Source organism: Treponema saccharophilum DSM 2985 (assembly GCF_000255555.1).
In the GTDB taxonomy this organism is placed as follows: Bacteria; Spirochaetota; Spirochaetia; order Treponematales; family Treponemataceae; genus Treponema_D; species Treponema_D saccharophilum.
In genome coordinates, this window is the sequence record NZ_AGRW01000051.1 from 173,015 (window position 1) to 213,819 (window position 40,805).

Consider the following 40,805-nt stretch of genomic DNA (forward strand, 5'->3'; position numbering starts at 1 on the left):
GTCAGGCACAAAACGGCGGTGTCGGAGGACGGGCGCATCATCGCCGACGACATACGGATTACCGCCGACGCAGGCGCGTACTGCCCATTCGCGGAGGAAATCGCGGAACGGCTCCTCCTCGGCGCGTCGGGAATCTACAAGGCTGAAAAAAGGCGCGTCTCCGTGAAAATCCTCTCTTCGAAGAACCCTCCCCGCTCCGTGAAGATGAAGGCGATTGCGATGCACGACTTCTTCGCGGCGGAATGCCAGATGCAGCGCATCGCCGAGGTCACGGGAATCTCCCCGAAAACGCTCAGGAAGGCGAACCTCGACGCGGAAAACGCGCTGTTCGGCGGAATCAGGATAGCGGACGCGATAGACGCGGTGACGCAGAGTCTCGACCCGTTCATCAGGCGGCAGGACCTTTCCGCGACGAAGAACGACGACTGCCGCACGCGGAAGGAATTCCCAGGCGGATTCGACTCGAGCGCGTTCGACCGGAAATTCTTCGCGTACCGTATGAGGGAAAGCGGGACGAACTTCCTCGACACGGTATCCCCGTCGGTGCCGAACAAAGTCGGGACGGCGCTCGCGTGCGCGGTCGAGGGAATCGGGTACGCGAAAAGGCCGACGGTGCTGAGGACGGAGCTCCACGACGACGGAAAATTCGTAATCGAGTCGTTCCCCGTGTCGGACGCGGACTGGGGCGCGTGGACGAGAACAGTGTCGGACATCCTCAAAATCGACAGGACGCTCGTCTTCCTCGACCCGAAAATCGACGAGGGAAAGGAGAACAACTGGCCCGACACGCTGAGCGAGAACACCGGAATCAAGGCGCGGCTTCTGAAGGAATGCTGCGCGGAGACGAGGGAGAACCTCGCGACGGGAATTCGGTGCGCGTCTGCCGGAGCCGATGCGGGCGGGAAACCGTTCGTCGACGCGGCGTTCGCCGCGTGCATTGTCGAGGTCGAAATCGACGCGTGCACGCTTTCGGTAGGCATCCAGCGGATTTCGGTCGCGTTCGACTGCGGGCGCATACAGAACAAGCCGCTCATGGAAATGCAGGCAAGGCTCGAAATACAGAAGCAGCTTCCGCAGCTGATGGAGGGAAAGCTCCTTTCATGCAACGACATACGCATACAATTCATGGAATCGGACGGGGAGCCGAAGCAAATCGGGAACATAATAGACTCGGTCGTTCCGGCGGCGTTCGCGTCGGCAGTCTCGGTAGCGCGCGGGCGTACCATAAGCAGGCTTCCGATAACAGAGCGCGACATACTCGGCTGAAAAAAAATGCAGGGAGACCAGAATGAGGATACATCTGAAAATAAACGGGCGCGACACCGAGATTGACGCGAACCCGAACGAGAAGCTCCTGGACATCCTGCGCGCGGAAAAAATATTCTCCGCGAAAGCCGGATGCGGAAAGGGGCGGTGCGGCGTCTGCACGGTCCTGCTCGACGGGAAGCCCGTCCCAAGCTGCCGCATCCCGATAGGAACGATTGACGGCGCCGACGTCACGACGCTGGAGCATTTCAAAACGACGCAGTCATACGAGAACATCGCCAACGGGCTGAAAAAGGCTGGCGTCCATCTCTGCGGATTCTGCAGCGCCGCGAAAATACTTTCCGTGCACGAGCTGCTCGAAAGCAAGTACCGGCCGACGAGGGAGGAATGCCTCGAATTCGCCGAGAGGCTGTCGTGCACGTGCACCGAGAAGAACGCATTCATGAACGCGATTCTCTACGCCACGGCGTTCAAGCACGACAGGGACGGGATGAAAAGCTGAGGTTTTATATGGCAGGAACAAGCGAACCGGAAGTGTTCGGCGCGCGGACGATACAGGAACTTGTCGCGCTGATGGAAAAAAAGGACGGGCTCAGGATAATCGGCGGGGGAACGGCGACAGACGAGCTTCCGAAACGGTGCGTACCGTCGAGGAACGTAAAGGAGCTCAAATCGTTCGAGAAATGGGACAGGCATTTCACCTTCGGTCCCGCGATGACGCTCGCGGAGATTGAGGACATCGGGCGGAAGAACCTCCCCGCACTTTTGAGCGACGCCGTCAAAACGATAGGGAACCGCGCGCTCAGGAATGCCGCGACACTCGGCGGGAACATCTTCTCGATGATGGACGACGGCCACGCGCGCACGCTCTTCGCGCCGCTCCTCGCGCTCGACGCCAGGTTCGAGTTCATACGGGGAAGCGACATCCGGAACGAGACGAGGACGGTTCCCATCCTCAAGCTCAAGGAATTCGCCGCGGAAGAGATGAAGTGGAAATGGATTCTCTCGAAGATAAAAATCCCGAATGAGGACTGGGAGCTCGCGATTTTCAGGAAGCTCGGGCCACAACGGGAATTCGGCGAAAGCTCCGCGTCGTTCGCGTTCCTCGCCGACATCCAGGACAGGACGCTGTCCACGGTCAGGATTGCGTTCGCGGGAAAAATCATCCTGCGGAGCGCGGAATTCGAGAACAGCCTGACGGGGCTTCCGCTCCCGCTCGACGGGAACGCCGTGAGAAGCGCGGTCGAGCGGGGCGGAAAGATGTTCGACGAGGAGTCGCGCGCGAGCGGAATCGAAAACGACGAAATTGCGCGGACGCAATTCACGAACCTGCTCCGCTATTCCCTCGAGCAGCTTGCCCAGCCGTAAATCAGAACCAGCCCTTGACGAGGTTCAGGACGAGAATCCAGAAGAACGACACCGCGACGGCAGCCTTCGCGCCCGTACCGAGCAGGAAGCCGATGAACGCCCCCCACGCGGAATTGAAGGCGCGCGCCGTGTCGTCGGGGGAATTCAGGAATTCGAAGATGAACGCCCCGAAAAACGGGCAGAGTATGACGCCGAGGACAGGAAGGGGAAGAAAAAGCCCCGCCACGAGCCCGACAGTCGCCCCGATTCCGCCCGCCCTGCTGCCGCCGAATTTCCGCGTCATCGCGGGGGGAAGAAGGTAGTCCATCGCCGTGACTGCCGCCATGACGACGAACGAGACAGCCACCGTCGCGAACGACAGCGACGCCGACGCGGAGAAGAATGCCGCGAGGAGCCCGAGCCATGAGACGGGAGGTCCGGGAAGCGCGGGAAGGAACGCGCCGACAAGCCCGAGTATTATAAGGAAAAAAGCAAGCACCAGAAGAAACACATCTCCCCCTATTTTATGAGCATCGCGTCGCCGTAGCTGAAAAAGCGGTACCTGTTCTCAACGGCAGTCCTGTACGCGCCGAGGATGTTCTCCCTGCCGGCGAACGCGCTGACGAGCATGATGAGCGTGCTTTCGGGCGTGTGGAAATTCGTGAACATCTGGCTGACGCACTTGAAGCGGTAGCCCGGATACATGAATATCCGCGTCGCCGACGAGCCGCTTCTCACGAGCCCGTCGTCTCCGGCGGCAGATTCGAGCGTGCGGACGGAAGTCGTCCCGACAGCGAGTATCGGGCGCCCCTCCCTCTTCGCCCTGTTGATTTTCTCCGCGGCGTCGAACGGAATCGTGTACACCTCCTCGTGCATCTTGTGCTCCTCGATGTTCTCCGAGCGCACGGGAAGGAACGTCCCCAGCCCGACATGGAGTGTGACGAACGTCCGGTCGATTCCCTTCTCGTCAAGGCGCCTGAACATCTCCTCGGTAAAATGGAGCCCCGCCGTGGGACATGCAGAACTTCCGGTCTCCTTCGCGTAGACGGTCTGGTAGCGCTCCGAGTCGGTGTCGTCATCCTCGCGCTTTATGTAGGGCGGAAGCGGGATGTGGCCGTTCCGGGAGAACCAGCCGTCATCGAGGGCAAACGGAAAGCGCACGGTGCGGAATTCGCTTCCCGCGTCGCCCTCGCTGTCGACTATTTCCCCGACGGAGCCGTCCGGGAAGCGGTAGCGTGAGCCAGCCTTCACTTTCTTCGCGCCCTTGACCATCGTATGCCAGACATCCCCAGAAGCGGACATCTGGTTGAGGAACATGAACTCCTGCTCCCTTCCGCCCTGCCCCTTCTCGTTCGCCTCCTTTATTCCGTAGCAGCGGGAGCGCCTGACCTTCGAGTTGTTGAAAACCATGAGCGTCCCCGGCTCAATCAAATCGGGAAGGTCGCGCATCGCAAAATGCCTCACCGCGCCCGTCGCCCTGTCGAGGAACATAAGCTTGTCCTCTCCCCGTATTCCGGACGGTTTCTGCGCGATAAGCTCCTCCGGCAAATCAAAATAAAAATCGCTCAATTTCATAATCTTCTCCATAAATAAACAACAGTTCCGCCTGCGATTCCGGGGCACGCGGAACGAAGCGCTCAGCCGAACAGCCCCGGAAGGAACGAAGACGCGCCCGGCCCCGCCTTGATTCCGAGATGGTCGTACGCCTTCTGCGTGGCGATTCTCCCGCGCGGAGTCCGCTGCAGTAGCCCGCACTGGATGAGGTACGGCTCGTAATAATCCTCAAGCGTGTCCGCGGATTCCCCGAGAGAAATCGCGAGCGTCTCGCACCCGACAGGACCGCCACCGAATTTCTCTATCACGGCGCGGATTATGTCCCGGTCGAAATCCTCAAGCCCCAGCGAGTCTATCCGAAGTTTCCCGAGACCTGCCTCGACGATTGATTTCGTTATCCGCCCGTCACCGTAGACCTGCGCGAAATCGCGCATACGGCGGACAATCCTGTTCGTGACGCGCGGCGTTCCGCGGGAGCACGACGCCATGAGCAGCGCGGCATCGTCGTCGACGGAACAGCCGAGAAGCCCCGCCGACCGTTTTATAATCAGGGAAAGCTCCGCGGGCGTGTAAAAGTTGAAGCGCTGTATAATCCCGAACCGGGTCTGCAGCGGCTTCGAGACCATGCCCGCCTTTGTCGTCGCCCCGACGAGCGTGAAATGCGGAATCGGGATGCGGACGGTGCGTGCGGCAGCCCCCTGCCCGATAACCCAGTCAAGCTCGAAATCCTCCATGACGACGTAGAGCATCTCCTCTATGACGGGCTTGAGCCGATGGATTTCGTCGATGAAGAAGACGGTTCCCGGCGTTATCGTGGAAAGGATTCCCGCAAGGTCCTTCGGCTTGTCGAGCGCAGGCGCGCTGGTCACCTTGAAGTCCGCCCCCAGCTCGTTCGCCGCGACCTCCGCAAGCGTCGTTTTCCCGAGCCCGGGCGGCCCGATGAGGAAAAGATGGTCGAGCGGCTCCCCGCGCGTCCGTGCCGCATCGATGAAGACGGACAGGTTTGCCTTGACGGCCTCCTGACCGAGAAATTCCTTGAGCAGGCGCGGCCTGAGGTTCACTTCCTGAGAATCGTCCTCGCCCGGCTCGTCCGCGCGGACAATGTGGCGCGCGCCCCTGCTCTGCTCAGAAAGCGCGGCAGCCTCCCTCAAATCATCGTCCGTCGTGTCAGTGTATCTTATTGCCATAAAAAATCCCCGTGTCGGTCGGGCCGCGCGGATGCGGCCCCCGATAGAATGGTAGGACGCCGGCCCCGTTCTGGAAAACGGAAAAATCCGGAATGCCCTCCTTTATTTCGACAGCTCAACAATCGCGCTTCTGAAGAGCGCCTCCTCCATCTCCTTCTTCGGCATGGACGGATTCTCCGCGAGCAGTTTCGACGATATTGCAGAAACGGCATCCTCGACGAGCCTGCGCTCGAACCCCATCGAGGAAAGCGCCTCCACGATGTCGGCGAATTCGCCGGGGACGCGGGACTCGCGGCGCGAAGACGACGAATCGTCGAGGGAAAGCTTCCCTTTAAGGGCGAGGAGCATTTTCTGCGCCGTTTTCTTCCCGAGCCCGGGAATCTTCTCCAGCGCGGATATGTTTCCCGAGTCGAGAGCGGAGGCGAGCTGCCCCCGCTCAATCGAGCTCATTATCTTCACGGCGCTTTTCGGCCCGACGCCGTCAACTTTGTTCAGGTCGAAGAACATCCGCCTGTCGTCCTCGCTCGCGAAACCGAAAAGGACCATCGCGCTGTCCGTATGCTGCATCCAGACGAACACGCGCGCGCTCTCGCCGACGGATGGAATCTTGTCGAGCGACGTGTCGGGAACGATGATGTCCCACTCGATTCCGTGCGTGTCGAGGAGCAATCTCTGCGGGAATTTTCCCGTAACAGTACCTGCCAATGAATTGAACATAGTGCGGCATTATAGCACATTTGCCGCATTGAAAAAAAGGAACGGGAAGCGGACGATTCCGTCGTTCAACAAAACTCACATTTTCCCTATAATGGGCGCATGATAAAAAATGCAAGACTGCCGCTCATCCTGTCGGCGCTCGTCGCGCTCTCATCATGCGCGACGAAGCCGGAACTTCCCGCGCCGGAGAATGCGCCGGCAGAGCGGGATGAGCAGAGAGATTCGCAGGACAGGAAAGAGGGAAACGCGTCATCGACGATAAGGCTGCTGTTCGCCGGAGACATAATGGCGCACGAGGAGAATTTCGTTCCGGGGCGGTTCGACAGGATATGGAGGCACGTGTCCGACAAAATCAGCGCCGCCGACCTCGCGTTCGCGAACATCGAGTCGCCGGTCATGGACGCGAAGGGCTGGCGCGCCTACCCCACGTTCAACATGCACACGGACTATGTCGAGGCCGCCATAAAAGCGGGGTTCGACGTCTTCTCGCTCGCGAACAACCACACGAACGACCAATACCTGAAGGGAATACAGTCGACGCGCGATTTTTTCTCGTCCCGCGAAGGAATCTGGGCGGCAGGGTTGCGGAAGGCCGCAGGAGAAGGCCCGACATACCAGATTGTCGAGAAGGACGTTGCCGACGGGGGAAAATGGCGGATTCTTTTCGTGGCGTTCACGGAGCTTCTCAACCGCCCGGACTACGCCGAGTACGTCGACTACTACCAGTCGACCGCGGAAAAAAGGCGCGAGCTGAAGGGAAAGCTCGCGAAAATCAAAGCCGAGAGCGGCTGCGACATTTTCGTCATATCGGTCCACACCGACGAGCCTGAATACATCCTCCGCGTCACGGAAAACCACCGGAAGTTCTTCCGCGAGCTTGTGAACGAATGCGGCGCGGACATCGTATGGGCGAACCATCCGCACGTAGCGAAGGAATGGGAGCAGATTTCCGCCGATGACGGGCGGGACGCATTCATCATGTACGCGAACGGGAACACCATATCGGGGCAACGGCGCGACCCGCAGTTCAAGGCGCCCGCGACGAACAGGGACTACACCGGGGAGGGAATCTTCATGGAGGTGACGCTCGAAAAGAAGGACGACGGAAAAAAAAGCTCCGTCGCGATAAAGGATTCGTCCGCAAGCCTCGTCACCGTGATGATTGCGGACGACGGAAGGTACGTCCTCCGCTTCCTCGACGACGAGCTTCTGGACACGCTCGACAAGGCGGAATACCTCAAATGGCGCGACTACCTTTTTGAGCGGAAGCGCATAATGGAAAGCTACATCCCCGCATTAAAAAAGGAGCGCCCATGAATATCCTCGTTCTGAACGGAAGCCCGCACGAAAACGGAAACGTCGGGAATGCGATAAAAAACCTGCTTTTAAAATATGATTCGGATGAGAACGAAATCGTCTATCACAACGTGCACGAACTCAATTTTGATTTTTGCCGTGGCTGCATGGCGTGCCGAAAAAGCGGAACGTGCGTTTTGAAGGACGACGGCGCGCACAAAATCGCCGGCGAGATAAACTGGTGCGACATGCTGATTGTGGGAACGCCGGTTTACTGGGGAAACATGAGCGGAAAACTCAAGTCGCTTTTCGACAGGCTTGTCGGCGTTCTTATGACAGAATCGAGCCGAGGAATCCCGAAGCCGCTGCAGAAAGGCAAAAAAGCGATAATCATCACTTCCTGCCGGACGCCGTTCCCGTTCAACTGTATTTTCGGGCAGTCGGCCGGGGCCGAGCGCGCGCTAAAAGAAATCCTCAACTATTCGGGATTCAGAATCGCACAGAAAATCCGCCTCGCAGGAAAAAAATAATTTCGGAATTATCCCTTCTCGTACTTTAGCTAACTAATTGAAAATATTAGGAGAAAAATTTATGGAAATTACGAATATCTATGACAAACGACTTCAAGCAATCAAAGAAGCAGAAATGAAAGTTCGTATTGCAAAAAGGAGATTGTTTGAAGCAGAAAGGGAATTGGATGAAACTTTGGAATTAGTGGAAGAGGAGCTGGATGAGAATAATGAAGGTCAAAAATTAAATGAAATAAAATATATACATAAAAATATGTATACTGTTATTAAAAAGGCTCTCAAACCCGGTACGGATACAACTACTCTTCATAATAAAAATTCTCAACAATATGTTGTTTTAGATACGGAGGGTAATATAACAGATGGGAATTGTGTTGAATTTAAAACAAAAGAGGAGGCTGAAAAATGGGCGAAAAAAATGGTTAAAAATAAAAAGCTATATGATGGTAAATATGAAATTGTAGATGACAAAGAAGTGCAGCAAAAAATGAAAAATTATTAAATTTTGGTTTCAAAATCTTCATCTACATATTTTGCAGCACCTGTATAATAATTAGCAAAATCCTCCTCAAGAGGGTTTAACCATCTCCATTTGAAATTTTTTCTGCAAGAAAGTTTTATGAGGGTGGTAAAAGTACAATAACCTAATTCTCTTTTACTACCCCCTAAAAAATATACGACTTTTACTATGGGGTCTACCTTAAAAGTTTTTTTCAAAAAATCAGCGTCTTCTTTTGAAGGAAGTTCGGCTGAATCTTGATAATCAATTAGATTGCTGTGCCAGTTTGTATCCATTTTTCCAATACGAAGATACGCCTTTCTTAAAATATTAACTTTTTCTTTTTCTGTTATTCCGTAGATGTTGAAGTTCCTGTAGATAAGTGCATTAAAAAATGCTTCATCAACCTCTTTTATTTTTTGGTCGTGCCACAACTTGTAAATAGCTTTTTTCAGAGGATTTAATTTTAACCATTTGTGGTTAGAAACCTTTGAGTGGTAGTATTTATGAGAAACTTCATTGTACCACATAAAATGAATTTCACTACCTCCGAAATTTTTAGGAAGTTTGAAAATATGTACATTTTTTGGGTCTTTGATTTATGCTTTGATTGCTTCAAATAAACAATTGCTATACATCGTTTTTATTCTCCTACACTTATAATATAGGCCTTTTCATCAAAAAGTTTTTTCGGAATTATCCCATCCCGCACTTAAAATAAATTTTGACGTTTCAGAAAAAAGCCCTATGTTATAGGTATGACTTATTTCGAATTCAACGAAAAATTTCCAACAGACAAGAGCATTTTACAACATTTCAGAACAATTCGCTACAAAAACGGTTTAACTTGTCCCCATTGTGGTTCTACCCAGCAAGTTGGATTAAGAACTGACCAGCCAAAACTTTGTAACTGTAATCATTGTCATAATACTTTTTCTATCTTTACTGGAACAATCTTTGAGAAAAGTTCTACAGACCTTAAAAAGTGGTTTTTCGCAGTTCATTTAGTTCTAAATGCCAAGAAAGGAATTTCGGCTTTGCAGTTGCAACGTGAAATCGGAACAACCTACAAAACAGCTTGGAGAATCTTAAAACAGATTCGTACTGCTATGGGTAATGAAAATTTGGAAAAGTCGTTTGAGCTGATTGTTGAAGTTGATGAAACCTATGTAGGTGGTAAACCACGTAAGCAAAACAATAATCTGCAATTCACTACGCCAAAACCAAAAGACACATCTACAACCGGGCGAGGAACAAAAAAGACTCCAGTAATCGGAGTCAAAGAACGTGGAACTGGAAGAGTTTATGCTCGTGTTGCGTTACCAGACCATAACGGACAAAAATTAACTGGCAAGCAACTTTTGTCTGTAATTTCTGCCGTAACAAAACCAGATACAGTTGTAATGACAGATGACTTCAAAGGCTATAACATTATAAACCATAAATCCACAAATCCAGAAAATTTCACACACATTTCTGTATGCCACAGCTTAGGTGAATTTTCTTCTGGAAAGGGCTTGCATACAAATGGAATCGAAGGATTTTGGGCAATTCTTAAACGTTCAATAATCGGCAGTTATCATCACATTTCAACTAAATACTTACAAAGCTACGTGAACGAATGTTGTTTCAAACAGAATAACAGATTTGTCGATTCTTTTGATAAATTGTTATGGCAAAGTGTGTTGGCAGCTTAAAAGGATTCGGAATTATCCTCTGACGTACTTAACAAAAATGACATAAACTAATTGACACTTCGTTCAAATTTTGGAACTATATTAAGTATGAGTGTAAACATCAGAAAGGTCTGCTGAGAAGCGAAGGAGACTTATCTGTCTACTGCTTTTATGAGGAATTGGCCGCCCTCTGCACTCACTTTTCGTATCATTCTGTCAAATTCTTTCGAATCAACTTTTCTCCAATCAACAATTTCTATATACTTCTTGGTTTCATCAAAATCTATAGTTGAAACGGCATAATAATCACCTTCGTTAACGAATGCTAAGTAATTAGGTTTTGAAATGGGTTTATTTTTCATAAAAACAGTAGGATTGTAGACAGCTAAAGTCAATATTTTTTTATGCATACTTAGTTCTATTTCCGAATGATCTCTTAATGTTTTTAGAATAACTTTTTTCTTCAATAAAACCTTTCTATTTTTAAAGCCTATTAAATTTTCTACAAACTTTGGAATTTCTGGAAGCAGTACTGAATAACTTGGATTTTTAAATAATTCGTTTGGAATTTCAGAAACGGTAGCATATTCATAAATAGAATCTCCATTGATATCTTTTCCGATAGGATTATTTTCGTTCAACCGTCTTTTATAAAATTCGTAATAATTAACTCGCATATTTTAAACCTCTATTTTTTTTCCACTAATTAAATCATAAAACGAAGGTAATCAGGACGGCAATCCCGATTATCCTCTAGCACAACCAATAAGGAAAGTATTGATTATGATGAATAAATTAGTTGCAAATGCAGAAAAACAGCATAGAGCGTTAAAATTACGAATATATCCAAATCCCGAACAAACAATCCTAATCAACAAAACATTCGGCTGCTGCCGTCAAATATATAATAATCGGTTGTTTGAACGAAACGAGTTCTATCAGAATGTAATCAAAAACGAATCCGACAAAAATAAGCAAAAAGAACTTTGGAAGAAAGCCCATTTCAGTACAGAAAAAGAAATGAAAGCAAAATTCCCATATATGACAGAAGTTTCAGCCCAAGCATTATGTTCAGCAACAATGTTTGCGGAAATTGCTTACAAAAATTTCTTTTCTTCAATCAAAGGCAATCGAGCCGGTGCAAAAGTTGGCAAACCGAAGTTTAAGTCGAAAAAATCAAACGATTTCAGCTACAGAGAGTGTAATCCGTCTGAAAAAGCATTAAATTGGAACGAACGAAAAGTCAAAGTTCCGAAATTAGGCGAAGTTAAGTTTCGTCACAGCGGTAACAAAAAAGGCAAGTTAGACTTCTTCCTTCGAGGGGAAGTCGAACTCAAATCAATAACAATACGAAAAAACCCTGCGAACGAGTATTATGCAGTATTGCTTTCTGAAAGAGAATACTGTCATAAAAAGAAAATCTATGAAGGTGACGAAAGCCAAGCCATCGGATTAGATTTTAGTCCAGCAGATTTTTACATAGATTCGGATGGTTCATCCGGAAAAGATTTTGGCTATGTTGCTCAAAAACAAGCAAATCTTAAAAAACTTACTAAACTTCAAAGACGCTTAATGCGTAAGCAAATCAGTTCAAACAATCGTGAAAAAGCTCGTGTAAAAGTTGCTCGTATGGAACATTACATTGCAGAATGTCGTAATGATTGGATTGAAAAAGAAACTAAACGTCTTGTATCAAGTTATCAAGTTATAGGAATTGAAGACTTGAATTTGAAAGGAATGATGAAGTTTAGTCGAAACGCAAAGAATTACGGAGACGCTTCGTGGGGAAATTTCACAAATAAACTGTTGTGGAAAGCATCCCTAAACGAAAACAACTGTCAGATTGTAAAGGCAGATAGATTCTTTGCTTCAAGTCAGATTTGCCATTGTTGCGGATTCAAGAATCCGATTACAAAGAATTTAAATATTCGTTCTTGGACTTGCCCTGAATGTGGAGCAGAGCACATTCGTGATGTAAACGCAGCCATCAATCTTAAAATGAACGCAATAAAAAACGTAGGGCAAGGAGTGTCCGAATTTAGGTCTGTGGAGGGTGTGGAAGATTTAGCAACGCTTGCGTTGCAAATTGGAGCATCCGAAGAAGCAGAAAATTTGACCGGTGACGGTCAGAATGTCCTCACGCTTTAACATTTTTTTGTTAATATAAAGTGCGTGAGGGGATAATTCCGAATAATTTTTCGGCGTTTTGTAGGCTCGACCGTTTTTTGTCTGTATACTGTCCGGGAATTCTGAAATTTGAGGAGTAAAAAATGGCTTGCACAACAATTTTGGTCGGAAAAGATGCTTCTTACAACGGCGCGACTTTTATTGCGCGGAACGAGGACAGTCCTTCGGGACAGTTCTGCGAGAAGAAATTCGTCGTTGTTCTGCCGGAAGACCAACCTTCAAAATACAAAACGATACTTTCCCATCAGGAAATCGACTTGCCTGAAAATCCGCTTCGCTACACATCCACGCCGAACGCGAATAAAAAAGATGGAATTTGGGCGGCTCATGGAGTTAACTCGGCGAATGTTGGAATGACCGCGACCGAGACAATCACTTCCAACGAGCGCGTTTTGGGTGCCGACCCGCTTTTGAAAAAGGGCGGAATCGGGGAAGAAGATTTGAACGTAATCGTTCTTCCGTACATAAAAACTGCCCGCGAGGGAGTTCTGCGGTTGGGCAGCCTGCTCGAAAAATACGGAACTTACGAGATGAACGGAATCGCTTTTTCGGACGAGAACGAAATCTGGTGGCTCGAATCAATTGGCGGGCATCACTGGATGGCCAAGCGCGTGCCTGATGATTCTTACGTTGTCATGCCGAATCAGCTCGGAATCGACAGTTTTGATTTTGATGATGCCTTCGGCGCGAAAAAAAATCATCTCTGCTCGGCAGATTTGAAGGAATTTATCGCGGAAAATCATCTGGATTTGACTTTGCCGGGCAAAAAATTCAACCCACGGGAGGCGTTCGGAAGCCACGATGATGCCGACCACGTTTACAACACGCCTCGTGCGTGGTATATCGAGCGCTTTTTGAATCCGAAAACTGCAAAATGGGACGGAGATGACGCAGATTACACGCCGTCTTCCGACGATATTCCGTGGAGCATGGTTCCTGAGAGAAAAATTACCGTGGAGGACATAAAATATCTGCTTTCGTCTCACTACAACGGAACAAAATACGACCCTTACGGTTCTTACGGCGAAAAAAATATGCGCGGTGCTTTCCGCTCAATCGGAATCAACCGCAACGATTCTCTTGCGATTATCGAAATCCGCAAAGGAATGCCAGAAAAATGCAAGGCGATTCAGTGGATGGCATTTGCCTCAAACGCGTTCAACGTTGTTTCTCCGTTCTACACGAACATCGAAAAAACTCCGCGATATTTGTCCTATGTTCCGAGAAGCGTTTCAACCGAAAGTTTTTACTGGTGCGCCCGCTTGATTGCTGCCCTGAGCGATGCCGGCTACGCAAAATGCCTGAACCACATTGAGCATTATCAGCTTGCCGTCGGTTCAAAAAGTCACGAGATTCTAAAAAAATACGACAAAATCATTGCTGCCGCGGCGGAAAGCGAAGCCATATCTCTTTGCGAAAAAGCGAATGCCGAAGTTGCCCAAATGCTAAAAGAGGAAACCCAAAAGACGCTGGACAAAGTTCTTTATGAAATAAGCTGCCTGATGAAAAACTCATACGCAAGAAGCGACGCGTAAAAAACTGTTGCCATGCGGAGCAATCTGCATGGCGACTTTTTATTTGTGATAAGGTGTTCCGCACTGCAAGATTTCTACATAAGACTTATCTCCGTCTTCTATAATTCTGTAGACAATGCGGTTAAAGTCATCAATTCGTCGGCTCCAATAGCCTGTTAAATCATCTTTTAGAGGTTCTGGTTTCCCGATTCCAGTGTAGCCGTTACGGTCAATATCTTTTAAAAGGGCTTCAAGTTTCTTTACAAGTCGTTTGTCAGAATGAAGGTTCAGAAAATCTTCCCATGCTTCATCAGTCCAAAGTTTATCCATCAATTAACCTCGTCGATTTCGTGCTTGGTTAGTTTTCCTTGCTTTGCATGTTCAAGAGAGGTTCTGAGTCTTTTTTGATTTTCTTCGCCCCAAAATGGGTCTGCTTTAATTTCGAACGGAATGCGGTTTTCTCGCAGGCAGGCGTTCATAAACATGTTTACGGCAGCGGTTACACTGATTCCAATTGAGTCGCAAAATCCTTCAAAAGAATATTTGCGCTCATCATTCGTTCTAATGCTCATTGTTGCCATAAAAATATCTCCTAAAGTGTTATTTTATAACACAATGTAACACAATAGGCTGCATTCTGTCAAATTTTCAAAATTTTTCGAAAAAAATTTGTGTAGGGTACCCTACACAAAGGGATTGACTAAAGCCCTTTGTGCGAAATCTCGCTTCGCTCGATTTCGCACAAAATATAAATTCTTTGGAGGATTTTATGAAAAAAATTCTTTCTCTTATCACTTTTGGATTGCTCCTTGCATCAGGAACAATGAGTTTCATGTCTTGCTCTGACGACGAGGACAGCGGTGAATATACCTATACGAACAACACTTCTGTTGAGGCGGGTATCGCAACACCAACATTGAAAGTTGAAGCTAACTCTTCAACTTTCTCAGTGCTTGCAAATAAATCATTCAGTGGGTTCTCTTATGTGGAAGACGGTACTTATCATTATGCCGTGCCAGGTTTTAATGTTAATTGGACTTATGACAGCGTAAAATCTGGATTCACTTATGAGATTTATGGTTCTTGCACACAAACTGGCAAGAGCGATGTTCTTTTGAAATCTGGCTCTGCTAACGCAATGAAGTCTGATTTTAATACCTTGGAGGACACTGATATTTTTAAACTCGGTTATGCGAATGGCGGTTTTAATGGTGAAGGCGATGGCTTTTACAAGGTTTCTAACAACACGACCGAAACTTTAAACTTCTCTTTTTATATTGTAACAAAGTACGGCTCAGAGGCAAAGACGAGCAATACAGTCAACGTAACTTTGACAAAAGCAACAAACTAAATCAAATCTGATTTGATTGCACGAAAGCACATCGTTTTTGCGGTGTGCTTTTTTTGTCCGTGTTGAGTTTGACAAAAACAATCATATAGCGCACAACTGAACTTTATATGATTCGGCATCTACGATGGACAGGGTGCAGCCCCTATTTCTGTCTGTGATATAGTCTATTAACTTGATAAATGTCATTATACGAGATGCTGAAAACAAACAACTGTTTTTCCAGACAAAGCGAAAAAAAGCGGTGCCCGAACAATCGGACACCGCTTTTCTATTCAAGGCCGGTTTACTGAATCATTCCGAAGACCATCGCGAACAAAGCGACCGTCTCGCAAAGACCGACGACCATGATGTACTGTGAGAAGCCTTTCCCTGTCTCGCCGAGAGCATCAGAACCAGCAGCACCGGCTTTTCCCTGAGCAATGGCCGAGAAGCACATCGCAAGACCAGCGGCAATTCCAAGACCAAGCGCAAACGCAGGGTCAAGAGCACCAGCGGCGACCTTTCCCTTCATGGAGTTCATAAGAAGGAAGCCGTATATTGTCTGCGTCAAAGGCGCACCAGCGAAGACGGTGAGGATGAACGGAGCCGGCTTGTTTGCCATGTAGCAGCGTTTCCAAGCGCCAATCGCACCCTGACCAGCTGCACCGATTCCGATTGCAGAACCGATTGCGGCGATGCCCATTACGACTGCAGCTCCAACATAACCCCAGAACAATGTTTTTGGATCCATAATTTTTCTCCTTAAATTGAAACCTTAATTTATACGACCGACAGTTGAGTTTTATTTCTCACTGAACGGACTGTATTTGAAACCAGACCATGACATTCCCAAGTGATTTGAGAATTCCAACGTGTTCAAGCGGACTCCGTGAACGATGACGGAAAGCAGGTTCAAAATCATGTTCAAACCATGCCCGAACACAAGGAGCACAATCAGCGCTCCGAACATGACGGCGCGTCCGGCAAGAGGACCTGCCATCGTGTTTACAGTGTTGCTGATAGCCGCGCCCGCAAGACCGACTGCCCAGAGGCGGATGTAGGAAACGATATCCGAGAACACGTTCACCACGCCGAGCAGCACGGAAATTATGTTCTTGACGCTCTCCAATACCGACTTCGCCACGCTTCCCTCGTAATTGCTGAACACGAAGCTCAGCAGGAATCCTGCGAGGACGAGGGCAATCGATACGGTACCGGCAGGCACCCCGTACACGTCGCCGCCGACAAGCGGAAACACCGTGCTGGAGACGACCATCGAAAGGACTACCCAATACATACCGATAAGCTCGATGAACGAACCGAACTCGCCTATAACCTTAAGCCTGTGCACCTTGTCCTTCGCATAGCGCGCCATGCCCTTCAGATGGGCGACGCACAGCTGCACAAGGGCAAGCGTGAAGCAGAAAATCTGAAGGTTGTTCGCCGTCGTGAGCGTCCCGGCAGACGCATCTGTCGTCCAGAACGGCAGCCACTCATCGGTACATGCGTTCGAGAGCGGCGCGACCGAAAGAGCCTTTATCCATGACGGAAGCTGTTCCGGAGTAAGCCCGAACCATGTGCACGTCACGGCACCCCACACCATCGTCGCCACGCCAAGAAGCAGGACAAGACCGATGACGGGAGGAACCTTCTTTCCGCCGGCAACGCTTTTCAGCAGAAGGGCAAGCCCGACAACCGTTACGAGCGCGCCATACCCTCCGTCGCCAAAAATCATGCCGAAGAAAACCGTGAAAAACAACAGGAACCATCCGGAAATATCGTACTCGCGGTACCCCGGAACCGTCCCGAGGAAGTCCGTAAGCGGATAGATGAGCTCCACGAATTTGTTGTTCTTCAATTTCGTAGGAACATTGTCATCCTCGGACGGCTCGGACGCGGCATATGCCCATTTCTGAAGCCTCGCCTCGTCCTCGAATTTCTTCATCGAATCGACAGGGACGAATCCGGTAAGCCATGCAAGCGGAACAGAAGAAGGCTCGGCCTTAGAAAGGCGCACGGAATGGGAATCCGCGCCATCCGCATCAGACTTATCCTCATATCCCATGCCGCTGTAGAGGTTCTCAAGCTCGATATCTTTTGCGATTACGGAAAGCGAATCCTTCATCGCGTCCTGATATTTCTTGTCCGACATGAGTTCGCGCTCAATCTCGGAAATTCTCTTGCGGCTGGCGTCGATTTCCGCGGAGAGCTCCTTTGTTGAGCAGCGCGGAAGCACAACCTGATATGCCTCCGGCGGCAACCCCTCCGGGCGCTCGTTTGCCGAAAGCGGAGAATCGCTTACGACGAGGAAGCGAGCCTGAGATTTGTCCTTGTTGACAAGGATAGTCCGCACGCCATCCCCAATCGAGCCGTATTTTTCCGCAGGAATCTCGAACATCGAGAGATTGATGTTTTTCCCGCTCAAATACGAGAAATCGGCAGGATTGACCTCGCCCCACTTTGAGAACCGGTCGAGCTCTACCGAATCGCTCGTAATCCTGTCAAAGCAGGATTTCTTCTCATCGGAGAGGGCAAGAACCGATTTCGCGACCTCGACAGCCCTATCACGGCTCACCTTGGTCTGCTCAATTTTCTCCTTCTTGCCGACTTTTATCTCGCCGAGTATGCTCAACGCCTTCTCGACCTTCGAGTTCTGGTCCTTGTAGGAAGCGAGAACGTCGCCGCCCCCCTGCACTTCCTCAACGTGAAGCACGCCGAGTTTTCTCAGCGCCTTAAGGGCATCCTTGCGCTCGTTCTGAAGAACAATCAAAGAAACTTTCTTCATCTGAACAATCATTTCTCTGCCCCCTTTCCAGCCAATTCGGCCTGAGCCAACAGGGCCGCGGCGTTGCGCTGGTCGATTTTCTTCTTCGAAATTTTCGACCTGACGACCTCGCTTACCTGCTGATCTCCAAGATAGACCGAAATCTTCTTTATATTGCTTTTTGCCTCGGGAATCTTCACCTTTTCAAAAAGGTTGACCCTCTGAGACGTAGTCCGCAATTCCTTTGAAAGCAACCTTACCTGCTCATCGAGGACATCAGCCTCCAAATCAAGGGAAAGCGCCTTCTCCATTCTGTCAGCGGCCATATCAATCCAGAGAGGGGTCGAATACAAATCGTAATCGCCCCTGCTGAAATCAGCGCCCTCATATACAGGAATCGTGACGCCGGCAATGTTTCCGACGCCCTTCCTTATATTGCGGACAGTGACCATCTCCGGCTTAAAGGCTTCCTCCTCGCCGAACACCGCAATCCAAACCTGAAATTCCTTCTCAAGCTCGACGCGCTGCTGGCGGACTTCCTTCGCCTTTATCTCGATAGTCCTGATTTCAGATTGAAGCTGCTGTTTTTTGAGCGTCAAGGTCGGAAGATAGCGCTGATACATCTTCAGCGCGTCCTTCTGGACCTTCTGCTCGTTTTTTGTCAGCTTGATTTTTGCCATTAACAGCTCCGCTATCGTTATTTATTCGGCCAAAATTCCGCAATCAACTCGGACTTGATGCCGGTCTCGTCCTTGTCGAAACAGTCCGCAAGAATCTTCCATCCCAAGTCGAGCGCGCCTTCAAGCGAGATGTTGACCGTCAAATCCATCATCTCCTTCTCGAACATCGCACCGTACTTGAGCAGCTTCTCATCCCAGTTCGACATCATGAAACCCATCGACTTCTTCTCAAGCGTATCCTTGTAAGAAGAATAAAGGCGAATCATGGCGTCCATGAGCGCGCGGTGGTCTTTGCGGGTCTTTCCGTTTACGTTCTGCTTCAGGCGGGAAAGCGAACCGAACGGCTCGATGCGCCCGCCCTTGAGGTAATACTGTCCCTCCGTGATGTATCCCGTGTTGTCCGGAACAGGATGGGTGACATCATCACCAGGCATCGTCGTCACGGCAAGAACCGTCACGGAACCCGCATTGTCGAAATCGACAGCCTTCTCGTACCGTGCTGCGAGCTGCGAGTACAAGTCGCCGGGATAACCGCGGTTCGACGGAACCTGCTCCTGCGTAATCGCGATTTCCTTCATCGCATCGGCATAGGACGTCATGTCCGTAAGAAGGACGAGAACATCCTTGTTCTGAAGGGCAAACTGCTCCGCAACGGCAAGCGACATATCCGGAATCTTGATGCACTCTACAGTCGGGTCGGCTGCGGTGTGGATGAACATGACCGTCTTGCTCAGCGAGCCTCCCTCCTCAAGCGTTTTCTTGAAATAGAGGAAGTCGTCGTACTTCAGTCCCATTCCGCCAAGAACGATTACGTCAGCCTCAGCCTGCATGGCGATGCGGGCGAGGAGCTGATTGTACGGCTCTCCGGAAATGGAGAAAATCGGCAGTTTCTGCGACACGACAAGCGTGTTGAACATATCAATCATCGGGATGTTCGTGCGCATCATGCGCGTCGCGAGGATACGCTTCGACGGGTTGACTGACGGCCCGCCAATCGGCTTGAGGTTCTCCGAAAGGTTCGTTCCGTTGTCGCGAGGCTCTCCCGAACCGTTGAAGATTCTTCCGAGCAAATCATCGCTGAACGAAATCTGCATCTCGTGCCCCAGAAAGCGAATCTGGTCGCCAGTCGAAACGCCGCGGCCGCCCGCAAAGACCTGAAGCGAGACCAAATCGCCGTCGACCTTGTTGACCTCGGCAAGCGATTTTCCGAAACGCGTCGTAATCTCGGCAAGTTCGTTGTACTTCACGCCTTCAGCGCGGACTGTAATGACCGAACCCGTAATAGATTCAATTTTGCTATATACTTTGTTCATTTTTCACCGTCCTCACTTAAGCCCTCAGGAGACTTTCCGCCTCTGCGGTCAGCTTCCCGTTCTTCGATGCATACAAATCGTCGATTTCCTTCTCGAGCTTCTTGAAGCCGTCGCTCTGGAACTCCGTGTAGTTCCAGTCGATGAACTTCTGGCGGAGCTGGTTGAAGTACGTGCGCGCCTCTTCCTTGTCGGAAACCGCGAAATCGGAACCGAGAATACGAAGGAGCTTGTCGAGGTCGTACATCTGGCGCTCGACAGTCGCGTTCGCATCAATCGCGTCGAACGAGTTCTGCTGGAAATAAACAGCATCGAGCATCTCTTCCTTAAGATAGACGAGATAATCATCGAGAGACGTTCCTTCCTCACCGACAACCTTCATCATGGAACCTACGTCGACGCCCTTCTTGAGGATGTTGAAGCAGAAACCGACTTTGTCCTGCGAGATGACGCCCTTGTATTTTGACCACGACTGAATCGGGTCGATTGCAGGATACTTTCGCGCATCGGAACGTGCCCTTGAAAGTCCGTGGAACGCGCCGACGACCTTGAGCGTTGCCTGCGTAACCGGCTCCTCGAAGTTTCCGCCCGCGGGGGATACGGTTCCGCCGATTGTGACGGAACCCGTCGTGCCGTCGGAAAGGCGAACCTGTCCCGCACGCTCGTAGAATGCCGCGATGTACGACTCCATATAGGCAGGGAACGCTTCCTCGCCCGGGATTTCCTCAAGGCGGCCGGACATCTCACGGAGAGCCTGCGCCCAGCGCGACGTCGAATCGGCAAGAAGCAGAACGTTGAGACCCATCTGGCGGTAGTATTCAGCAAGCGTGACCGACGTATAGACGGAAGCCTCGCGCGAAGCAACCGGCATCGAAGAAGTGTTGCAGATGATAATCGTGCGCTCCATGAGCGACTTTCCGGTTTTCGGGTCTTTCAGCTCGGGGAATTCGGTAAGGGTCTCGACGACCTCACCGGCGCGCTCACCACAAGCCGCGATGATTACGATATCGACATCCGCGTACTTCGACGTCGTATGCTGGAGGACAGTCTTTCCCGCTCCGAACGGTCCCGGAATACAATACGTTCCGCCGCGCGCGACGGGGAAGAACGTATCGATAAGGCGGACTTTCGTCACCATCGTCTCAGTAGGCGCGAGCCTTTCCTCGTAGCAGTTTACGGCGCGTTTTACCGGCCATTTGAACGAAAGCGTGACGTTGACGTCGTTGCCCTTCTCATCGGTGATGACAGCGACAGTGTCCTTGAGCATATAGCTTCCCTTCTCCGCAACGGACTTCACCGTATACGAGCCGAGCAGGTAGAACGGTACGAAAATCTTATGGGTAAACGGTCCTTCTGGAACTGTACCGACGTATTCGCCCGCCTTGAGGACATCGCCCACTTTTGCAGTCGGGGTGAAGTCCCATTTTTTCTCGCGGTCGAGAGGGTCAACGTAGATTCCCCTTTCAAGGAACCATCCGGCCTTCTCCGCGAGGAGCGGGAGCGGATTCTGAAGTCCGTCATAAACCTGCCCCAGAAGTCCGGGACCAAGCTCCGCGGAAAGGAGGTCTCCCGTAAATTCGACCTCATCCCCCGCCTTTATTCCTTTTGTCATCTCATAGACCTGCATCTGCGCGGTATTCCCGCGGATACGGATCACTTCGCTTTTGAGACTTGAGCCTTCAACTTTTACATAGGCGACTTCGTTCATGGAAATAACTCCGTCGAATTCGACAGAGACCATGTTTCCATTGACGCCGACAACCTTTCCTTTTGTATCCGTCATTTATCATTCTCCATAATTCCAAGCGAGAAGCCTCACTCGGAAGACTCTTCTGCCTTAAGTATGCTGTCGTATATCTTGCGATACGATTCGAGGCCCTTCGCCGCATTGAATTTCTTCATTCTCGTCGCGAGCTGAAGCCTCAGGCCGTAACCGAAAACGGCATCAACCGAAAAACCATCTGCAGGACGCATACTTTCAATAACACCAAGCCGATACTGATTCAAGAACTGTTCGGCGGCAAGCGGACTGTCCATTCCGGACGCAGTGCGAGCGGCCTGAACCGCGTCGGGGGCGACAGATTCGTTCCCCGCGCTGAATTTCTTCTTCATCCGCAATGCCCTGATTTGAGCGAGCGCCAAACGGAGGCTCTTCTCCTTGTCATTCCATGAATCGACAAGTTTCGAGCCCGTTTTTCCGACATCCTGAGAAGGTTCAAGCGAAAGATTCTCAAGTATCTTCATGCTCTTCTTGTCAAGGAAGCGTGAACAGAGGTCGTAATAGTATTCGTAAGTGATTGGCAAAACCGACTTGTCATCGCTCACGGAGAATTCCGGGAGCTGCGACACAAGGTAATACTGACTGCCCATTCATGCACCTCTCTAAAAGACCGTTCAAAATTCAAAAATGCATCAGCATTCTTTTACTTTGAGGCCTCTTTCATAAGAGAAGCGACCTTCGGGTTGAGATACGCGCCGAAAAGCTCCGCGACAGCCTCGTCCGAGACGTCGATAAAAGCCGCGCCGTTCTCAATTCCGATGCGGAATCCCTTGTTTATTGACTTATCTACTTTTAAGGTAAGGCCCTTCTCAATCTCCGCCTTGAGGGAAGCCTTGAGGGAGGTCTCGAGCGCGGACAAATCAGCCTCGCTGAGGAGAACCGAAACATCGGAGGCATCGGATTTTGAAGTCCATGCCTTCACAGCTTCAGGTATGAGTTTAGAAAGGAGGTCGGCATCATACGCCTTGTCGACATCCGCACTGACAAGCGCGGAGACTTCCTTCATAACGCCGTCACGGAATGCGAGAACAAGATTCCGGCTTGCCTGACGAATAGAATCCTCGCTTGCCTTCTCCATTCTTGCAGTCTCATCCTTGGCCGCCTTGATAATTCTGTCCGCCTCTTCCTTCGCATCTGCGACAATCTTCGCGGCCTTTGCCTCAGCCTCGGCGATTTTTTCGGAAGCGGATTTTTCTGCAGCGGCGACACCATCTTTTTTGATTTTATCAATCAATTCCTGTATCTGTTCGTCCATGAAAACCTCACTTAAAACAAAAATGTTTATGGACGAAATTATATTTTACCATCCGGCAAAAATCAAATGAAATTTGCATTATTAAGGGAATTTGAAGGTTTCATCCATAATTTTCACCGCGATCGCCATCGACTCGCCCATTATCCTTTTCTTGTCGGAAGCCCAAAGCGGGGCGACGAGCGACTTTCTGGGCGGGTCACCGGTCAGCCTGTGGACGACCATCGTCTCGGGAAGGCGGCGCAGCGCGAGCGAGAGGAGCCTGAAATATTCATCCTTTGAAAGGACTTCGAATTTGCGCCCCTCGTACATCGCGCATATCCCGGTTCCGCGGATTACATAAAGCTCCGTCAGCTTTATACCGTCCGCGCCGCTTCCGGAAACAAAATCGACGGTTCCCATCATGTCCTTTTCGCCCTCCCCGGGCAGGCCGAAAATCACGTGCGCGACAACGTGTATCTTCGGGGCGGCGCGCTTTATCCGCAACACGGCATCGGAAAAATCATCGTCCGTGTAGCACCTGTTGATGAGTCGCCCCGTGCGCTCGTTCGAGGTCTGCAGCCCGAGCTCAATCTGGACGAATGTATCCTCCGACATGCGCGCAAGCCGGGAAAGGATATCGTCGCCGAGGCAATCGGGTCGCGTCGCGACGGCAAGCCCAACGACATCATCGCAGCCCAACGCCTCGATGAACTTTTCCTCGAGGGCATCGGGATTTCCGTACGTGGACGAGAAATTCTGGAAATACGCGACGAGCTTCCCGCGCCTTTTCCCCGAACGCCCGCACAACTTCGCGCTGATTCGGGTCCGGGCCTCCTCCACCTGCGCGCGCACCGGAAGGCTTCTGCTCGGGACAAAATCGCCGGAACCGTTCCCGCCGCAGAAAATGCATCCGCCAGTACCCTTCGACCCGTCCCTGTTCGGGCACGTGCACCCCGCATCGAGCGCGATTTTGTAGGCCTTGCAGCCGAAGACGGATTCGTAAAAATCAGAAAGAAGAATCATAATTCGAATTGAAGAAAAAAAAGAAGGCCCGCCGGGCAGTTGGCGAACCTTCTGGGACTTTTTTATCTCACACCATTTTTAAATAGTGCATGAAAAATCAAAAACTGTTACCTCTTGAGGCTGAGAACGGTCTCAAGCAGGGTGTCGGCAGTCTGAATCGTCTTCGCGTTCGACTGGAAGCCGCGCTGCGTGACAATCATATCCGTGAGCTGCTCGGTCAGGTCCACGTTCGACATTTCGAGCGCGCCAGAGAGGATTGTACCCTTTCCGGCGATTCCCGACGTGCCGATGTTGGCAGTTCCCGAGTTAATGCTCTCGACATACGTATTGTCGCCGGCTTTCTCGAGGCCGCCCTGGTTCGTGAACGTCGCCATCGCAAGCTGTCCGATTGCGCGGTTTGTTCCGTTCGAATAGACGCCGGTAATCACGCCGGTTGAATCGATTTTGAAGGTCTCAAGATACCCCATCGTGTAGCCGTCCTGATAGAACGCCTTCGTTGAGCTTGATGAGGCGCTCTGCGTGACCGTGTTGACCTGGCTTCCGATTGTCCCGAGGTTTATGTTCAACGTCTGGCGATACGGATTTCCGTCAGCATCGGCATTCGCGTTCGGAACGGCGAAAGACGCCTGAAGGATAATCTCGCCCTCGGGATTCGTGAGGTTTCCGGCAGTGTCGGTCACGGACTGGAGCGTACCCGTATTGTCGAAATTGATGAGGAACGTGTTCTCCATCCCGTCCGTCGTGTTGAGCCCGACCCTCGTCTGCGTGAATTCCGCGTTGTCGGGGTCGACGACGACAGTCGCCTGCCACTGGTTCGGATTCTCCGGCACGCGCGTGAAATTCACCGAAAGGTTGTGCTTGTTTCCGAACGAATCGTAGATGTTGAATTCAGTGCTCCATGTTCCCTTGGAGATATCGGCAGCCGTCGGGTTGTCGGGGATTATGGGTGTATTTTTGTTGAGGTTGCATGCAAAATTGACATTCTTCGTCTCCTTCGCCGGGTCTTTCGAGCCGACCGGAATGATGAGGTCTTCCGTGCTGGCAGACGTCTGGAGAATCATCTCCCCGTCAACCTCGCGGGCCATCCATCCCTGAACCTTGTATCCGTTCGCAGGATTCACGAGCGTTCCGTCGCGGTCAAGTCCAAAGGCGCCGGCGCGCGTGTAGTAGCTTTTCTCGCCGTTTTTCTCAAGGAAGAACCCGTTTCCCTGAATGGCGACATCGGTCGTTATTCCCGTAGACTGGAGGTTTCCCTGCGTAAAAACAGTATCGATAGCGGCGACGGTCATTCCGAGACCGACTTCCTTCGGGTTGACGCCGCCCTTCTCTTCTGTCGGACGAGCCGCGCCCGACAGCTGCTGGCTTATCATATCCTGAAAATTGACGCGGCCGCGCTTGAAGCCCGTCGTATTGACGTTCGAAATGTTGTTTCCGATAACGTCCATTCTTGTCTGGTGGTTCTGCAATCCAGAAACGCCAGCATACATTGATCTCATCATAATACTACCCTCTTTATGATTTCGTTTTTATGTTTTTTGCCGATTACGCAAGATTATTTCATTCGCCGTACACGGAGATGATTTTCTCCATGTCGTAATACGCGCCGTTGACCTTCACCTGCGGGCGCGTGCCGCGCGTTGCGGCCTCGACAACTCCCGTCGTCGTCGTGTCGCCAAGGTCAAGCTCGACGGACTTTCCGAGGGTGCTCTGAGCCTCGACGGTGTTCATAAGCGAGGAGAGCTTCTCGAAATTCTGGCTCATGTTGGTCATCTGCTCGAGAGTCGAGAACTGCGCCATCTGGGCGATGAATTCCGTATTCTCAAGCGGGCTTGTCGGATCCTGATTCGTCACCTGGGCGACAAGAATCTTGAGGAAATCATCCTTCCCAAGCTCATGGCTTGCAGTCCTGCCGCCACGCTCGGCGTCAACCGTCTTGTTGAACGTATTCACCATATTGTCGAGCTGTGCCTTGTCAGAAGCGCCCATCGTCGTGTTAATATCCATTTCCATTCCTTCGGCAGATTAACCAACCGTATACTTATAAATCGGCAAAATCATTTTTCAACTTAATGAATTTTCAAAACAAAAAAACGGGGCAGCCCGACAAGCGATACCTTATTCGGGCTGCCCCATCAAAAAACGCGCGGAATCCTACGCGACGATATTGACGGAATGGTCTCCGGACTGCTCGTACCCGTCCTGGGCGCCGTCCGACGGCGACGAGACAAGGTCCCCATACGATTTGTTGGCGACAGCGACGGCATCCTGCCTCGCATTCTCCCGTGCGCCGTTCCCGCCATCATTGGAGAACCCCTGCTGGCCGGCAAAACTCAGGTCGAAACTTCCCGTGTCGAAGCCGCTCTGCGCGAACGCCTGCTTTATGGAGTCGATGTTCTCGCGGAACGCGTCGTACGCCTCCTTCGACGCGACAAGAATCTGACCGGAAATCGTCTTGTCTGAAAGGGAAAGCGATATCTTGACGTTGCCGAGGCTTTCCGGCTTGAGGACGAGGTTTATCGTCCCCTGGTTGTTGTCGCGGAGGACGATGCTTCCCGCCTTGACGAAATCGGCGGCATTCTGCTGAACAGAATTCGAAAGCATCTGCTGGAAATCGGAGCCCGCGGCGCCGGCGGCCTGCGCCGACGACGACGTTATGTTCTGCTCGGCACCAGCGCGCGCGGCCATCTCCATCGTAAGCTGGACGGACTCCTGCTGGTTCTGGTTGTAGGCAACGCGAATCTCCCCGTTCGTCACGGCGCGTTTCGGCTGCACCTGAAGAGAGACGGGAGAATCGTCGCGGCTGCTTTTCCTGTCGCTTTTCGCCACCCTCACGGAGCCGGCCTGCATTCCCGCGCTTGTTTTCCGCAAGGCGCCGTCATCGGAGCGCGCGGCGTACCGCTGAGCACGGCTTTCCGAAACGGCAGAAGGCAGCTCCGTCCTGAGGTCGAGCACCTCTATGCCGTCGAGGATTTTTTTCGAATCGTCCTTCTCGGCGCGCGCGGAATTCCGCACGGCATTCCCCGAAACCTCGCCGGAAAACACTTCGGGAAGCGCGTCGGAACCGGCAACGGGGCGCTCCGCAACGAGTTCAGGATTTCCTCCGCGGGCAGCATCGGCCACGACCGCGCCATCAGCATTAGGGACAGGAACATCATCCGAGCCGCCGTCATTTTCGGGGACGGAAGCCTCGACGACGCTCTCGGCGCCGCATGTTGCGACGGACGCAATCTCCACGGGAACATCATCCGCCGGCAAAGGCGCGTCCGCAAGGCGCTCCTCATCGGGGGACACATCCGCCTCGTCTCCCGAATCGTCCCCGCCGTCCGCAGAGGCGACTTCAGCGGCTGACGGGGAAGCCTCCTCCCCGTTTTCGGGAACGGGCTCCTTTTCCTCCGCGGCGCGCGCGATGTCACCGCTTTTTCCGTCCTTGTCCTCGATTTTCTCGTCAGTTTTCTCGCCGCTGCTCTCCGCCGCGGCCGTCTTCTCTCCGCGACGAGGATGCTCCGCCTCATGCGCCGCCTTGAGCGCCTCGGCGAACGAGATGTCCGGCGACGACGGCTGCGCCCCGGAAGACTTCTGCGGAACGCTGAACGCGAAATCGACGCTGCCAGCGCTGCTGTTCGGCTGTATGTAATTCATGCTTCATCCCCTTTTCCAGTATCACTTGTAGTTGTCGAGCGAACTTGGTTTGCTCGCCATCTTGCTGTTTATGACTCCGGCACGATCTTCCGGCATGTTCATGAGCCATACCGAAGTCATCGAGGCGGTCTTCTTCGCCTCCGCAATCTCGTCCGTCTTGCGGAATATGTCTATCACGTCCTGGTCGTTCATCTCGAGGAGCTGCTTGACGGCCGTTTCCGGCGGCATTGACGACAGATATGCCGAAATCTGCTCTATGTTGCGGTTCCTGTCGTCGTATTTCTTGAGCTGGTTGCTGAACGTCTTCTCGCGCTCGTCCTGCGACTTCTTGCGCTCCTCAAGCTCCTTCGCGATTGCCTCGTTCTGCTCCTCGACCTTCGAGATGTCCTCCTCCCGCTTGTCGAGCTCCTGCGTGCGCGCGTCGAGCGACTCTATCCTCTTTGCGAAGCGGTCCTCATCGAGGTCGCCGGTAAACGGATTCGATTTCGTTCCGGTGACAGACGACTGGGGCTTCAGCCCGAGAACCTTGTAGACCGGGGCAAAAATCCGCTTTGCCTTCACGACCCCGAGGTAATCGAACCACATGAGCCCGCCGAGCGCGAGCACAATGATGAGTATAAGCAATGCAATCGTCTTTCCGATTCCGCCGTTTCTAGACATTTTTATCTCCTAAAATAGTTTCCTTTTTCGAGTCGGCCCTGCACGGACACAGCCTTCTATTATTCAATTCTCGGAATCTCCGCGCCTTTTTTTTATCAAAAATTTGCCGACGCAAACACGCGCCCCGCTATTCTCCGTCCGCCCTTCCCCGGGTGCGGGCGGTAGACGAACGCGCCGCCGAGCGAGAAGCTCCCGGACGTGGCGAAATAGCCGGTATTCGGCGAGACGGAGAAGGACGCGGAGACTGAGACCTCGTCCTTGACATCGGACAGGGAGCAGTCTTCGGCAATCTCCCTGACGCGCGCGACATCGAACGAATCCCCGTGCTCATAGGCGACTTTCCCCGCATACGACGCGTCGACGACGAACCGGTGCACGAAAACGGAGAGAGCCGGGATTCCCTTCTGAATCTCGAGCGAAAGGAGCGTCAGGGATGCGGACCACGACGCAAGCCGCGACGAGGACGGGAACAGCGTCGCCGACATCGTCACGGGAAAGAAAAGCGGAATCCGCGCCCCGACCGTCGCCCCGGCATTGAAAAACCGGCTTACGCCTCCGTCCTTTTCGGGAACGGATTCGCTGTGCTCGAAAAGCAGGAACGGCTGGAAGGCGATGCCGCCGTACATCCTGAAGCCGGGGCACACCCTCCTGATTGACGAGAACGAGAGGTATGCCTTCGACTCCGCGCGCGTTCCCTCGACGCTTCCGGAATCGTCGGAGTCGTCCGTGCCCCGGAAAAAGCGCGCGTCGATTCCCGAAACGACGGAAGAGCAGTCGAACCGGCAGAGAACGGCCGAAACGCCGCCAGCCGCCGTCGCCTGGTAAAAGCCGCCCGAATCAACCGCGCACGTCCCGCCGAGCTTCATCGACACGGCGTCGTTCCCGCCGCTCCACGACGCGGAAAAAGCGCCGACGCCGTAAACGAGGCTGAATCCGGCGGAAACGCTCACCATGTTCCCGAGCCACGGATTCGACGACACGAACGTCGCGCCGAGGACACCCGTGTCGACGACATCCATCTCGCGGCTGTAGATTTCCGCCGTCCCGAAAGGAAAGACGGAGCCCTTGAGGTAGAACGGAAGCGGGCTGTACTTTCCCGCATCAAGACGGGCTTCCCCTTCCCCCGCATCCCCGGCAGCCACGGTATGCTCATCATCCCCGCCATCATCAGCGAAGGCGAATTCCTCAAAGCCGCTTTCATCCATTTCGGCTGTCACGAGCGGATGCGACTCGAAATTCTCGACGACGCACGAGAACGACATCTTCCCCCCGCCGAGCGAGATGAGGGCGCAGTCGAGGATTCCCGCCTTCCAGTCCGCCTTCTGCAGGAAGACGCGCCCGCCGCCGCCGGAAAGGGAGACGATTCCGGCGCGCGAAAGCGTGGAGAACCCGCGCCCCAGCTCCGCCCAGGAGAACGAGAGGTAATCAGTGCCGCCGAACGAGCCGCAATAATGGAGGTTGTGGATTATCCGCCCGCCCATATCGAACGAGCGGCTTTCCCCGTCCCCGTCGACGACGATGCTCCACGAAAGCCCGTCCTTCACCACGCGCGCGCTCCGCCCTTCCCCGGCAGGAACCGGCGGGCAGAGGGAGACGGCGCCGTTTTTGAGGGAGGACGCGCCGGAAGTGACGAAAGAGCCGTCGGGGGCAAATGACGCGAAGAATGAGTCGCTTTTTGAAATCGTTTTGTAGGAGCGCCCGGCGATGTCGATGACACCGGACTCGCTCTTCACGTTCGAGCGGCTGACAAGCCTCGTCACGGCAAGCTTTTTCCCGTCAGGGGAGAAGCGTATGCTCTGAACGTCAGAAAGCGACAGGAGCCTCCTCGTCTTTGATGAAGCCGCATCGACGATGAAGACCGCCTGCGACTGGCTGTCGTAGAATGCGATTGACGGCGACTTTCCGCCGGCGAAGACGTCCATCGTCCTGATATAGCGGCGGTTCCGTTTTTTGTCGCGCGGAAGGCAGCCGCCGCCGCCCGCGAACGACTCGGGGACGGGAATCCACTCATAAAAGCCGCGCCACGCCTCGCTGAGGCCGATTCCGTACGTCGTCTCGAACACGCCCGCGCAGAAACTCAAGGTGCAGGAAGTTCCCGCGTTCTCCCAGAATTTCCCGTAAAGCTCCATTCCGTACGTCTCCTGCAGGTACGTCGCGAACGCCGCCCCGAAAACATACGCGTCGTTCCCGCCCGGAACGGTATCCCGCGCGCCCGTCACGTCGCGCCACGACGGGAATCCCGCGACCTTCGCCTCCGCGCGCATCTTCGCGGCCGTGACGAGCTGCGTCGTGAACGGGTCGTTCATGCGCCCGCCCGAAGTCCCGCGCCCCTCCATAGAGACGGCGGCGCCCTCAAACCAGAACGACGTGAGGGAAACGCCCGCGAGGTTGAACGAGTCCGAGAGGCGGGACATGCCGCGCATGAAGGGCGATTTCATGTTGAGCGTCACCGCGTGCGTGAGCTCGTGGTAGAAGACGGCCTCAATCGTGTCCTCGTGCATGTCGAGCACCTCGGAGGGCGACGTGTCGTAGACGACGATGCTGTTGTACGGGGCGACGGTGAAGAACGCGTTCATGCTCTCGACGGCAGGCGTCACGCTGACGGGAAAGCGCTGGTACATGTCCGTCCCGAGGCGCTCCGTTATCTCGCGGTAGAAGGAGTCGGCGACCGAAGCGATTTTCCGCGCGGATTCCTCGGATTTGTCGGAATAAATCACGTCGAACCATTCGGTTTTGATTACGCGGAGGCTCCCCTCTCCGGAGAACGCGCCGCCGAACGAAAAAAAAGGAAAAAAGGCAAAAAAAAGCAGGAATGCAAGGAAGAGTCTTTTCATGGGCTCGATTCTAGCATTCCCGCAAAACGCCCACAACAAGCGGGCGCTCGAAAAGGAAACCGTCCCGGAACCGATTTTCCGGAACGATTCCGCTCACGAAAGCGCGCCGACCGCGGTTCCGAGCGTTATGTCGTCATCCGCGCAGAGAATCTCGAAGTGGATTCCGCATTTGCCGACGAGATATTCCTGAAGGTACGCCTCCGTGCGCTCGCGGAGACGGTACGTCTTGAAGAAGGTCGTCCCGTTGCAGAGCATGGCGACGGGGCGGAGCGAAGATTTCCCCCCGCCCGACTGTATTGCGTTGGCGGAAAGGATTGCGGCGGCATACCGTGCCGTCCTGTCCACGGCCGCGTCGAGAATCTCGCACGCGAAAAGCCTGTCGTCCTCGCACGCGCCCGAGAAAGCCGCGGCGATGCGCCCCGTCCCGAACGGAGAATGGAGGAATTCGTTCATCTCGACGGTGTTGATTGCGCCGAGCGCCTTGACGGCCTGTGCCGCGCCGTCGGAGAAGAGCCCCTCGGACACTGCGACGGAAAGCATTTCCCCGCCGAGGCGGCCGAGATACGCGCCAGAGCATCCCTTCTCGAGGAGGTACTGCCCCGGAATGTTCGTCCCGGCATCCACCGCCTTGTCGAAATCGGAAAGGGGAACGTCGCCGCACTTGCCGCTCTCGCAGACGACAATCTGCTTTTCGATTCCGAGCGAGCTGTCGGCGGGCTGCACGTATGCCGCGTTCATTCCCGTCCCGAGTATGAAGCCGATGTACGCCGAGTATTCCGCACCGGCGCGCGTAGCGGCCTTTCCTGCGAGGAGCGCCGCGACGGTGTCGTTAAGCAGCGTGACGCGGGAAACGGACTTCCATCCGCGGGCAGAGAGCGTCTCGAGGAGCGTCTTTCCCACAGGAACGCCGATGACCTCCGGAGCCTTGACCTCCTTGCTGAATCCGTTCGGGATGCCGTCGCCGTCCTCCGTAATCTTCATGGAATAGGAGAAGCAGAACCCTATCTTGTCCGCCTTGTCGCGGAGGTGCTCGATGTTGTCGGCAATCTGCGCGAAGACTTCAGCCTTGGAAAGCTCCCTCTCCACGCCCGGCATCTTGTCCTTCTTGAAATCGGATATGGCCGCGCAGCCGTCATCGTCGAACGAGACGAGGCAAGAGCGGAAATTCGTGCCGCCGGCGTCTATGACGATGACGCGCTCGTTCTTCGGGCGGGAAGACGGCGGGAGCATCCACGTCCGTATCATGTCCTGCCCCGCCTTCTTGCCGGAAAGCCCCTGCCTCATATCATTGAGGATTGCGCCGGCAGCAGCCCCGACGTCCATCCCCACGGGGAAATTGTGCCTCATCAAGAAAGATGCAGCCTTCGTAGTCATTTTCATTCACTCCTTTTCCTACGTACTTTTTTGCAGCCCCGGAAACGATTCCAAGACCAATCTATTTTACTCATCTTTCGGATTCCCGCAAGGAGAATTCCCGCCGGATTCCGGGGCGCGGGACGAGGGGCGCGAAATCATGGTATACTAGGGCGCATGACGGATTTATCTGATTTGAAAAACGAACTGAACCCGGAGCAGTACGAGGCTGTCATGACGACCGAAGGCGCGCTCCTTATCATAGCCGGCGCGGGAAGCGGAAAAACCCGCGTCATAACGTTCAGGATAGCGCACATGCTCGACAAGGGCATTCCGCAAAGCGCGATACTTGCCCTGACGTTCACGAACAAAGCCGCGAAGGAGATGGAGGAGCGCATAAAGTCGATGACCGGAAAGAAGCTGCAGAACCTTACGGTATCGACATTCCACGCGTTCGGCGTGCGCGTGCTCAGGCAGGACATAGACAGGCTCGGCTGGCGGCAGAATTTTTCCATATACGACGAGACGGACAGGAATTCGCTCATAAAGGAGACGGCGCGCGAGCTCCGGTATTCGGAGGAATCGCTCGACCTCTACAAAATCGGCGCGCTCATAAGCGACATAAAGACGGGGCGCAAATCGTGGAACGAGGAGAATTCCGTCTACCGCGATTTGTACGACGGGTACGAGGAGGGGCTGCGTCTTTTCAACGCGGTCGATTTCGACGACTTGATAACGCTCCCCATACGGCTGTTCCGGGAATTCCCCGACGTCCTCGCACGGTACAAGGAACGGTACCGCTACATCATGGTCGACGAATTCCAGGACACGAGCCACCAGCAGTACGAGTTCATGCGACTCCTTGCCGACAAGAACGTCGCGGTCGTGGGCGACGACGACCAGTCCATCTACTCATGGCGCGGCGCGGACTACCAGAACATAGAGAATTTCGAGAAGGACTTCCCGAACGTGAGGGAAATCAAGCTCGAGCAGAACTACCGCTCGACGGGAACAATCCTGGAGGCGGCGAACGGCGTCATCCAACACAACACGAACAGGAAGGAGAAGAAGCTCTGGAGCGGCAACGGCGAGGGAAAGCCCATCGAGGTCTACTACCCGGAGAACGAGGCGGTTGAGGCGGACTTCATAATAGAATGCATCCACTCGCTCGCTATTTCGGAGAAGAGAAAATACTCCGACTTCTGCATCCTCATGAGGGCGAACACGCAGAGCCGACCGATAGAGGAGGCGTTCCTCGCGGACGACATTCCCTACACGATGAGCGGCGGAACGAGCTTCTTCCAGCGGAAGGAGATAAAGGACGTGATAAGCTACCTCCGCGTCGTGTCGAACCACGACGACGACGTGAACCTCCTCCGGATAATAAACACGCCGAGGCGCGGCATCGGACGGGCGACGCTCGAGAAGCTGAACGAGACCGCGCGCATGAATTCCTGCTCACTCTGGGACGCAATACAGTCCGTCATCCGTCCCGGCGGGGAGGACGAGCCAGTCCAGACAGACCTTTTCGGGAACATACTCGACGAAATTCACTCCGACGACTACTCGGACGACGCGATTGAGGGGATGAAGGAGCTGACGTCGCTGATAGAAGGCGGGAAGCCGATGCTCGGCGGGCACAACCTGTCGAAAAAGATAAAGGCGTTCATCGACGAGTGCCGCTACTTCGACTACCTCGTCTCAGAAACCCCGAAAAGCCCGAAGGCGGCGCAGTACAAGATGATGAACATCGAGAGCCTCATACGCTCCGTCACGAAATGGGAGAACGACCCGGACAATTCCGACCCGACGCTTTACAATTATCTCAACAGGATAACGCTCCTCAGCCGGGACGACTACGAGGAGGAGGACACGGGGAAGGTGAACCTCATGACAATACACGCGTCGAAGGGGCTCGAATTCCCCGTCGTGTTCATCGCGGGCGCCGAGGACGACATTCTCCCGCACGCACGGGCAGTCGAGGAAGGCGGGGACGCGGCAGTCGAGGAGGAGCGCCGGCTCTTCTACGTTGCGATAACGAGAGCGCGCGACAAGCTCTACATATCCTCGTGCAGGAGACGCCGGAAGCATTCGTTCGCGCAGAGGCAGGACGAGGCCGAGCAGACGGCGAAACCTGCCGACGACGGTGACGAATGCAAGCCAAGCCGGTTCCTCGACGAGATTCCGAAGCAGCTCGTCGAGTACCACGAGCCGCAGAAACCGGTCGCCCCGGACGAGGCGCAGCGCATCCTCGAGGACATGATAAAGAAGTTCAGGAAGCCGATAGTTCCCGGATTCGCAAAGTGACAGCGGACGGTTTTCAAGTCAGGAGTTTTTATGAAAAAAGTGCAGAAAAGGAAAGGCGGGACGATAACGGCGGCGTTCGCGCTCGCCATCATGCTATCGTCCTTCTCGTGCCAGTCGGCGAAGACGATAGAGGCGGAGATGGATGCAGAAGAGGAATACGTTCCCGACATAGAGACCGTGAGCGACGAGCGCGCGGAGGCGATCCTTGACGAGGCGGCAACCATCGACGCGCTCGCGTTCAAGGAGATATGGGGATACGTCATGGAGGGGCGCGAGGGCGAATTCTCCGCGAAATACCCGATAACGGACGTCGGGTATTTCGTCTCGGCTGTCAACGTCTACAGCGAGATGCCCCCTGTTCCGCCGAAATCAAAATTCTTCAAGAATTTCAAGGGAAGGGTCCACGTCGTCACGAGCGTGGACTCGCAGAGCCAGACGCACCTGCTCCTGTCGCCCGACCTCCCTTTGCGGGAGCGGATTGCGGAGCAGATGGTGAAGGCGGCGGAGACGTACGACGGGCTCCAGATAGACTGGGAGAACATCCCGAAAAAGGACGCGGAGAATTTCTTCGAGCTTCTCCGCATCGTCAGGAAAAAGCTCCCCGCCGGAAAGACGCTTTCGATAGCGACGAAGGCGCGCCTCCGGACGCTGGCGGACGACCCGTTCGCGTACGCGCCCCTCGCGGAGCTTACCGACAAGATAATCATAATGGCATACGACGAGCATTGGTCGACGAGCAGGCCGGGCGCAATCGCGTCGACGGGCTGGGGAAAGCGGATAGCATCATACGCGCAGACGCAGATTCCCGCGGACAAGCTCATCATGGGGCTCTCGTTCTACGGACGGACGTGGCTGAGCGCCCCGGTGCGCGGGCAGGCATGGTACAACAGCGGAATCGAGCGCATAAAACGGGAGAACGGCGTGACGGAAGTCCAGCGCGACGCGTACGGCATCCCGCACTTCTCGTTCAAGGAGGAGGCGACCATCACGGGATGGTACGACGACATCGACTCCCTCAAGATACGGTGCGACGCATACGCGAAGATGGGCATCGACAGGATAGCATTCTGGCGCGTCGGGCAGGAAAACCCCGATTTCTGGAAATGCCTCAGGATTTCCGCCGAAAAAGAATGATGCCGCCGGATTTTGTCCGGCAGCATCCAAAAAGCAGGCCCGAGCCTACTCCACGTCAAATTCCACGCGGCTCTCGGTTCCTGTCCAGTCCTTCACGACGAGCGAGCCGCGCCCCTTACCGCCGGCCGTCCTGACATACGTTCCTGCCATACCGCCCTTGAGGGATACGGCAGACGGCCCCACGAGCTCCACGGCGCCCTCCGTCCTGAGCGTCACCGCCTCCTGGCAGAACGGCTGGACGTTCCCGTTCTGGTCGACGGCGCGAAGGCAGACCTGCGCCATGTCGTACGTCTCCTCCTCGCGCAACGCAGTCCTCCGGCAGAACGCCTTCACGGAAACGCTCCTCATAGGCTCCCGCGTGACGCTCCTGACGATTTTTCCGCCGCGATAGGAGTCGAACCGGTACACGACGGACTCGCCGCCCCAATTTCCGATGTACTTCCCGTACAGCTTCCTGAGATGCTCCGGGTTCGTCACGCCTCGCGCCCAAAGGAGAAGCCCCTTCATGATGACCTTCAGCGGAAGCCTGTTCACGCCGTATTTCTGCAGCGCGAACAGCATCGACTTCACCGCCGCGAAATTCCGCTCGGGAACGCCGTCCTCGTCAACAATCCGGTGCCCTATGTAATCGTCGATGAGAATCGGGCCGTGCGGCAGGTTCCTGAACGGGGAATCCGCGGCCGTGTATTCCTTGATGAAAATATCGTTCACGTACATCCTCACGCTGTCGGCGTTCGTTATTATGAAAACGTCGCCCCGCGCGCCGCCTGGATGCTCGCCGATATCCATGCTCGACGTGACATCCAGGATGTCCCCCGACACGGAGGCGTCCTGCTGGCTCGCGTAGACGAACGCCGCCATCTTCGGGTTCCTGAACATATCCATGACGCCGTGGTAGCAGATATAGTCGCCGGAACCGAAATCCTTGTGCGTGTTGTAGTCGAACGCGCACCATCCGCTTCCACCCGCACAGTCATCACGCGCGGCGAGGGCGTCGAGAACCTTCGCGTGGCGCAGCGCGTGCTCCGTCCGGAGCCGCTCGCAGTCGAACGTCTTCGTCGGGAACATATGCCCGTTGTATTCCGTGACCATGAATCCCTTTCTGGTGTCGGTGACGCGCTTTTTCGGAAGGCAGCCGTCGTTCGGCCCGTGGAAGCTGAAATCGTTGAACGTGTAGACATCCTCAAGGAGGCTGCTGTGCTTGAGGAACCTGACCCCGCCCGTCGGACGCGTCGAATCCAGGCTGTGCGCGACAGCGTTCGTCCTTGCGTAGAATTCGTCGTCGTCCTGGCTCTCGTTTATCCTGACGCCCCAAATGAAGACAGACGGATGGTTCCTGTACTGAAGGACCATGTCCCGGACGTTCTCCACCGCAACGTCCTTCCATTTTTCGTCGCCGATATGCTGCCATCCGGGAATCTCGGTGAAGACGAGAAGCCCGATTTCGTCGCACCTGTCAACGAAATGCCTGCCCTGCGGATAATGCGACGTCCTGACCTCGTTCAGCCCCAGCTCGTATTTGAGGATGTCCGCGTCCTCCCGCTGCATCGACTTCGGGGCGGCGTACCCTATATACGGCCACGACTGGTGCCTGTTCAGCCCGCGCAGCCTGATTTTCCGCCCGTTGAGATAGAATCCGGTCTCGTCGAACCGTATGCTCCTGAACCCGAACCGCACCCGGCTCTCGTCGAGGATTTCCCCGAACGCGCCGACAAGCTCCGTCACGAGCGTGTAAAGGAACGGGGAATCGACGTCCCACTTCTCCGCGCCGGCGCATTCCGAGCGGGACTTGACGAGCGACTTTCCCCCGGAAAACGACGAGGCGTCGACACCGACCGCGAATTCCGCGAGCACGGTTCCGGAAGAAGCCGTCATGGGCGCACCGTCGGCAGGGACGACCTTCTGCCGCACGCACAGCCCGTCAGGAGCCGCGCCCGAAGCGACGACAGTCACCTCGGTGCTGACAGAACCGTCCGCCGCCATCACGAAAACATCGTCGATGCGGATTTTCCCCCGGATATCGAGATACACGTCACGGTAGATTCCGCCATACGTCATGTAATCGACGACGAAGCCGAACGGAGGCTGGTTCAGGGATTCCCTGCTGTCAACGCGGATAGCGAGCACGTTCTCTCCGCCCTCGTCCGCAAGGAAATCGGTCAAGTCGACGGTAAAGGCAGTGTAGCCGCACTCATGGAGCGCGACGCTCCTCCCGTTGACGAACACCTCGCTGCAATGCGCGGCACCCTCGACAGTGAGAAGGACGCGCCCTTCCTTCCACCCGCTTTCAGTCCGGAACGTCCGCCTGTATATGGAATTCTTCTGGTAAATCTCTGTCGGGAATGAGTTGAATGGAGTGACCGCAACTGCATGAGGAATGCGCACGGTCTCGAAGTCGCCGGCATAATCCATCATCGTCTTCTCCGCAGAAAAAGACGGCGAATACTGCCAGCCGTCGTTCAAAAATATTTTTGCCATGACGACAAGTGTAAACCCGAATTTCCGGCAAAGCAAGGAACGCCGGAACCGTCGTCCGAATTTTCTGAATAAATCAGAATCAGCGGCGCAATGCATGTTGCAATTTTTTTTTCTATATGATATATTCAGTCCCGTTGCGAGATTGTAGCTCAGCTGGATTAGAGCATCTGCCTTCTAAGCAGAGGGTCGCTGGTTCGAGCCCAGTCAGTCTCAAAACCGGCGAAGCCTTGTTTTCGGGGCTTCGTTTTTTTTTGTACGCCGAAAAAACGCTCCTCCCTTGCAAAAAAAACGGGGTGCGGCATCAGTGCCACATTCCCATGGAGTTTTTATGGCGCGGACACTATATCCATTTTCTCTCTCGCGGCGGAAAAATTCGCCCTTCTATGTAAAGGTCGAGGACGGCTTCTCAAGCCAAATGCTGCTTTATAAATACAAAAAAGCGCGCCAGCCTCCGCCAGAGCTGTTCGTCCGCCTAATGGCGGGGCTGTTCCTGCAGTTTTTTCTTTACATATTATGCCTCCGTTCGTATTCTGATGTCGCCCTCTTTTTCCAGTTTCTTCATAATGTCGCTTATTTCAAGGCGGGCATTGTCAATGTCCTCTTTTGACGGGGGATTTTCGGCAAGCGATTTTTCCGACATCATAAGATATGCCCTCATCCGCTGGCTCATGTTTGAAAGAATCTTTTTCTTTACCGCGCCAAGCCATTCAGAGCCGTCGTCAGCGAGCGCGCGGGCAAGAGTGCCGGAGCCTGTGTCGCGGAGGACTTTCTGCACTTCGCGGTCGGAAAGGCTTGCAAGCATCTTGACGGCATAGAGCTGTTTTTCAAGGCGGTCTTTAAGCTCCTCCAAGCCGCGCTCTTCAAGCAGCTTGTAAAGGTCGCTCCGCTCCGTTTTGTCCATGCGGCGGACGGCGGAAATCAGATGTTCCTCATTGACGGCATCGTCAAGCATCATGCGCTCCAAAAAGCCCTCGAAAGGCAGCTTGTTTTCTCCCATGCCGAATGAGGAGCTGAACATCACCTTCAAGAGCGTCTGCACATGCTCTTCGGTGCCGTAGTCTCCGAGCGCTTCCCGGCTCTTTTCGTTCCCCAGCTTCAGGATAAGCTCGCGGAGCGTTGCGGCGTAGGTGCGGAAGTCCGTTCGTGCGCGATTCAGGAGGCTGTCGCCAAAATCCTTCACCTCAAAATCATCTGTCTTTGCGCAGCCGAGCTCTTCCGCCGCAGTTTCGGAATGAGCCTTTTCGCCGGTATAATCGGCGGGGAAGATGTCCGCATCGCACAGCTCTTTCAGGTGGTCGTCCTCGTGCCAGTCGGAATCGTCATCGTACCAGAGCTTGAAATCGGCGGCGAGAAGCGGCCCCATCATCGCTTTCATGATGTCGCCCGTGACAACAGGATTGTCGCCGCGCTGCACGCTCAAAAGCCCTTCCGCGCCCATCATGAGGGAAAGGAGCGCGCCGTCCTTTTCGCCGGAGCCTAAGGCAAGGTAGAAAAAACTTGTGGCAAGCACTTCTTGGTCTGTGCCGTCCACTATCTGCCTTAGCATAGGAGAAAAGAACTTCTCTTCAAGCGAAACGGCATAGTCCTGATTCTCTGCGAGCGGGCGGAAGCCGTCGGGGTAGCGGATTGTGCCGTCGTCCTTTCTAAAGTCCTCAAGGGCTAAAAGCCCCTCGCGCCTGCCTTCTATGCTTGTGACGATGACAAAGTTCGCCGTGCGAAAAATCCGCGCCTTGTCCTCCGCCTTTGCTTTCGGGAAATCTTTGAATAAAATCATTGTGTCCTCCTTGGTTTTGTCAGCAATAATTATAGGTAATTACACGGAATTTGGAAAAAAATTTGTGTTTTTTGTAAGAATTCGTAAAGCTATTTCTCCGTAGTGCCAGATTTAGACTACATTTTCCGCGCCCTTTGCCCACAAAAAAAGCGCACCAGCCGTAGCCAGTGCGCCGTGTGTGAGTTTCCGCTCAGGAATCACGCTATTTCCGCTTCCAGTCGTCGCGGGTGTCGGTGCTGACCGAGGTGTCAAAACTGCCGTTCCTCAGCTTTTCGGCGCAGTAACGGCAATCGCGTTGTCCGCCGCAGCCGCCGCCAAAGGCTGTTTTTACGCCCGCGCATGGCGATATGTGTTGCCCTTAAATCAGCCCGAACAGCCCGAACTTTACCAGTCCGTCAGAACATTCCACGCCCTTTGCGGGAACGCCCTCGTGCCAGTTCTCGCCTTTTTCCACGGCTTTCCATTCCTTTTTTGTGCCGCCGAACTTTATTGAAGAAAGCGACTCGCAGCGGCTGAACGCACTCCTGCCGATTTCCGTAACGCTTTCGGGAATGACCACGGACGCAAGCGAGTCGCAGCCATAGAACGCCTCCTTGCCGATTTCCGTAACGCTTTCGGGAATGACCACGGAGGTAAGCGAGTCGCAGCCACAGAACGCCTCATAGCCGATTTCCGTAACGCTTTCGGGAATGACCACGGAGGTAAGCGAGTCGCAGCCACGGAACGCCTCAT

The 40,805-nt window shown here is 53.6% G+C and carries 37 protein-coding genes and 1 tRNA gene (1 of these 38 cut by a window edge); 13 read left to right on the plus strand and 25 right to left on the minus strand.

The genetic code is table 11. From position 1 onward, the window contains the following. The 3 genes in view from TRESADRAFT_RS10595 to TRESADRAFT_RS10605 are tightly spaced (at most 22 nt apart) and all read left to right on the plus strand, a layout consistent with a single transcriptional unit that may run on beyond the window. Window positions 1-1,266: the 3' portion of a xanthine dehydrogenase family protein molybdopterin-binding subunit gene (locus TRESADRAFT_RS10595; protein ID WP_002705559.1), read on the plus strand. It extends 774 nt beyond the left edge of the window; only the last 1,266 of its 2,040 coding nucleotides appear in the window; its start codon lies beyond the left edge, outside the window; the stop codon is at window positions 1,264-1,266. A 22-nt stretch (window positions 1,267-1,288) separates the two neighbouring features. Continuing rightward, the gene (locus TRESADRAFT_RS10600; protein ID WP_002705561.1) at window positions 1,289-1,768 is read left to right on the plus strand and encodes a (2Fe-2S)-binding protein; all 480 of its coding nucleotides are present in this window, start codon (window positions 1,289-1,291) and stop codon (window positions 1,766-1,768) included. Window positions 1,769-1,776: 8 nt separating this feature from the next. Then, entirely contained in the window at window positions 1,777-2,634 is an 858-nt protein-coding gene (locus tag TRESADRAFT_RS10605) for an FAD binding domain-containing protein (protein WP_002705563.1), read from the plus strand. A 1-nt stretch (window position 2,635) separates the two neighbouring features. On the opposite strand, the gene TRESADRAFT_RS10610 is transcribed toward TRESADRAFT_RS10605, so the two are convergent. The 4 genes from TRESADRAFT_RS10610 to ruvA all read right to left on the minus strand — a co-directional run bounded on the left by TRESADRAFT_RS10610 (window position 2,636) and on the right by ruvA (window position 6,071). Further along, window positions 2,636-3,124 (minus strand): DUF456 domain-containing protein, encoded by a 489-nt coding sequence (locus tag TRESADRAFT_RS10610; RefSeq protein ID WP_002705564.1) that lies wholly within the window; start codon window positions 3,122-3,124, stop codon window positions 2,636-2,638. An 8-nt stretch (window positions 3,125-3,132) separates the two neighbouring features. Next, window positions 3,133-4,188: a tRNA preQ1(34) S-adenosylmethionine ribosyltransferase-isomerase QueA gene (gene queA / locus TRESADRAFT_RS10615; protein ID WP_002705566.1), complete on the minus strand. Its 1,056-nt coding sequence runs from the start codon at window positions 4,186-4,188 to the stop codon at window positions 3,133-3,135. A 62-nt stretch (window positions 4,189-4,250) separates the two neighbouring features. Further along, complete coding sequence (gene ruvB, locus TRESADRAFT_RS10620) at window positions 4,251-5,354, minus strand: Holliday junction branch migration DNA helicase RuvB (RefSeq protein ID WP_002705568.1); 1,104 nt, start codon at window positions 5,352-5,354, stop codon at window positions 4,251-4,253. Window positions 5,355-5,456: 102 nt separating this feature from the next. Then, window positions 5,457-6,071 carry a Holliday junction branch migration protein RuvA gene (ruvA, locus tag TRESADRAFT_RS10625; protein WP_002705570.1) on the minus strand — a complete coding sequence of 205 codons (615 nt, stop codon included), beginning with the start codon at window positions 6,069-6,071 and terminating at the stop codon, window positions 5,457-5,459. A gap of 99 nt (window positions 6,072-6,170) precedes the next feature. On the opposite strand from ruvA, the gene TRESADRAFT_RS10630 reads away from it, so the two are divergent. The 3 genes from TRESADRAFT_RS10630 (at window position 6,171) to TRESADRAFT_RS10640 (ending at window position 8,399) form a co-directional block, all read left to right on the plus strand. Continuing rightward, window positions 6,171-7,388 (plus strand): CapA family protein, encoded by a 1,218-nt coding sequence (locus TRESADRAFT_RS10630; RefSeq protein ID WP_002705572.1) that lies wholly within the window; start codon window positions 6,171-6,173, stop codon window positions 7,386-7,388. Next, window positions 7,385-7,897, plus strand: a complete 513-nt coding sequence (locus TRESADRAFT_RS10635; protein WP_002705574.1) for a flavodoxin family protein — start codon at window positions 7,385-7,387, stop codon at window positions 7,895-7,897. The genes TRESADRAFT_RS10630 and TRESADRAFT_RS10635 overlap by 4 nt, the downstream gene beginning before the upstream one ends. Before the next feature lie 61 nt (window positions 7,898-7,958). Beyond that, the gene (locus tag TRESADRAFT_RS10640; RefSeq protein ID WP_002705577.1) at window positions 7,959-8,399 is read left to right on the plus strand and encodes a hypothetical protein; all 441 of its coding nucleotides are present in this window, start codon (window positions 7,959-7,961) and stop codon (window positions 8,397-8,399) included. Here the strand turns inward: TRESADRAFT_RS10640 and TRESADRAFT_RS10645 are convergent. After that, on the minus strand, window positions 8,396-8,926 hold the full coding sequence (locus TRESADRAFT_RS10645) for a hypothetical protein (RefSeq protein ID WP_002705579.1): 531 nt from the start codon (window positions 8,924-8,926) through the stop codon (window positions 8,396-8,398). The two genes, TRESADRAFT_RS10640 and TRESADRAFT_RS10645, sit on opposite strands and share 4 nt — an antisense overlap. 228 nt (window positions 8,927-9,154) lie before the next feature. Between TRESADRAFT_RS10645 and TRESADRAFT_RS10650 the strand changes: the two genes are divergently transcribed. Beyond that, window positions 9,155-10,093 (plus strand): IS1595 family transposase, encoded by a 939-nt coding sequence (locus TRESADRAFT_RS10650; protein WP_002705581.1) that lies wholly within the window; start codon window positions 9,155-9,157, stop codon window positions 10,091-10,093. A 131-nt stretch (window positions 10,094-10,224) separates the two neighbouring features. On the opposite strand, the gene TRESADRAFT_RS10655 is transcribed toward TRESADRAFT_RS10650, so the two are convergent. Beyond that, window positions 10,225-10,713, minus strand: a complete 489-nt coding sequence (locus tag TRESADRAFT_RS10655) for a hypothetical protein (protein ID WP_141606995.1) — start codon at window positions 10,711-10,713, stop codon at window positions 10,225-10,227. Window positions 10,714-10,855: 142 nt separating this feature from the next. Here TRESADRAFT_RS10655 and TRESADRAFT_RS10660 point away from each other — a divergent pair, with 142 nt between their 5' ends. Then, a complete protein-coding gene (locus TRESADRAFT_RS10660) occupies window positions 10,856-12,220 on the plus strand; it encodes an RNA-guided endonuclease TnpB family protein (protein ID WP_002705582.1) in 1,365 nt (454 codons plus the stop codon). Window positions 12,221-12,342: 122 nt separating this feature from the next. After that, entirely contained in the window at window positions 12,343-13,794 is a 1,452-nt protein-coding gene (locus TRESADRAFT_RS10665; protein WP_002705583.1) for a C69 family dipeptidase, read from the plus strand. A 39-nt stretch (window positions 13,795-13,833) separates the two neighbouring features. Here the strand turns inward: TRESADRAFT_RS10665 and TRESADRAFT_RS10670 are convergent, their stop codons facing one another. Together TRESADRAFT_RS10670 and TRESADRAFT_RS10675 are read right to left on the minus strand one after the other, a co-directional pair. Further along, on the minus strand, window positions 13,834-14,103 hold the full coding sequence (locus tag TRESADRAFT_RS10670) for a Txe/YoeB family addiction module toxin (protein WP_040842898.1): 270 nt from the start codon (window positions 14,101-14,103) through the stop codon (window positions 13,834-13,836). After that, window positions 14,103-14,354, minus strand: coding sequence for a type II toxin-antitoxin system RelB/DinJ family antitoxin (locus TRESADRAFT_RS10675; protein ID WP_002705593.1), 252 nt, complete (start codon window positions 14,352-14,354; stop codon window positions 14,103-14,105). Before TRESADRAFT_RS10675 ends, TRESADRAFT_RS10670 begins: the two co-directional genes overlap by 1 nt. 188 nt (window positions 14,355-14,542) lie before the next feature. Between TRESADRAFT_RS10675 and TRESADRAFT_RS10680 the strand changes: the two genes are divergently transcribed. Next, the gene (locus TRESADRAFT_RS10680) at window positions 14,543-15,124 is read left to right on the plus strand and encodes a hypothetical protein (RefSeq protein ID WP_002705595.1); all 582 of its coding nucleotides are present in this window, start codon (window positions 14,543-14,545) and stop codon (window positions 15,122-15,124) included. Window positions 15,125-15,407: 283 nt separating this feature from the next. Here TRESADRAFT_RS10680 and TRESADRAFT_RS10685 read toward each other — a convergent pair whose 3' ends face one another. From TRESADRAFT_RS10685 to TRESADRAFT_RS10750, 14 genes are all read right to left on the minus strand, one after another. Further along, window positions 15,408-15,854, minus strand: a complete 447-nt coding sequence (locus tag TRESADRAFT_RS10685) for an ATP synthase subunit K (protein WP_002705597.1) — start codon at window positions 15,852-15,854, stop codon at window positions 15,408-15,410. Between the two features lie 51 nt (window positions 15,855-15,905). Next, window positions 15,906-17,900: a V-type ATP synthase subunit I gene (locus tag TRESADRAFT_RS10690; RefSeq protein WP_002705599.1), complete on the minus strand. Its 1,995-nt coding sequence runs from the start codon at window positions 17,898-17,900 to the stop codon at window positions 15,906-15,908. Next, window positions 17,897-18,547, minus strand: coding sequence for a V-type ATP synthase subunit D (locus tag TRESADRAFT_RS10695; protein ID WP_002705600.1), 651 nt, complete (start codon window positions 18,545-18,547; stop codon window positions 17,897-17,899). Before TRESADRAFT_RS10695 ends, TRESADRAFT_RS10690 begins: the two co-directional genes overlap by 4 nt. A 17-nt stretch (window positions 18,548-18,564) precedes the next feature. Beyond that, on the minus strand, window positions 18,565-19,860 hold the full coding sequence (locus tag TRESADRAFT_RS10700) for a V-type ATP synthase subunit B (protein ID WP_002705601.1): 1,296 nt from the start codon (window positions 19,858-19,860) through the stop codon (window positions 18,565-18,567). A 16-nt stretch (window positions 19,861-19,876) separates the two neighbouring features. Then, window positions 19,877-21,640 carry a V-type ATP synthase subunit A gene (locus tag TRESADRAFT_RS10705; RefSeq protein WP_002705602.1) on the minus strand — a complete coding sequence of 588 codons (1,764 nt, stop codon included), beginning with the start codon at window positions 21,638-21,640 and terminating at the stop codon, window positions 19,877-19,879. 32 nt (window positions 21,641-21,672) lie between these two features. After that, complete coding sequence (locus TRESADRAFT_RS10710) at window positions 21,673-22,227, minus strand: DUF2764 family protein (protein WP_002705603.1); 555 nt, start codon at window positions 22,225-22,227, stop codon at window positions 21,673-21,675. 53 nt (window positions 22,228-22,280) lie between these two features. Beyond that, entirely contained in the window at window positions 22,281-22,892 is a 612-nt protein-coding gene (locus tag TRESADRAFT_RS10715; protein ID WP_002705604.1) for a hypothetical protein, read from the minus strand. Between the two features lie 81 nt (window positions 22,893-22,973). Beyond that, complete coding sequence (mnmL, locus tag TRESADRAFT_RS10720) at window positions 22,974-23,894, minus strand: tRNA modification radical SAM protein MnmL/YtqA (RefSeq protein ID WP_002705605.1); 921 nt, start codon at window positions 23,892-23,894, stop codon at window positions 22,974-22,976. Window positions 23,895-24,001: 107 nt separating this feature from the next. Continuing rightward, the gene (gene flgE, locus TRESADRAFT_RS10725) at window positions 24,002-25,393 is read right to left on the minus strand and encodes a flagellar hook protein FlgE (RefSeq protein WP_002705606.1); all 1,392 of its coding nucleotides are present in this window, start codon (window positions 25,391-25,393) and stop codon (window positions 24,002-24,004) included. 58 nt (window positions 25,394-25,451) lie between these two features. After that, entirely contained in the window at window positions 25,452-25,904 is a 453-nt protein-coding gene (gene flgD / locus TRESADRAFT_RS10730; protein WP_141607340.1) for a flagellar hook assembly protein FlgD, read from the minus strand. 141 nt (window positions 25,905-26,045) lie between these two features. Beyond that, window positions 26,046-27,533, minus strand: coding sequence for a flagellar hook-length control protein FliK (locus TRESADRAFT_RS15290; RefSeq protein ID WP_002705610.1), 1,488 nt, complete (start codon window positions 27,531-27,533; stop codon window positions 26,046-26,048). Window positions 27,534-27,554: 21 nt separating this feature from the next. Further along, window positions 27,555-28,193 carry a periplasmic-type flagellar collar protein FlbB gene (locus tag TRESADRAFT_RS10740; RefSeq protein ID WP_002705611.1) on the minus strand — a complete coding sequence of 213 codons (639 nt, stop codon included), beginning with the start codon at window positions 28,191-28,193 and terminating at the stop codon, window positions 27,555-27,557. A gap of 95 nt (window positions 28,194-28,288) precedes the next feature. After that, window positions 28,289-31,027: a TolB family protein gene (locus tag TRESADRAFT_RS10745; protein WP_040842900.1), complete on the minus strand. Its 2,739-nt coding sequence runs from the start codon at window positions 31,025-31,027 to the stop codon at window positions 28,289-28,291. A gap of 93 nt (window positions 31,028-31,120) precedes the next feature. After that, complete coding sequence (locus tag TRESADRAFT_RS10750; RefSeq protein WP_002705615.1) at window positions 31,121-32,401, minus strand: hexokinase family protein; 1,281 nt, start codon at window positions 32,399-32,401, stop codon at window positions 31,121-31,123. A gap of 156 nt (window positions 32,402-32,557) precedes the next feature. Here TRESADRAFT_RS10750 and TRESADRAFT_RS10755 point away from each other — a divergent pair, with 156 nt between their 5' ends. Together TRESADRAFT_RS10755 and TRESADRAFT_RS10760 are read left to right on the plus strand one after the other, a co-directional pair. After that, window positions 32,558-34,687, plus strand: a complete 2,130-nt coding sequence (locus TRESADRAFT_RS10755) for an ATP-dependent helicase (RefSeq protein ID WP_040842902.1) — start codon at window positions 32,558-32,560, stop codon at window positions 34,685-34,687. Window positions 34,688-34,717: 30 nt separating this feature from the next. Continuing rightward, window positions 34,718-35,821, plus strand: coding sequence for a glycosyl hydrolase family 18 protein (locus tag TRESADRAFT_RS10760; RefSeq protein ID WP_002705623.1), 1,104 nt, complete (start codon window positions 34,718-34,720; stop codon window positions 35,819-35,821). 45 nt (window positions 35,822-35,866) lie between these two features. Here TRESADRAFT_RS10760 and TRESADRAFT_RS10765 read toward each other — a convergent pair whose 3' ends face one another. Beyond that, window positions 35,867-38,299 (minus strand): glycoside hydrolase family 2 protein, encoded by a 2,433-nt coding sequence (locus TRESADRAFT_RS10765; protein ID WP_040842903.1) that lies wholly within the window; start codon window positions 38,297-38,299, stop codon window positions 35,867-35,869. A 138-nt stretch (window positions 38,300-38,437) separates the two neighbouring features. Between TRESADRAFT_RS10765 and TRESADRAFT_RS10770 the strand changes: the two genes are divergently transcribed. Beyond that, window positions 38,438-38,512: transfer RNA gene (locus TRESADRAFT_RS10770), tRNA-Arg, on the plus strand. A 298-nt stretch (window positions 38,513-38,810) separates the two neighbouring features. On the opposite strand, the gene TRESADRAFT_RS10775 is transcribed toward TRESADRAFT_RS10770, so the two are convergent. Both TRESADRAFT_RS10775 and TRESADRAFT_RS10780 read right to left on the minus strand, forming a co-directional pair. Beyond that, window positions 38,811-40,073: a FliG C-terminal domain-containing protein gene (locus TRESADRAFT_RS10775; protein WP_002705640.1), complete on the minus strand. Its 1,263-nt coding sequence runs from the start codon at window positions 40,071-40,073 to the stop codon at window positions 38,811-38,813. Window positions 40,074-40,431: 358 nt separating this feature from the next. Next, the coding region (locus tag TRESADRAFT_RS10780; RefSeq protein ID WP_002705641.1) for a leucine-rich repeat domain-containing protein at window positions 40,432-40,805 on the minus strand (374 nt) is incomplete at its 5' end.

Bases quoted from the DNA above. Each gene is read 5' to 3' on its own strand.
- TRESADRAFT_RS10600 (WP_002705561.1), top strand. From the start codon at position 1,289: ATGAGGATACATCTGAAAATAAACGGGCGCGACACCGAGATTGACGCG.
- TRESADRAFT_RS10605 (WP_002705563.1), top strand. From the start codon at position 1,777: ATGGCAGGAACAAGCGAACCGGAAGTGTTCGGCGCGCGGACGATACAG.
- queA (WP_002705566.1), bottom strand. From the start codon at position 4,188: ATGAAATTGAGCGATTTTTATTTTGATTTGCCGGAGGAGCTTATCGCG.
- ruvB (WP_002705568.1), bottom strand. From the start codon at position 5,354: ATGGCAATAAGATACACTGACACGACGGACGATGATTTGAGGGAGGCT.
- ruvA (WP_002705570.1), bottom strand. From the start codon at position 6,071: ATGTTCAATTCATTGGCAGGTACTGTTACGGGAAAATTCCCGCAGAGA.
- TRESADRAFT_RS10630 (WP_002705572.1), top strand. From the start codon at position 6,171: ATGATAAAAAATGCAAGACTGCCGCTCATCCTGTCGGCGCTCGTCGCG.
- TRESADRAFT_RS10635 (WP_002705574.1), top strand. From the start codon at position 7,385: ATGAATATCCTCGTTCTGAACGGAAGCCCGCACGAAAACGGAAACGTC.
- TRESADRAFT_RS10640 (WP_002705577.1), top strand. From the start codon at position 7,959: ATGGAAATTACGAATATCTATGACAAACGACTTCAAGCAATCAAAGAA.
- TRESADRAFT_RS10645 (WP_002705579.1), bottom strand. From the start codon at position 8,926: ATGTGGTACAATGAAGTTTCTCATAAATACTACCACTCAAAGGTTTCT.
- TRESADRAFT_RS10650 (WP_002705581.1), top strand. From the start codon at position 9,155: ATGACTTATTTCGAATTCAACGAAAAATTTCCAACAGACAAGAGCATT.
- TRESADRAFT_RS10660 (WP_002705582.1), top strand. From the start codon at position 10,856: ATGATGAATAAATTAGTTGCAAATGCAGAAAAACAGCATAGAGCGTTA.
- TRESADRAFT_RS10665 (WP_002705583.1), top strand. From the start codon at position 12,343: ATGGCTTGCACAACAATTTTGGTCGGAAAAGATGCTTCTTACAACGGC.
- TRESADRAFT_RS10670 (WP_040842898.1), bottom strand. From the start codon at position 14,103: ATGGATAAACTTTGGACTGATGAAGCATGGGAAGATTTTCTGAACCTT.
- TRESADRAFT_RS10675 (WP_002705593.1), bottom strand. From the start codon at position 14,354: ATGGCAACAATGAGCATTAGAACGAATGATGAGCGCAAATATTCTTTT.
- TRESADRAFT_RS10680 (WP_002705595.1), top strand. From the start codon at position 14,543: ATGAAAAAAATTCTTTCTCTTATCACTTTTGGATTGCTCCTTGCATCA.
- TRESADRAFT_RS10685 (WP_002705597.1), bottom strand. From the start codon at position 15,854: ATGGATCCAAAAACATTGTTCTGGGGTTATGTTGGAGCTGCAGTCGTA.
- TRESADRAFT_RS10690 (WP_002705599.1), bottom strand. From the start codon at position 17,900: ATGATTGTTCAGATGAAGAAAGTTTCTTTGATTGTTCTTCAGAACGAG.
- TRESADRAFT_RS10695 (WP_002705600.1), bottom strand. From the start codon at position 18,547: ATGGCAAAAATCAAGCTGACAAAAAACGAGCAGAAGGTCCAGAAGGAC.
- TRESADRAFT_RS10700 (WP_002705601.1), bottom strand. From the start codon at position 19,860: ATGAACAAAGTATATAGCAAAATTGAATCTATTACGGGTTCGGTCATT.
- TRESADRAFT_RS10705 (WP_002705602.1), bottom strand. From the start codon at position 21,640: ATGACGGATACAAAAGGAAAGGTTGTCGGCGTCAATGGAAACATGGTC.
- TRESADRAFT_RS10710 (WP_002705603.1), bottom strand. From the start codon at position 22,227: ATGGGCAGTCAGTATTACCTTGTGTCGCAGCTCCCGGAATTCTCCGTG.
- TRESADRAFT_RS10715 (WP_002705604.1), bottom strand. From the start codon at position 22,892: ATGGACGAACAGATACAGGAATTGATTGATAAAATCAAAAAAGATGGT.
- mnmL (WP_002705605.1), bottom strand. From the start codon at position 23,894: ATGATTCTTCTTTCTGATTTTTACGAATCCGTCTTCGGCTGCAAGGCC.
- flgE (WP_002705606.1), bottom strand. From the start codon at position 25,393: ATGATGAGATCAATGTATGCTGGCGTTTCTGGATTGCAGAACCACCAG.
- flgD (WP_141607340.1), bottom strand. From the start codon at position 25,904: ATGGAAATGGATATTAACACGACGATGGGCGCTTCTGACAAGGCACAG.
- TRESADRAFT_RS15290 (WP_002705610.1), bottom strand. From the start codon at position 27,533: ATGAATTACATACAGCCGAACAGCAGCGCTGGCAGCGTCGATTTCGCG.
- TRESADRAFT_RS10740 (WP_002705611.1), bottom strand. From the start codon at position 28,193: ATGTCTAGAAACGGCGGAATCGGAAAGACGATTGCATTGCTTATACTC.
- TRESADRAFT_RS10745 (WP_040842900.1), bottom strand. From the start codon at position 31,027: ATGAAAAGACTCTTCCTTGCATTCCTGCTTTTTTTTGCCTTTTTTCCT.
- TRESADRAFT_RS10750 (WP_002705615.1), bottom strand. From the start codon at position 32,401: ATGACTACGAAGGCTGCATCTTTCTTGATGAGGCACAATTTCCCCGTG.
- TRESADRAFT_RS10755 (WP_040842902.1), top strand. From the start codon at position 32,558: ATGACGGATTTATCTGATTTGAAAAACGAACTGAACCCGGAGCAGTAC.
- TRESADRAFT_RS10760 (WP_002705623.1), top strand. From the start codon at position 34,718: ATGAAAAAAGTGCAGAAAAGGAAAGGCGGGACGATAACGGCGGCGTTC.
- TRESADRAFT_RS10765 (WP_040842903.1), bottom strand. From the start codon at position 38,299: ATGGCAAAAATATTTTTGAACGACGGCTGGCAGTATTCGCCGTCTTTT.
- TRESADRAFT_RS10775 (WP_002705640.1), bottom strand. From the start codon at position 40,073: ATGATTTTATTCAAAGATTTCCCGAAAGCAAAGGCGGAGGACAAGGCG.